The 55,321-nt window shown below is 42.4% G+C and carries 63 protein-coding genes and 4 riboswitches; of the genes, 23 read left to right on the plus strand and 40 right to left on the minus strand.

Going from position 1 to position 55,321, the window contains the following annotated elements; all coding sequences use genetic code 11:
• The 3 genes from BLS23_RS16320 to BLS23_RS16330 form a co-directional block, all read left to right on the plus strand.
• On the plus strand, positions 1-299 hold a 299-nt coding region (locus BLS23_RS16320; RefSeq protein ID WP_143015291.1), incomplete at its 5' end, for an IS3 family transposase.
• Between the two features lie 557 nt (positions 300-856).
• The gene (locus tag BLS23_RS16325) at positions 857-1,252 is read left to right on the plus strand and encodes a hotdog fold thioesterase (RefSeq protein ID WP_089654115.1); all 396 of its coding nucleotides are present in this window, start codon (positions 857-859) and stop codon (positions 1,250-1,252) included.
• 34 nt (positions 1,253-1,286) lie between these two features.
• Positions 1,287-1,661, plus strand: a complete 375-nt coding sequence (locus tag BLS23_RS16330; protein ID WP_089654116.1) for a TraR/DksA C4-type zinc finger protein — start codon at positions 1,287-1,289, stop codon at positions 1,659-1,661.
• 38 nt (positions 1,662-1,699) lie between these two features.
• Here the strand turns inward: BLS23_RS16330 and BLS23_RS16335 are convergent, their stop codons facing one another.
• Complete coding sequence (locus BLS23_RS16335) at positions 1,700-2,293, minus strand: ECF transporter S component (protein WP_089654193.1); 594 nt, start codon at positions 2,291-2,293, stop codon at positions 1,700-1,702.
• Between the two features lie 153 nt (positions 2,294-2,446).
• A riboswitch (FMN riboswitch) is annotated at positions 2,447-2,593 on the minus strand.
• Positions 2,594-3,152: 559 nt separating this feature from the next.
• Positions 3,153-3,863: a GntR family transcriptional regulator gene (locus BLS23_RS16340; RefSeq protein WP_089654117.1), complete on the minus strand. Its 711-nt coding sequence runs from the start codon at positions 3,861-3,863 to the stop codon at positions 3,153-3,155.
• A 174-nt stretch (positions 3,864-4,037) separates the two neighbouring features.
• On the opposite strand from BLS23_RS16340, the gene BLS23_RS16345 reads away from it, so the two are divergent.
• The 3 genes from BLS23_RS16345 to BLS23_RS22275 all read left to right on the plus strand — a co-directional run bounded on the left by BLS23_RS16345 (position 4,038) and on the right by BLS23_RS22275 (position 7,749).
• A complete protein-coding gene (locus BLS23_RS16345; protein WP_089654118.1) occupies positions 4,038-5,945 on the plus strand; it encodes a beta-glucoside-specific PTS transporter subunit IIABC in 1,908 nt (635 codons plus the stop codon).
• Positions 5,946-5,957: 12 nt separating this feature from the next.
• Entirely contained in the window at positions 5,958-7,421 is a 1,464-nt protein-coding gene (gene bglA, locus BLS23_RS16350) for a 6-phospho-beta-glucosidase BglA (RefSeq protein WP_089654119.1), read from the plus strand.
• A gap of 187 nt (positions 7,422-7,608) precedes the next feature.
• Positions 7,609-7,749, plus strand: coding sequence for a DUF2164 family protein (locus BLS23_RS22275; protein ID WP_425250624.1), 141 nt, complete (start codon positions 7,609-7,611; stop codon positions 7,747-7,749).
• A gap of 198 nt (positions 7,750-7,947) precedes the next feature.
• On the opposite strand, the gene BLS23_RS16360 is transcribed toward BLS23_RS22275, so the two are convergent.
• The gene (locus tag BLS23_RS16360; RefSeq protein WP_089654120.1) at positions 7,948-8,226 is read right to left on the minus strand and encodes a hypothetical protein; all 279 of its coding nucleotides are present in this window, start codon (positions 8,224-8,226) and stop codon (positions 7,948-7,950) included.
• A gap of 158 nt (positions 8,227-8,384) precedes the next feature.
• Between BLS23_RS16360 and BLS23_RS21830 the strand changes: the two genes are divergently transcribed.
• Complete coding sequence (locus BLS23_RS21830; RefSeq protein WP_167356105.1) at positions 8,385-8,561, plus strand: hypothetical protein; 177 nt, start codon at positions 8,385-8,387, stop codon at positions 8,559-8,561.
• A 143-nt stretch (positions 8,562-8,704) separates the two neighbouring features.
• On the opposite strand, the gene BLS23_RS16365 is transcribed toward BLS23_RS21830, so the two are convergent.
• A complete protein-coding gene (locus tag BLS23_RS16365; RefSeq protein WP_089654121.1) occupies positions 8,705-8,917 on the minus strand; it encodes a hypothetical protein in 213 nt (70 codons plus the stop codon).
• A gap of 99 nt (positions 8,918-9,016) precedes the next feature.
• The gene (locus tag BLS23_RS16370) at positions 9,017-10,075 is read right to left on the minus strand and encodes a M20/M25/M40 family metallo-hydrolase (RefSeq protein ID WP_089654122.1); all 1,059 of its coding nucleotides are present in this window, start codon (positions 10,073-10,075) and stop codon (positions 9,017-9,019) included.
• Between the two features lie 119 nt (positions 10,076-10,194).
• On the opposite strand from BLS23_RS16370, the gene BLS23_RS16375 reads away from it, so the two are divergent.
• Positions 10,195-10,746: a thioredoxin family protein gene (locus BLS23_RS16375; RefSeq protein WP_089654123.1), complete on the plus strand. Its 552-nt coding sequence runs from the start codon at positions 10,195-10,197 to the stop codon at positions 10,744-10,746.
• Between the two features lie 48 nt (positions 10,747-10,794).
• Positions 10,795-11,844, plus strand: coding sequence for a potassium channel family protein (locus BLS23_RS16380; RefSeq protein ID WP_244157252.1), 1,050 nt, complete (start codon positions 10,795-10,797; stop codon positions 11,842-11,844).
• Here the strand turns inward: BLS23_RS16380 and BLS23_RS16385 are convergent.
• The 3 genes from BLS23_RS16385 to BLS23_RS16395 form a co-directional block, all read right to left on the minus strand.
• Positions 11,827-12,243: a YugN-like family protein gene (locus BLS23_RS16385; RefSeq protein WP_181898550.1), complete on the minus strand. Its 417-nt coding sequence runs from the start codon at positions 12,241-12,243 to the stop codon at positions 11,827-11,829. The genes BLS23_RS16380 and BLS23_RS16385 overlap by 18 nt on opposite strands.
• Positions 12,244-12,326: 83 nt before the next feature.
• Positions 12,327-13,676: a glucose-6-phosphate isomerase gene (locus BLS23_RS16390; RefSeq protein ID WP_089654125.1), complete on the minus strand. Its 1,350-nt coding sequence runs from the start codon at positions 13,674-13,676 to the stop codon at positions 12,327-12,329.
• A gap of 691 nt (positions 13,677-14,367) precedes the next feature.
• Positions 14,368-15,534, minus strand: coding sequence for an iron-containing alcohol dehydrogenase (locus BLS23_RS16395; RefSeq protein WP_089654126.1), 1,167 nt, complete (start codon positions 15,532-15,534; stop codon positions 14,368-14,370).
• Positions 15,535-15,673: 139 nt separating this feature from the next.
• On the opposite strand from BLS23_RS16395, the gene BLS23_RS16400 reads away from it, so the two are divergent.
• Positions 15,674-15,913, plus strand: a complete 240-nt coding sequence (locus tag BLS23_RS16400; protein ID WP_089654127.1) for a DUF378 domain-containing protein — start codon at positions 15,674-15,676, stop codon at positions 15,911-15,913.
• 65 nt (positions 15,914-15,978) lie between these two features.
• Here BLS23_RS16400 and yugI read toward each other — a convergent pair whose 3' ends face one another.
• Positions 15,979-16,359, minus strand: a complete 381-nt coding sequence (yugI, locus tag BLS23_RS16405; RefSeq protein ID WP_089654128.1) for a S1 domain-containing post-transcriptional regulator GSP13 — start codon at positions 16,357-16,359, stop codon at positions 15,979-15,981.
• A gap of 165 nt (positions 16,360-16,524) precedes the next feature.
• Here yugI and BLS23_RS16410 point away from each other — a divergent pair, with 165 nt between their 5' ends.
• Both BLS23_RS16410 and BLS23_RS16415 read left to right on the plus strand, forming a co-directional pair.
• Positions 16,525-16,881 (plus strand): helix-turn-helix domain-containing protein, encoded by a 357-nt coding sequence (locus tag BLS23_RS16410; protein WP_089654129.1) that lies wholly within the window; start codon positions 16,525-16,527, stop codon positions 16,879-16,881.
• 295 nt (positions 16,882-17,176) lie between these two features.
• Positions 17,177-18,355 (plus strand): MalY/PatB family protein, encoded by a 1,179-nt coding sequence (locus tag BLS23_RS16415; RefSeq protein ID WP_089654130.1) that lies wholly within the window; start codon positions 17,177-17,179, stop codon positions 18,353-18,355.
• A gap of 29 nt (positions 18,356-18,384) precedes the next feature.
• Here BLS23_RS16415 and BLS23_RS16420 read toward each other — a convergent pair whose 3' ends face one another.
• Both BLS23_RS16420 and BLS23_RS16425 read right to left on the minus strand, forming a co-directional pair.
• On the minus strand, positions 18,385-18,960 hold the full coding sequence (locus BLS23_RS16420) for a superoxide dismutase family protein (RefSeq protein WP_181898549.1): 576 nt from the start codon (positions 18,958-18,960) through the stop codon (positions 18,385-18,387).
• 85 nt (positions 18,961-19,045) lie between these two features.
• Positions 19,046-19,240: a hypothetical protein gene (locus BLS23_RS16425; protein ID WP_089654131.1), complete on the minus strand. Its 195-nt coding sequence runs from the start codon at positions 19,238-19,240 to the stop codon at positions 19,046-19,048.
• Between the two features lie 124 nt (positions 19,241-19,364).
• Between BLS23_RS16425 and kapB the strand changes: the two genes are divergently transcribed.
• On the plus strand, positions 19,365-19,745 hold the full coding sequence (gene kapB, locus BLS23_RS16430) for a kinase-associated lipoprotein KapB (RefSeq protein WP_089654132.1): 381 nt from the start codon (positions 19,365-19,367) through the stop codon (positions 19,743-19,745).
• Positions 19,746-19,838: 93 nt separating this feature from the next.
• Positions 19,839-20,549: a purine-nucleoside phosphorylase gene (gene deoD / locus BLS23_RS16435; protein ID WP_089654133.1), complete on the plus strand. Its 711-nt coding sequence runs from the start codon at positions 19,839-19,841 to the stop codon at positions 20,547-20,549.
• 34 nt (positions 20,550-20,583) lie between these two features.
• On the opposite strand, the gene BLS23_RS16440 is transcribed toward deoD, so the two are convergent.
• Both BLS23_RS16440 and BLS23_RS16445 read right to left on the minus strand, forming a co-directional pair.
• A complete protein-coding gene (locus BLS23_RS16440) occupies positions 20,584-20,811 on the minus strand; it encodes a hypothetical protein (protein ID WP_089654134.1) in 228 nt (75 codons plus the stop codon).
• A 115-nt stretch (positions 20,812-20,926) separates the two neighbouring features.
• A complete protein-coding gene (locus BLS23_RS16445; protein ID WP_089654135.1) occupies positions 20,927-22,402 on the minus strand; it encodes a leucyl aminopeptidase in 1,476 nt (491 codons plus the stop codon).
• A gap of 275 nt (positions 22,403-22,677) precedes the next feature.
• On the opposite strand from BLS23_RS16445, the gene BLS23_RS16450 reads away from it, so the two are divergent.
• Positions 22,678-23,160, plus strand: coding sequence for a divergent PAP2 family protein (locus BLS23_RS16450; protein ID WP_089654136.1), 483 nt, complete (start codon positions 22,678-22,680; stop codon positions 23,158-23,160).
• A 36-nt stretch (positions 23,161-23,196) separates the two neighbouring features.
• Here BLS23_RS16450 and BLS23_RS16455 read toward each other — a convergent pair whose 3' ends face one another.
• The 3 genes from BLS23_RS16455 to BLS23_RS16470 all read right to left on the minus strand — a co-directional run bounded on the left by BLS23_RS16455 (position 23,197) and on the right by BLS23_RS16470 (position 26,162).
• A complete protein-coding gene (locus BLS23_RS16455) occupies positions 23,197-23,874 on the minus strand; it encodes a 3D domain-containing protein (RefSeq protein WP_089654137.1) in 678 nt (225 codons plus the stop codon).
• Between the two features lie 116 nt (positions 23,875-23,990).
• Complete coding sequence (locus tag BLS23_RS16460) at positions 23,991-24,308, minus strand: YuiB family protein (RefSeq protein ID WP_244157253.1); 318 nt, start codon at positions 24,306-24,308, stop codon at positions 23,991-23,993.
• Between the two features lie 633 nt (positions 24,309-24,941).
• Positions 24,942-26,162, minus strand: coding sequence for an NAD(P)/FAD-dependent oxidoreductase (locus tag BLS23_RS16470; protein WP_089654139.1), 1,221 nt, complete (start codon positions 26,160-26,162; stop codon positions 24,942-24,944).
• Positions 26,163-26,457: 295 nt separating this feature from the next.
• On the opposite strand from BLS23_RS16470, the gene BLS23_RS16475 reads away from it, so the two are divergent.
• Positions 26,458-27,444 carry an NAD(P)/FAD-dependent oxidoreductase gene (locus tag BLS23_RS16475; RefSeq protein WP_089654140.1) on the plus strand — a complete coding sequence of 329 codons (987 nt, stop codon included), beginning with the start codon at positions 26,458-26,460 and terminating at the stop codon, positions 27,442-27,444.
• A 93-nt stretch (positions 27,445-27,537) separates the two neighbouring features.
• Here the strand turns inward: BLS23_RS16475 and BLS23_RS16480 are convergent, their stop codons facing one another.
• The 3 genes from BLS23_RS16480 to BLS23_RS16490 form a co-directional block, all read right to left on the minus strand.
• A complete protein-coding gene (locus BLS23_RS16480) occupies positions 27,538-27,894 on the minus strand; it encodes a HesB/IscA family protein (protein WP_089654141.1) in 357 nt (118 codons plus the stop codon).
• Between the two features lie 131 nt (positions 27,895-28,025).
• Positions 28,026-28,256 (minus strand): YuzB family protein, encoded by a 231-nt coding sequence (locus BLS23_RS16485; RefSeq protein ID WP_089654142.1) that lies wholly within the window; start codon positions 28,254-28,256, stop codon positions 28,026-28,028.
• Positions 28,257-28,324: 68 nt separating this feature from the next.
• Complete coding sequence (locus BLS23_RS16490; RefSeq protein WP_089654143.1) at positions 28,325-28,663, minus strand: YuzD family protein; 339 nt, start codon at positions 28,661-28,663, stop codon at positions 28,325-28,327.
• Between the two features lie 164 nt (positions 28,664-28,827).
• Between BLS23_RS16490 and BLS23_RS16495 the strand changes: the two genes are divergently transcribed.
• Positions 28,828-29,049 carry a NifU family protein gene (locus BLS23_RS16495; protein ID WP_089654144.1) on the plus strand — a complete coding sequence of 74 codons (222 nt, stop codon included), beginning with the start codon at positions 28,828-28,830 and terminating at the stop codon, positions 29,047-29,049.
• Positions 29,050-29,689: 640 nt separating this feature from the next.
• Here BLS23_RS16495 and BLS23_RS16500 read toward each other — a convergent pair.
• Positions 29,690-30,673, minus strand: a complete 984-nt coding sequence (locus BLS23_RS16500; protein WP_089654145.1) for a 2-hydroxyacid dehydrogenase — start codon at positions 30,671-30,673, stop codon at positions 29,690-29,692.
• 186 nt (positions 30,674-30,859) lie between these two features.
• Here BLS23_RS16500 and BLS23_RS16505 point away from each other — a divergent pair, with 186 nt between their 5' ends.
• Together BLS23_RS16505 and BLS23_RS16510 are read left to right on the plus strand one after the other, a co-directional pair.
• A complete protein-coding gene (locus tag BLS23_RS16505) occupies positions 30,860-31,366 on the plus strand; it encodes a phosphatidylglycerophosphatase A family protein (protein WP_089654146.1) in 507 nt (168 codons plus the stop codon).
• A gap of 792 nt (positions 31,367-32,158) precedes the next feature.
• Positions 32,159-33,718 carry a hypothetical protein gene (locus tag BLS23_RS16510; protein ID WP_089654147.1) on the plus strand — a complete coding sequence of 520 codons (1,560 nt, stop codon included), beginning with the start codon at positions 32,159-32,161 and terminating at the stop codon, positions 33,716-33,718.
• 35 nt (positions 33,719-33,753) lie between these two features.
• Here BLS23_RS16510 and BLS23_RS16515 read toward each other — a convergent pair whose 3' ends face one another.
• Both BLS23_RS16515 and hepT read right to left on the minus strand, forming a co-directional pair.
• Positions 33,754-34,542, minus strand: a complete 789-nt coding sequence (locus tag BLS23_RS16515; protein ID WP_089654198.1) for a TIGR01457 family HAD-type hydrolase — start codon at positions 34,540-34,542, stop codon at positions 33,754-33,756.
• A gap of 21 nt (positions 34,543-34,563) precedes the next feature.
• Complete coding sequence (gene hepT, locus BLS23_RS16520) at positions 34,564-35,001, minus strand: type VII toxin-antitoxin system HepT family RNase toxin (protein WP_089654148.1); 438 nt, start codon at positions 34,999-35,001, stop codon at positions 34,564-34,566.
• Between the two features lie 165 nt (positions 35,002-35,166).
• Between hepT and BLS23_RS16525 the strand changes: the two genes are divergently transcribed.
• Positions 35,167-35,433: a DUF3055 domain-containing protein gene (locus tag BLS23_RS16525; protein ID WP_089654149.1), complete on the plus strand. Its 267-nt coding sequence runs from the start codon at positions 35,167-35,169 to the stop codon at positions 35,431-35,433.
• A gap of 56 nt (positions 35,434-35,489) precedes the next feature.
• Positions 35,490-35,777, plus strand: a complete 288-nt coding sequence (locus BLS23_RS16530) for a cytosolic protein (RefSeq protein WP_089654150.1) — start codon at positions 35,490-35,492, stop codon at positions 35,775-35,777.
• A 43-nt stretch (positions 35,778-35,820) separates the two neighbouring features.
• On the opposite strand, the gene BLS23_RS16535 is transcribed toward BLS23_RS16530, so the two are convergent.
• The gene (locus tag BLS23_RS16535; RefSeq protein WP_089654151.1) at positions 35,821-36,096 is read right to left on the minus strand and encodes a YutD family protein; all 276 of its coding nucleotides are present in this window, start codon (positions 36,094-36,096) and stop codon (positions 35,821-35,823) included.
• A 135-nt stretch (positions 36,097-36,231) separates the two neighbouring features.
• On the opposite strand from BLS23_RS16535, the gene BLS23_RS16540 reads away from it, so the two are divergent.
• Both BLS23_RS16540 and BLS23_RS16545 read left to right on the plus strand, forming a co-directional pair.
• Complete coding sequence (locus BLS23_RS16540; RefSeq protein WP_089654152.1) at positions 36,232-36,861, plus strand: YhcN/YlaJ family sporulation lipoprotein; 630 nt, start codon at positions 36,232-36,234, stop codon at positions 36,859-36,861.
• A 78-nt stretch (positions 36,862-36,939) separates the two neighbouring features.
• A complete protein-coding gene (locus BLS23_RS16545) occupies positions 36,940-37,878 on the plus strand; it encodes a M23 family metallopeptidase (RefSeq protein ID WP_089654153.1) in 939 nt (312 codons plus the stop codon).
• 32 nt (positions 37,879-37,910) lie between these two features.
• Here the strand turns inward: BLS23_RS16545 and BLS23_RS21520 are convergent, their stop codons facing one another.
• The 17 genes from BLS23_RS21520 to BLS23_RS16625 form a co-directional block, all read right to left on the minus strand.
• On the minus strand, positions 37,911-38,012 hold the full coding sequence (locus BLS23_RS21520) for a MetS family NSS transporter small subunit (protein WP_115893550.1): 102 nt from the start codon (positions 38,010-38,012) through the stop codon (positions 37,911-37,913).
• Between the two features lies 1 nt (position 38,013).
• Positions 38,014-39,540 carry a sodium-dependent transporter gene (locus tag BLS23_RS16550; RefSeq protein WP_089654154.1) on the minus strand — a complete coding sequence of 509 codons (1,527 nt, stop codon included), beginning with the start codon at positions 39,538-39,540 and terminating at the stop codon, positions 38,014-38,016.
• 355 nt (positions 39,541-39,895) lie between these two features.
• Positions 39,896-41,452: a Na+/H+ antiporter NhaC family protein gene (locus BLS23_RS16555; RefSeq protein WP_089654155.1), complete on the minus strand. Its 1,557-nt coding sequence runs from the start codon at positions 41,450-41,452 to the stop codon at positions 39,896-39,898.
• Between the two features lie 135 nt (positions 41,453-41,587).
• A riboswitch (Lysine riboswitch) is annotated at positions 41,588-41,771 on the minus strand.
• A gap of 54 nt (positions 41,772-41,825) precedes the next feature.
• Complete coding sequence (gene yunB, locus BLS23_RS16565; RefSeq protein WP_089654157.1) at positions 41,826-42,596, minus strand: sporulation protein YunB; 771 nt, start codon at positions 42,594-42,596, stop codon at positions 41,826-41,828.
• Between the two features lie 151 nt (positions 42,597-42,747).
• Positions 42,748-42,933 carry a hypothetical protein gene (locus BLS23_RS16570; protein ID WP_089654158.1) on the minus strand — a complete coding sequence of 62 codons (186 nt, stop codon included), beginning with the start codon at positions 42,931-42,933 and terminating at the stop codon, positions 42,748-42,750.
• A 58-nt stretch (positions 42,934-42,991) separates the two neighbouring features.
• Positions 42,992-44,371, minus strand: a complete 1,380-nt coding sequence (locus BLS23_RS16575; RefSeq protein WP_167356106.1) for a bifunctional metallophosphatase/5'-nucleotidase — start codon at positions 44,369-44,371, stop codon at positions 42,992-42,994.
• A gap of 11 nt (positions 44,372-44,382) precedes the next feature.
• On the minus strand, positions 44,383-45,195 hold the full coding sequence (locus BLS23_RS16580; protein ID WP_089654160.1) for a sulfite exporter TauE/SafE family protein: 813 nt from the start codon (positions 45,193-45,195) through the stop codon (positions 44,383-44,385).
• 783 nt (positions 45,196-45,978) lie between these two features.
• Complete coding sequence (sufB, locus tag BLS23_RS16585) at positions 45,979-47,376, minus strand: Fe-S cluster assembly protein SufB (protein ID WP_089654161.1); 1,398 nt, start codon at positions 47,374-47,376, stop codon at positions 45,979-45,981.
• A gap of 30 nt (positions 47,377-47,406) precedes the next feature.
• Entirely contained in the window at positions 47,407-47,850 is a 444-nt protein-coding gene (sufU, locus tag BLS23_RS16590) for a Fe-S cluster assembly sulfur transfer protein SufU (RefSeq protein WP_089654162.1), read from the minus strand.
• Positions 47,840-49,060, minus strand: a complete 1,221-nt coding sequence (locus BLS23_RS16595; protein ID WP_089654163.1) for a cysteine desulfurase — start codon at positions 49,058-49,060, stop codon at positions 47,840-47,842. Before BLS23_RS16595 ends, sufU begins: the two co-directional genes overlap by 11 nt.
• Positions 49,060-50,367, minus strand: a complete 1,308-nt coding sequence (gene sufD, locus BLS23_RS16600; protein ID WP_089654164.1) for a Fe-S cluster assembly protein SufD — start codon at positions 50,365-50,367, stop codon at positions 49,060-49,062. The genes BLS23_RS16595 and sufD overlap by 1 nt, the downstream gene beginning before the upstream one ends.
• A gap of 19 nt (positions 50,368-50,386) precedes the next feature.
• Positions 50,387-51,166 carry a Fe-S cluster assembly ATPase SufC gene (gene sufC, locus BLS23_RS16605; RefSeq protein WP_089654165.1) on the minus strand — a complete coding sequence of 260 codons (780 nt, stop codon included), beginning with the start codon at positions 51,164-51,166 and terminating at the stop codon, positions 50,387-50,389.
• A gap of 243 nt (positions 51,167-51,409) precedes the next feature.
• Positions 51,410-51,550, minus strand: coding sequence for a YuzK family famiily protein (locus BLS23_RS21835; protein ID WP_167356104.1), 141 nt, complete (start codon positions 51,548-51,550; stop codon positions 51,410-51,412).
• Between the two features lie 226 nt (positions 51,551-51,776).
• A complete protein-coding gene (locus BLS23_RS16610) occupies positions 51,777-52,142 on the minus strand; it encodes a carboxymuconolactone decarboxylase family protein (protein ID WP_089654166.1) in 366 nt (121 codons plus the stop codon).
• Between the two features lie 66 nt (positions 52,143-52,208).
• Complete coding sequence (locus tag BLS23_RS16615) at positions 52,209-53,066, minus strand: MetQ/NlpA family ABC transporter substrate-binding protein (protein ID WP_089654167.1); 858 nt, start codon at positions 53,064-53,066, stop codon at positions 52,209-52,211.
• Positions 53,067-53,092: 26 nt separating this feature from the next.
• Entirely contained in the window at positions 53,093-53,761 is a 669-nt protein-coding gene (locus BLS23_RS16620) for a methionine ABC transporter permease (protein WP_089654168.1), read from the minus strand.
• On the minus strand, positions 53,754-54,779 hold the full coding sequence (locus BLS23_RS16625; protein WP_089654169.1) for a methionine ABC transporter ATP-binding protein: 1,026 nt from the start codon (positions 54,777-54,779) through the stop codon (positions 53,754-53,756). The genes BLS23_RS16620 and BLS23_RS16625 overlap by 8 nt, the downstream gene beginning before the upstream one ends.
• An 80-nt stretch (positions 54,780-54,859) precedes the next feature.
• Positions 54,860-54,968: riboswitch (SAM riboswitch) on the minus strand.
• A 228-nt stretch (positions 54,969-55,196) separates the two neighbouring features.
• Positions 55,197-55,302, minus strand: a riboswitch (SAM riboswitch).
• Between the last annotated feature and the right edge of the window lie 19 nt (positions 55,303-55,321).

The raw sequence follows: 55,321 nt of genomic DNA on the forward strand, positions 1-55,321 counted from the left end.
TACTGATCCATTCCGATCAAGGATGGCATTATCAAATGAAACAATATCGAGACCGTCTACAAAAAGCAGGCATTACACAAAGTATGTCACGTAAGGGCAACTGCCATGATAATGCCGTCATAGAAAATTTCTTTGGAATTATGAAATCCGAGTTCCTTTATCATAAAGAGTTTGAAAGTGTTGAGCACTTCAAGGAGGAGCTCTCAACATTTATGAAAAAATACAACAATACCAGAATCAAGTCTAAACTAAGGATGAGCCCGGTCCAATTCCGCAATAAGCATCAAGCAACAGCCTAATTACATAGTGTCCAATTTTATGGGGTCAGTACACGTCCTGTGGGGTCTCACCAAGCACTTTTTTCCCACAGGAGTCTCGCCATTCCCCTCCGCCCCTTTGCCATATAAGTATCTCGAAACCACTTCAATAAATAGCGATGCTTTCCATATTAGCTTTTAGATCCTAGAATGTATATTCTACATGGAAAGCCTGCTATAGAGCGCTTTAATACTATAGACCAGGAATTGTGAAAGACACTCATCCTCGGCAAAGGGGTTCGTTTCACGCATACATCAAATGGGATGGTTGGGAAGCTGCGAGACTCCCGTGGGAGAAAGGAGATAGGCGAGATCCCGCAGGACGAAGTCCGAGGAAGCTTGCCACTCCCCCACAGGAAAGCGAGTAGCTTCCCAACCAACCCTAACGCTCAACCAGGCAACGAACCCCGGAAACATCTCTAAATTGAGTCTTCTACAATCCTGCCAGATAGTTGAATAAGTCATTTATGATTTTAGTTCGTAACATGAAGGTTTGACCATTTTTACAATGGGAATAATAAAAAAAGGACGGGATGAAAATGAACAAAACTATGATGAAGAATACATTGATGGAAGCACTAGGAATGGAAGTTCTGACGGCAGATCCGACAAAGGTAGAAATTCGCATGCCTGTCGATCACCGTACTCATCAGCCCATGGGGTTCCTCCATGGTGGAGCAAGTGTGGCATTAGCCGAGAGCGCTGCGAGCATCGGAGCATTTTTAAACATTGACCCTGCTAAACAACAAGTTTTCGGTGTAGAAATCAATGCCAATCATATAAAAAGTGCTCGTGATGGATATGTAAAAGGAACAGCAACCCCGGCCCATATCGGAAAAAATACGATGGTATGGGAAATACAAATTGTTAATGAAGCTGATGAATTGGTGTGTTTATCCCGATGCACCGTAGGAGTCGTTCCATTAAAAAAATAACCGAACTGTATAGTCGAAAGGAGTCACTTTTAACATGTTGAATGATAAGCAAAAACAGAAATTCAAGGACCGCCTTTTAGAAATGAAAGAAGAAGCGGAAGCGCAAATGGAAGAATACAAAGAAGATCAAGCTAAAGAAGATTATGAAAACGACCGAACCGGTGAAATATCGAGCGTTGCTGATCATCCTGGCGACCAGGGAACAGATCAATTTGAGAGAGCGAAAGAACAAACGTTTTATGAACAGGCGCGAGAAAAATTAATGGAAGTAGAAGATGCTCTAAAGCGTATGGAAGAGGGACGTTATGGTCTGAGTGAAAAGTCAGGTGACCCCATACCAGTCGAGCGTTTGGAAGCCATGCCTACAGCACGTTATAACGTGGAAGAAATTGAAAACGAAAAAAACTAAGCAAATGAAAAGCGAGGGGCATGGGCCCCTCGCTTTCTTTATGCGGCTGACTGGCGTACACTTTTTTGTTCAATCCAGTCCTTCATTTTCACGAATAACATAATAAATAATGATCCAGCAATGGCTCCTTTAATCACATTAAAAGGAAGAATCCCCGCTACGATCGTCATCCATTTCACATCTGTACTCATTGTCTCCCAACCCATAAACCAGCTGTACGCAGGGAGGATAAGGAAATAATTGAGCACACTCATCGTCACTGCCATAAAGACGGAACCAAAAACCAAACCTAAAACGAGTGATTTCATCGTCTTGCCTTTACGATAGATAATGGCAACCGGAACAATGAAAAGGACGCCGGCAAAGAAATTCGCAACGACCCCTATGGGATCAGAAACTCCTGTAAAAATCATATATAAAGCATTTTTCAAACCTTCTACCACAATACCTGCGAGTGGTGAAAATAAAATCGCAGCTAGAAGAGCAGGAATGTCACTAACATCCACTTTTAAATAAGGGGGTAAAAAAGGAAGCGGAAATTTCAAGAACATTAACACCATAGATATCGTACCAAGTAACGCTAGAATGACTAACTTTTGCAGTTTTGATGAATGCCCTGTATAAGAGTCCATCATCGATCTCCTCCTTCATCTTTTCATCGATTCACATCCCAGATGAAGGTAAACGGCCTATAAAAACACATAAAAATAACCCTGTAGCATTTAGGGCTAAGGGTAGTCGTGTCCATAGGAAATAGAGGTAGTGTTAAATCTACCACATCCGTTCGACATCTTCTCCCATCCAGACTTTAACTGTCGGTCCCGGACTTTCACCAGGTCCACCGCATGGTCAAACCATACGGGTCACGGACTTGAAGAATCCACGTTCTTCTTACCGTCGGTCGGGAATTGCACCCTGCCCCGAAGATGGAATCGATATTTTATTGTAAACTTATTTTATACAAAGCCCTATGATATCGCAAGTTAAAAGTTTTGCATCGGATTGTTTTCGGTTCTTTTCGGATTAAAAAGAATGGTTGTTGACGAGTTTCGTCAACAATTCGTCAACAAAAAAAGACCAACAGCTTAGAAGGCTGTTGGAGTGGGTATGATTGCACAAGATAGACTATTGCAGAACACTACTAAATCAACGTTCTTTATGATTAATGAAGATGTCTTCTAATAAAAATGGGGCAATAATAATGAATTTCAGTCCTATTTTCTGCCTCCTTGCCCCAATCAGACGTGCGTTTTGTTTCACCATCATAAAACATTAAATCATCCAAACGATTCTGTAGAGATCCGTTCGGATGATTTATGTTAAAAAGAATTCACGCCACTCCTTCAAAACACACCGCTTCCCTACAGGATCTTCGACTCGCGCTTTTCCCACAGAGTCCGCGTATTTTGACTATGCGAATTACCTGCATTTATACACATAATCATTTTTTGACATCACTGCTTTACTTATCTTCTGGTCTCTCTTTCCGCTTTATAATATATGACTATTTGCCTGTAGAAAGAACTGTGATTGTTCATAGTTGTACGTCACTTTAGAAAAGTCGAACGGCTGCCCGTTCGTTAAGTGAAAAATACTCTCCATGAAAAGCTTCGGATCCCCTTCTTTCAATCCTAAATACGCGGCTTCTTCTTCATTCAGTTTATCAACGTGAAGGTAAATATCTGAGAAACCAACCTTCAAACCGAGACCTTCTTGGATGTAATGAAAGATCGACTCAGAAGCAATCTCCCAATTCAAGTAGGTGACAGACGATTTATTATAGTACGACTCCTCTAGACAGAGTGTTTGTCCGTTAATGTAGCGGATGCGCTTCACATAATAAACCTTCTGGTGCTGATCGATGTTCAAGTTATAAGCCACTTCTTCTGTCGGTTGACAAACCTTTAACTCGACCACCTCAGATGTGACATTAAATTCTTCCAGGTCCTTTTTAAATCCCTGATTTGATAACAGACTGATGTATCCTTTCCTGTTATGTCTTCTGACAAAAATTCCGCTGCCCCTTACTTGATACACGACTCCCTTTTTCTCCAGAAGATCCAGGGATTTCGTAATGGTGCTCTTACTCACGTTAAAACGTGCCATCAGATTTTCAAGGACAGGCAGTTTATCCCTTTGCTGAAGGTTATGCTCTTCAATATATTTTTCGATGTCAATTGCAATTTGCTGATACTTTAACATAAACATTCCTCTTTACCTTTTTAATCCTTACTTTACCAGCATTATAGCATAAACAGCCCTGCGGCTCATTTACTCGTTTTAATAATATATAATTATTTTGTTTGGGTATTGATAAATTGTACCGGTACAAATTATAATGTAAGCGAATACTCAAATTAAAAAGGAGGGTTTCATTTGGCGAAAAAAGTGAGAGATTACTCTAAGCTTGCAGGGGACATATTAGAGGCAGTCGGCGGGGAAGAGAACATCATTAAGGTATCACGGTGTGCCACGCGGCTCCGACTCGTGCTTAAGCGATCGAAACCGCAGGCCAAGGAACAGGTGACGTCTTTACCTGGGGTTATTACGGTTGTAGAGAATAACGGACAGTTCCAGGTCGTCATTGGTCAGCATGTAGGTGAGGTTTACGAAGCATTTGCCAGCCTGGTAAATATGGACATGGGGGATGATGATCAAAGTGAAAAGCAAGGAACGATCGTCAACCGTGTCATTGCCACGATGTCAGCCGTTTTCGCTCCCTTTATTTACATTTTAGCGGCTGCTGGTATTCTTCAAGGCTCGTTGATTTTAATTAATTTGTTTTTTTCCGGATTTCAGGAAACAGGAACCTATGAAGTGTTGAGCTTTATTTCATGGGCGCCTTTTACCTTCTTACCTATTTTCATTGCAATGACCGCAGCGAAACATTTTAAGGCCAACACGTATATCGCGGTTGCATGTAGTGCAGCTTTAGTCAGTCCGACGTGGACAGCAATGGCTGAACAGATTGCGTCAGGAGAAACGATTTCTTTCCTAGGCATTGCATTATCAGAAACGGTGTACACTTCTTCTGTACTGCCGCCGCTTTTCTTAGTCTGGCTCTTATCCTATCTTGAGAAGTTTCTAAATAAAAACATGAATGAAGTCGTACGGCCATTATTCGTACCGCTCATCTGTATGATTGTCATGGTGCCGTTAACGATTCTGTTAATCGGGCCGCTTTCCACATTAGGGGCTAACGGGATTGCAAACGGCTACAATTTCTTAGCGGAAAATGCACCAGCCCTGGCTGGAGCGATTATTGGATCGCTATGGCAAGTGCTCGTTATTTTCGGCGTTCACTGGGGTGTTACACCAATGGTGCTCGCTAACTTTGATCAGTACGGTCGCGATTCCTTCCAGGCGTATCAGACCATTGCAGTTATTGCCCAGATTGGCGCCGTTCTTGGGGTCGTTCTTAAGGCGAAAAGCCAAGAAACGAAAAAAGTCAGTGTTTCAGCAGGGATAACCGGGATCTTCGGGATTACAGAACCTGCGATTTACGGGGTTAACCTGCGATTTAAGAAGCCGTTTATCTTTGGCTGTATCGCAGGAGCCGTCGGTGCGATTACGGCAAGCTTTTTTAACCCGTATTATTTTGCCTATGCCGGACTGCCGGGGCCATTAACCATTGTGAACGGCATAGACAGCGCCTACCCGATGTCAATATGGGGCATTGTGATCGGCTCCTTGATCGCCATTGTCCTTCCTGTCGTGCTCATTCAAATTTTTGGATTTGGAGAAGATACGGCCCAACAAGCTGGCAGTGAAGCGTTAGTTGAGGAACAAGGTCAGGCTGGCGAGACTGCTGCGGCTGATGCAAAAGTGAATGAAGAAGTCGTGGACGCTCCGTTCACCGGGAACGTCATTCCGCTTGCAGAGGTGCCCGATGAAGTATTCAGTTCAGGAGCGATGGGTAAAGAAGTCGCCATTCAGCCGACGGAAAATAAACTTTATGCTCCATTTGATGGCACTGTCGTCATGATCGCGCCTACCAAGCATGCGATCGGATTACGTTCAAAAACTGGAATAGAGTTACTCGTGCACATAGGAATCGATACAGTCAAACTCGACGGAAGTCCTTTTAACTTACATGTAGAAGACGGGGCGGTATTTAAAAAGGGAGAAATCCTTGTTGAATTTGATGAAGAAGCCATCCAGAGTCAAGGGCTCGAAACCATCACTCCGGTCATCGTTACGAATGCAGGAGCTTACGAAGAAGTGATCATTGAAGATCTGAAGCAAAGCATATTCAATCAAAAACTAATGACAGTCGTAAAATAAGGAGGAAGAAACATGACACAAATGCCAAACGATTTTCTATGGGGCGGCGCGTTAGCCGCTCACCAATTCGAAGGCGGATGGAACGAAGGCGGCAAAGGACCGAGCGTCGTTGACGTTATGACCGCAGGAGAACATGGCGTTCCTAGAAAAATCACCGCAAACATTGAGGAAGATGAGTTTTATCCAAACCATGAAGCCATTGATTTTTACCATCATTATAAGGAAGACATCGCGTTATTTGCTGAGATGGGATTGAAATGCCTGCGTACCTCCATTGGGTGGACCCGTATTTTTCCGAAAGGGGACGAAGCGGAGCCGAACGAAGAAGGGCTGCAATTTTATGATGATGTGTTTGACGAATTATTAAAGCATGGCATCGAGCCTGTAATTACCCTCTCTCACTTTGAGATGCCGCTCCACTTAGCTAGAGAATACGGCGGGTTCCGCAGCCGCAAAGTGGTCGACTATTTCGCTAAATTCGCAGAAGTCTGCTTCAACCGCTACAAAGACAAAGTAAAATACTGGATGACATTTAATGAAATTAACAACAAAATGGACGTCAACAATCCGATTTTTCTATGGACAAATTCCGGAGTAACAGTAAAAGAAGGAGAAAACGCGAAGGAAATTATGTACCAGGCCGGCCACCACGAATTACTGGCCAGTGCTTTAGCCGTTGCGAAAGGAAAGGAAATCAATCCAGACTTCGAAATTGGAGCCATGGTGTCTCACGTGCCGATCTATCCTTACTCCTCCAACCCGGAAGACGTCATGCTGGCTGAAGAAATGATGAGGCAGCGCTACTTCTTCCCTGATGTGCACGTACGCGGGTATTACCCGAGCTATGCGTTAAAAGAGTTTGAGCGTGAAGGCTATCAGATTCCATTTGAAGACGGGGATGAAGAAATTTTACGTAACGGAACCGTTGATTATCTCGGCTTCAGCTATTACATGTCCACGACGGTTAAAAGTGACGTAGAACAAGATAACAGCGGTGATATCGTCAACGGCGGCCTGCCAAATGGAGTAGAAAATCCGTACATCAAATCAAGTGACTGGGGCTGGGCGATTGATCCAACAGGGCTGCGCTATACGCTCAACCGCTTCTACGATCGCTATCATATTCCCTTATTTATCGTCGAAAATGGATTTGGCGCTGTAGATAAAGTAGAAGATGACGGATCAATCCACGATAAAGCAAGAATCGAATATTTAAAGTCCCACATTGAAGCTGTGGAAAAAGCCGTGACGTACGACGGAGTCGATTTAATGGGCTACACACCTTGGGGCATTATTGATATCGTGTCTTTTACAACCGGTGAAATGAAAAAACGCTACGGCATGATTCACGTTGACCGTGATAATGAAGGAAACGGTACCATGAAGCGGTCTAAGAAAGATTCATTTGACTGGTATCAGCAGGTCATTGAAACGAACGGTGAAATTTTATCTTATAAACACCACATAAACATTTAAATAAAAAAATAAACCCGAATAAGGCCAGTTCTTATTCGAGTTTATTCGTAGAAGGCTTGAGTAAAAGGGATTTCATCATCGTTGAGTATTATATAAACGAAGATAAACATTAAAACGGAAGCCCTGGCTCATGCCAGGGCTATTAGTTTACACTAAAATGGGAGCATAAATTAAAGAGGCATCAAAAATTGAGAGCCCCCACTTCCAAAACTCACTAGCCTCTCACTTTTATAATTATGCTGTAAACGACGCGATCACCGTTCTACAAACCCAATATTCTTCGATCGAAGAAGAAGTTCGTACCCTCGAACGTCCCCTGCGTCGGTAACAATGAAGAGTGAACTTCGATGGTTCACTCTTTTTTCATCAAATGAGTCCTCTAGGAATGACTAAATACATTTAAACAATCGTGCATAACAAAAAAGGAAAACGCTTTAAAAGCATTTTCCAAATAGACCCAACTAGTGCAACTTTTATTAAATGAAAAAGGTAACGACATTTATTGACGATCATTTCAAAGGCAGAACTATTCCCTCTGGTTCATGTTCATTTGTTCTTCAACTTCCCGTTTATCTTCGGAAGGTTCTTCTCCAAGATCTGGCTCTTGTTCATCCCTATCTATGATCGGTTCATCCAAGTCACGCCTCATATCTTCATCACGATCCATACGATTTCTTTGATTGTCTTGATCATAACGTGTGGGTTGATAGTTGACATCTTCCGGCTCATTTTGATTTACGCCTGCACACGCAGATAAAATGGAAGTGAGCAGCACCACCATTACAATTGTTAATTGCCTTTTCATCTCCTCACCTCCTTGATATGTTTACCTTTTACTATTTGCATGCACAGAAAATCCATACACATAAACGGACTAAAAAAACCATTATAATATCCATCATTCGAGGCAGAATAGTCATGTAACTCCTTTCAAACCATTACTTCAAAAGGAATGATTAAAATATGGGTAGAAGAAATTCATGGTTAGCACTAGGAACAGCTGGGGCCATAGGTGCCGCAGCAATGTATGGGATAAATAGAATGAATCGCAATGGTGGAATGCAGCAAGTTGGCAAAAATGTCCAAAATAGCGAAATGGCTCAAAATTTACAAAACGCTCTCCCAAACAATAATCAATAACAAAAAGTGGAAGCCATACTTCGTTGGCTTCCACTTTTTATTATTGTCTTCCGTTCAATTTCAACCTCACACCTTCCTTCGCCGGATAGTGGCGAGGTGTGATGAGAATGAAAATAAAAAAAGGCGCATTCTAGCGACTTTTTTTATGCCGATGGAGACTGCATTTTTTCTGTAGCATCTATAAAGAGACGAAGAGTTGAAGAAACAGTGGATACATCGACGAGACCATCTTCACTATCTTTCACCTTATCGAGTTGCATGAGAAGGTATTCATCATATCCATGCAACTGTAGTTGCCCGGCGCAGATCTTCCCTTTCAACGTCATAATTTGTTGATGCAGTGCTTCCCGATCCATGCAGATCACTCCTTAATATAGAAGATTATATCTGCTATTCTTTCCAATTATGCTTTAAATAAACAAAACACCGAGGGAGACCCCTCGGTGCTGAACAGATTAATCTTCTAGAGGATTCAGACTTTCATTTCCTGTCATATTCTTAATCATTTCAACCAATAAGGAGATCTCTTCTTCGATGTCCTTAACGCTTACAGTTTCTACAGGAGAATGCATATAACGGAGTGGCAGGGAAACAAGACTAACCGGAACACCTTTGCCGGTAAGTCTCATCTTATCAGCATCCGTCCCAGTCATTCGGGGCGTTAGCTCATACTGCACGTCCATTTCAAGAGATTTGGCTGTGCTTTCAAGAAGCTTGTTAATCTTCCTGTTGATCGGGGCTCCTTTTGCAAGTACAGGTCCCCCGTCTAAGCGTACGTCGCCATGTTTATTCTTGTTGACCCCTGGATAATCGGTAGCAAACGTTACATCACATGCAATTGCCATCGTTGGTTCAATGCCAGCCGCAGCGAAATAAGCTCCTCCCATGTTGGTCTCCTCATTGACGGTGCTTGCCGCATAGACCCCTATTTTAATTTCTTCTTTAGAAAGCCTTCTCAATACTTCCCCTACGATAAATTGTCCTGTACGGTTATCCAGACCGCGTCCGGCTATGTATCGATCCATCAACAGCTCCGGTTCCCTTTTATAGACAGCAAGATCACCAATTTGAACAAATTGCTCCACCTCATCTTTCGATTTGGCTCCACAGTCAATAAAAAGATCGTCTAAGCCAAAATCACCTTTCAATCCACCATGATGTTGAGCGTTTACTCCAATGACCCCTGTCAATTCTTTTTCATAGCCAAGTATATTAACCTTCATTCCTACGGCTGCTTTCGGGTTGATGCCTCCCATTTTGTCAAAATGAAGATAACCTTGATCATCAATACGGTTGATGACGAGCGCAATTTCATCACAGTGCCCGGCTAACAGGATTTTGAATTCCGCTTCAGGATTCAATACAGCGATAGCATTCCCAGCATGGTCAGTCTTGATTTCGTCAGCAAATGGACGCATCTCTTTGATCCATCTTTTTTGTATCTCCATTTCCATGCTGGATGGAGAAGGTGTGTTTAGCAATTCCATTAAAAAATTCAGTCGTTCTTTTTCCATAATCATCCCCCTTTTCTTTTATCATACCAAAAAAGGGGAATACCATTATAATTAGACGCTTATTCTGATCCTAATGAGGGAACATGATCCTGTACGGAGTTTTTAGAGGAGGAATTGGAATGAACTTAGAAAACTGGTTTAACAGAGGAATGACAGCACAGACCTACGTCGATCACATGCAAACACACCAGAAAGACTTCATTTATATATATGAAAACTTCCCGGTCCCCGTTGAAGATCAGCCCATATTCGAAAAAGTACAAAACAAGAAATTACGCGCGATTGTTCTTACAGAGGACTGGTGTGGAGATGCGATGCTGAACTTGCCGATTTTCTTAAAAATTGCAGAGCATGCACATATCCCCGTCCACTTCCTTTTGCGTGATGAAAATTTAGAATTGATGGATCAATATTTGACAAACGGACGGTCAAGATCCATCCCTAAAATCATTTTTATCGACACCAAAGGAAATGAGGTGGGAACTTGGGGACCACGTGCTCCCGAAATCCAAGCATTTATTGATGATTCATTAGCAAATCTTCCTGATCAAAATGCTGATGATTTTAACGAAAAACGAAAGGAAATGCTTACGTTCATTACAAAGGCCTATCGTGATAATCGAGACTTCTGGTCTTGTGTCTATAAAGATTTGAAAGGAAAAATATCATGACCCTGCTTCCAAAAGGATTTCCTTATTATTAAGGAAGTCCTTTTATGTTTGAAGAAAGACCGGAACAGCCATACTGAGGATAAAAAAGGGGCGTACGGCATGCAATCCTTAATCCGCCTATATATTCAAATGCCGCTGTTTTTGCGGTTATTGACTACAGTATTGTTTACCATGTCATTATTTGGGTTGATCATCCATATCATAGAGCCTGAGAACTTCCCCACTTTCTTTGATGGTCTCTGGTGGGCATTTGTGACAGGCGCCACCGTTGGTTATGGTGATTATGTCCCTTTAAGTGCAACAGGGAAAATCATCGCGATTCTTCTCATTCTATCAGGGGGAGGGCTGGTGACCTTTTATATGGCAACTCTTTCAGCTTCGACGGTCAAACATGAAACGGACTTATCAGAAGGAAAAGTCCCCTATAAAGGAAACGATCACTTGATCCTTGTTGGATGGAATGAACGGACCCGTCACTTGCTGGATATGCTGGAAGAACAAAACCTTCAAGAAAAAATTGTTCTGATCGACCGGACGATGAACCAATTTTATCAGCGTTTATCCAGTGTGCACTTCATTAATGGAAGTGCCACGAACGAAGAAACGCTTGAACATGCCAATGTAAATGAAGCAAGAATGGCGATCATAACCTCCGACCCATCCATGGAAGAAGAACAGTCCGACCAAACCGTTATTCATCAGATTGTTTCACTGAAAGGACACCATCCGGGTTTATTTATTATTGCTGAAGTACTGACAGAAAAACAAAAAATCAATGCAGAACGGGCAGGAGCCGACACCGTCATCCGATCGAATGATTTTATGAGCAGTCTCTTCTACCAGGAGCTCTATCGCAACGATCCTGTCAAGCCATTTGAACTGCTTCTTCATTTGTTGGCAGAACGGCAATTTCACGAAGAAAAAATTAGTGGTGAACTCATCGGAAAACCTATGCTCAAAGCTTTTGAACACTTCCTGAAAGAACATTATCAAATTATCGGCATAAAAAAAGGCGAAGATCTCTCCTTCGACCTTCACCCTGATATTGTATTGGAAGAAGGGGATGTACTTGTTGTTTTTTCACCCCTTCGAAAGTAAGACCTGTTCAACTTGGGCAAGCAACTCTCTTCCCTTATTGATGTGTTCTTCAGGAAAAGATGCGTCTTTATCCACCGGCTCCTGGAACTGATCGAAAATCGCACGAAAGTTCCCTTCTTTCACGTTATCATCAAGACCTGGATTATATTTATGAGAGAGCAGGAACGGTTCTTTCATTTCAATCATGGCATAATCGCCAGGTGCATCTAAAGAGCCTGAGGTTACGACGAACGGAAGACGAATGAATTGGTAACCTACATGATCGTCTATTTTGTAATCAAAATATCCATGCTCATAATCCCAGTTGTCGGAAAGTTTAAAGCCGAGAGCCTTCAGTTCACTCTCCACATCGTTATACGTGTAGACTTGCCCTGTAATTGGTGAAGATAATGGAATCACTGTCATCACTCCTTTATTCCTTACTATGCCCAAACAAAAAAAGCTCAGGTCATCCATTTTCTGGAGGACCTGAGCTTTTCTTCTTATTTCAAGCGTTTTTCAAGTTCTTCTTTTTCTTTTTCGAATCCTGGCTTACCAAGTAGTGCAAACATGTTGACTTTATATGCCTCTACACCTGGCTGGTCGAAAGGATTCACACCCAATAGATAACCGCTGATGGCACATGCTTTTTCAAAGAAGTACACGAGATATCCGAACGTATAAGCATCGCGTTTCGGCAGGTGCAAGATTAAGTTCGGCACATCTCCGTCTGTGTGTGCAAGCATTGTTCCAAGGTAGGCTTTTTCATTTACCTCGTCCACTGTAGCTCCCGCGAGGTAATTAAGACCGTCCAAGTTCTGGCTGTCTTCCTCGATCGTAATGTCTGAAGATGGTGTTTCTACATTTAAAACCGTTTCAAACAAATCACGACGCCCTTCCTGTACATATTGTCCAAGAGAGTGCAGATCAGTGGAGAAGTTTGCAGAAGCAGGGAAAATTCCTTTTTGGTCTTTTCCTTCGCTCTCACCAAACAATTGCTTCCACCACTCAGAGAAATATTGAAGGGATGGCTCATAGTTCACAAGCATTTCAATCGTTTTCCCTTTGTTATAAAGGACATTCCTAACGGCAGCATACTGATACGCAGGGTTTTCGGAAAGCTTATCTGTGCTCAACTCACTTTGAGCAGCCTGAGCACCTTTCATCATTTCATCAATGTCGATTCCGCTTGCGGCAATTGGAAGAAGACCAACTGCCGTCAAAACAGAATAACGCCCACCGACATCATCCGGTACGACAAAGGATTCGTAGCCTTGTTCACCAGCCAGTGTCTTAAGGGCCCCTTTTTCTTTGTCAGTTGTTGCATAGATTCGTTTACGCGCTTCTTCTACGCCATACTTCTCTTCAAGGAACTTACGGAAGATACGGAAAGCAATGGCCGGTTCTGTCGTCGTTCCACTCTTAGAGATGACATTGATGGAAACATCTTTGTCTTTAAGTACATCAAAAAGTTCATTCATGTATGGCGCACTGATGCTGTTACCAATGAAGAACACTTGTGGAGTGCTTCGGTCTTCAGAAGACAACTCATTGTAAAAACTATGATTCAACATTTCAAGCGCAGCACGTGCCCCTAAGTATGATCCACCGATTCCGATGACCAGCAAAACATCAGAGTCTGATTTGATCTTTTCAGCGGATTTTTTAATACGTGCGAATTCCTCTTTATCGTAATCCTCAGGTAAATCCAACCATCCTAAAAAGTCATTTCCTGCTCCTGTTTTTTCGTGCAGGGATTTGTGCGCAAGGGAAACCGCTCCTTGCATGTATTCTAGTTCATGTTCACCAAAGAAAGGCAAAGCTTTTTCGTAATCAAAACGAACATGTGTCATTGATGACCCTCCAAATCGTCATTTTTTGCTTGACCAATTTCACTTTATCGAAACCTTACCTTCAAATCAAGCAAACGCGAAATTGTAAACGGATACATGCGAAACTTTCATACATCTGTTAAAATTATGGAGTAACACTTACCCAATATTAACCAACCAACTCAACAAACGCTCCTTTTAGTTGAAGACTCATTCGAGACTTTTGTTGAGTGGATGGGGCTGCGGGAAAAAAGTGCATGGTGAGCCATTCCCCTCCGCCCCTTTGCTATATAAGTATCTCGAAACCACATCCCGAATAAGCTGCTTTTACTCATTGTAATTGGAGGGGAATAAACTCCCAAGGGCGCTATTCTGCATGTGGTATAGAGCGCTTCATGCTTAAAACACCAGGATAGTAGAAGGTACCCTCCCACAGTAAAGGGGTTCGTATCTCATATTCATCGAATGGGTGGTGGGAAGCTGCGAGAATCCCGTGGGAGAAGGAGATAGGCGAGATCCCTTTAGTGCGGCAGCCCGCCCGAGGAAGCTCGGCACTCCCCCACAGGAAAGCGAGTTGCTTCCCAGCCACCCCTGACGATCAACGCGGCAAGCGAATCCCGAAACATCTCGAAATCGAGTCTTCCGCAATCCCGCAAATCAGCTAAATAAACGTAAAAAATCGGAGGGCACACCCTCCGATTTTTTACATATTTTATTTAGACATCTCCAAGATTTTTTGAACGTCTTCTTCATGCAATTGATTGAAGTTTCCGAATGGTCCTCGTTTCATTGCACGGTCGACGATGACATCGAATTTGTCGTCGCCAATATTGTAATCAGCTAATGTTTCAGGAGCTCCGATTGAACTCCAGAAGGAACGTAGAGCCTTGATGCCCTCTTCGGCGACTTCTTTATCCCCTTTTCCTTCTGGATTGACGCCGAATACTTTTGTAGCCAAACGAGCAAATCGTTGTTCGTTGACTTCCAAGTTGTGTTTCATCCAGTTCGGGAATAGAATCGCTAGTCCGCCCGCGTGTGGGATATCATAGACAGCAGATACTGCATGCTCGATATTATGACTGGCCCAATCGCCGCGGTAACCCATTTGAAGCATACCATTCAGCGCAACGGTACCCGCATACAGAATCGTTTCTCTATGTTCGAGTGATTCCAGGTCTTCAAGAAGCTTAGGTGCTGTATCAATAACTGCTCTCAGTACACCTTCCACCATCTCATCTTGCACAGGAGACTGTGTTGGGTTATGGAAGTACTGCTCAAACAAGTGTGTCATCATATCAACAATTCCATAGATCGTTTGGTCTTTCGGAACACTTACCGTGTAGGCAGGATCAAGAATAGAGAAAGTCGGATTCGTTAGAGGAGCTGCACCCCATCCGTACTTTTCATTCGTTTCCCAATTCGTTATGACAGCACCTGCATTCATTTCGGACCCTGTAGCTGCTAAGGTCAGTACGGTTCCGAATGGAAGAGCTGATTCAGGCTTCGCTTTTCTTGTAACGAGATCCCATGGAGCTCCGTCGTAATTCGCTCCAGCTGCAATCGTTTTGGTACAATCAATGACACTTCCTCCACCTACAGCAAGAAGGAAATCGATGTTTTCTTCTTTACAGATCTGCACCCCTTTTTCCACAGTGGTCAGTTTAGGGTTGGGTTCTACACCAGATAGTTCCTGGACTTCCACACCCGCTTCGTTCAACTGACTCATCACTTGGTCATAGACACCGTTTTTCTTTATACTTCCTCCACCATATACAATAAGCACTTTTTTAGTGCCGTCCGGTAACTGGGAAGGTAATTGACTAATTTGGTCTTTACCGAAAATTAATTTCGTTGGATTATGAAACGTAAAAGCATCCATAATGAAATTCCCCTTTCTAAACTGAGCGTACGATGATATTATCCCCGAATTCCAAGGTATTCTCAAAAGATATGCAATTCGTATAATATTTTTTTCTGTGTTTAAGCTAATAAAGTATAACAAAAAGGAGGTGTTTTAGATGAATTGGTTAAATCGTGTGGCACTTCTTCTAGTCATTGTTGGAGCAATCAACTGGGGGTTGATTGGTTTATTTCAATACGATCTTGTCGCTGGACTTTTCGGCGGTGGTGAACAAGGAGCATGGCTGTCACGGGTAATTTATACACTTGTCGGTATTAGCGGACTTATCGTCATATCTCTTTATTTTTCACCGGTTGCCGAACATGAGGAATCCGCGGCACCTGATCCGGCGGAATAAACTTAAAAGATGAATCAACATAAAAAAGGACCTGTTCCATGGAACAGGTCCTTTTCAAATCTTTCTTATTTACGGAATTTCTCGCGGTCGTCGGATTGTTTGATCCAATCTTCCAGCTTGTCTTTCAGCGTGTTGAAACCAGCTGTTGATTCTTCTTGCTTAGGTGCTGCTTGCTTACGAGGACGACGTGTTGCTTTTGGAGCTTCTTGCGTCGCACGGATAGAAAGAGAATATTTATTGCTCTTTTCATCGATGTTCAAAATTTTAACTTGTACCTCGTCACCTTCGGAAAGATGCTCGTTGATATCCTTAACGTAGCCGTGAGTTACTTCTGAAATGTGTACAAGTCCTTGAACTTGCTCATCTAGAGCAACGAACGCACCGTATGGCTGAATTCCTGTAACTTTACCTTCTAAAACTTGACCTTCTTGAAACTTATCTGACATGCTATACAACTCCTGATTTAATTATTATTCGCTTCTTTTCACGCAATAAATGATTTTACCATAAAAGAGACCATTTAGCAAAGTAAACTTAAACTTCTCTAAACGTTTGAAATTTCTCCCCCGATAAAGTGGTATAATATAGGAAAGAACAGAGGAGGTATGCTTATGTCCACTGGTAACAATATCCGCAAATACCGCGAGTTGAAAAACTTCACAAAGGAAGAACTGGCTATGAAAGTCAGAATTGGGGTCCATACTCTCGAAAGTTATGAAACTGACGAACGTATTCCTGAATTGGATACAATCCTTAAGATTTCAACTGTCCTTGATATCCCTGCCTCTGAATTATTGGAAAACCATGAGGAAAACTCCTCAGAAATTGATGAAGAGTTACAAACTCTCATACAGGAAATTGGCGTGAAACGTTCAAAACTCCTACTTAAAAAAGCCCGTGACTTCTCAGAACAGGACGTCCTTCGCGCAATGAATCTCCTCTATGATTTAAATCAACAAAAAAATTAAAAAATAGGTTTATAAACTATGAAAGATGGTTATATTAAATAACGTAAGACTTTCTCGTATTCCCCCTGTGTAAGCAGAGCGAACGTTCGCTTTGCTTTTTTTTTGGGCTTTTTTATCAAACACTCACCAATACTTATCACGAAGATACGGCCATTCCTAAGAGATCCTCTTTCCTTAGCTATACAATGTATCTTCGTTCTATTCGTAGAGTCATTGCACACAAACAACATATTTTCATTCAACCGTCCGATTCGGGTAAGATAGATAACAAAATGGAGTATTGGAGGAAAACGCTATGGAACGTTTTGAAGAAGTCGTTTCGAGAAAAGGAACAAGGTCCGTCAAATGGGATATGGCGGAAGATCTTTACCAGGATAAAGAAGTGCTGCCGATGTGGGTCGCTGATATGGACTTCAAGACTCCATCAGCCGTAACGAATGCTTTAAAAGAAAGAGCAGAACACGGAATTTTCGGATACACGATACCTGATGCCAAAGTCAAAGAAAGCATCACTCATTGGCTCGAAAACCGCCACAAATGGAAAATAGATCCAGAGTGGATCACTTATAGCCCTGGAGTTATTCCATCCTTGCATATGATCATTCAATCGCTCACAGAAATCGGGGATCATATCATTATTCAGACTCCGGTCTATCCTCCCTTTTACAGCGTCATCAAAGATCACGGAAGGCATGTGGTGAAAAACCCTCTTCAACTAAACGAAGAGCAATATGAAATTGATTTCGCTGATTTTGAAAAGAAAATCAAAGAAAATGACGTTTCTATGTTCATCCTTTGCAATCCTCACAATCCCGTTGGCCGGGTGTGGAAAAAAGAAGAACTGCAAAAAATGATGGACATCTGCTTAAAACACGACGTCAAGGTCGTTGCGGATGAGATTCACGCAGATTTGATCTATAAAGGAAACGTCCACGTCCCTATAGCGAGTTTATCAGAAGAAGCGGCCAAGCAAACCATCACCTGCTTATCACCAACCAAAACGTTCAACTTAGCTGGGCTTCAGGCTTCTTACGTCGTCATTCCTGATGAAACAGACAAGAAGAAAGTTGACCGTTACTTTAAAAACCAGGGAATGTTAATGCTGAACACATTAGGCGTGACAGCCATGGAAGCGGCTTATGATCATGGTGAAGAATGGTTAATAGAATTAATGGATGTTTTGGAAAATCATCGCGATTACGTCACCCAACGGTTCCATAACGAAACATCTTCGATCCGCGTTTTTCCAGCAGAAGGTACCTACCTTCTATGGTTGGACTGTAGAAAACTAGGGATGGACCAAACAGAGTTGAAGCGTTTTATGCAAAAAGAAGCGAAAGTGGGCTTGAACGATGGTGCTTCCTTCGGTGAAGAAGGAGAAGGATTTATGCGCCTGAACATAGCCGCTCCGAAATCGATCATCGAAGATGGTGTCAACCGTATCATTGAGGCGGTGAAGGCACAAGAGCAATAAAAAAAGGTCTCCCTCAAAGGGAGACTTTTTTAATTTCCTTCCTGCTTCTTATCAGGCTCTGTCGGATCACTCGTTTCATCTTCGTCCGCTTTTAGTGTAATTTTACCACAAGCGATTCGTTCCCCTGAATCCCCTGCCGGCTGGGTCATCCCATCATCCTCACCGCTATGAATCACGATGGATGTCCCCTCATCTCTAAGTAAAGACTTCTGACCTTCTTTCAACTTGGCTTCAGGCAACATTAATTTCGTATCCACCATACCACTTTGATCTGCTTCCACATTCGGCATGTCCCCGACGTGAGCTCCCTCAGGATTCATCAAACCATGGTCTTTAGAAAGGGGGTTGAAGTGATTTCCGGCACTCTTGAAATCAGGAGCTTCACATTTCGGAAACTCATGAATATGGACTGCGTGCATCCCAGGTTCGAGGCCTTCTACTTTTAATGTCACCTCGACTCCTTCCGATTGTTCAGTCAATGTTGCTGTGCCAATTTTATCGTTGTCGGCATTATAAATCGACGTATTCAAAGGAGAGCGCTCTTCCCCCGAACATCCATTAAGAATAAACACAAATGCTATCAATAACCCGATTGAAATTCTCATATAAATCCTCCGTTCATGAAATACTCCATGGATAGTATCTCCATCGATTTATAAAATATAACAAAAGCCACGTCAGGCTCAGGCTCTAACGTGGCTTTTCATTCTTTTTATTGGCATTCGCTTCGACTTTGTAGGCTTGGTCTACTTTCTGCTCTTCTTTTTGGGAAATTTTAATGAACCAGATCATTGTGACTGCGGCAAATACAATAAAAAGCATTAACATAACGATCGCAGGAATATACTCTGATTTATCTTGAGGGAAATATAGAAATTCCATCATAGGGCAACACATCCTTCTAACTAGAAGTATATCAAAAATCCACCTCACCAATGAAGAGCTTCACGATATCTTCACAATTTCAATTTTTGTTACAATAGATGGAGAATGTGAGAGGAGTGAGTGTATGTCAGAGTTTCCAAGCGGCTCCATTGTGAAAGCCCATTATAAAACAGGTATTTATATCGGTGAAGTCGTCGAAGACCGCAACCGCTTTTATCTTGTAAAAGTCCTGGCCGTCGATAAACACCCAATGCAAGGGGACCTTCATAACCCCGGCAAAACAGAAGAAGTCTTTTTCCATCAGCGGAAAGCTTTAAGCTACAATGAAAAAGCGAATGTACAAAAAGAAGCGGTCAAGCCTTTTGAAGGGGAAGTTCCTTCATACGAAGAGTCTTTAAAAGAAGCAGTGGATGCTCTTAAAGCAAAGCTTGAAAGAAGAGAGACGGAATTCAACCAGAGTGCAAAAAAGCAGTTGGATGATTTAGAAAAGCAGTACTTTGGCTAAATGGGAGAATGACAGCGCTTTTTTTCGTATTTGTTTTCTATTCAAGGGTATGGTAATTTTATATAGTCAAAAGTAATGGAGGAGGTCATATCCATGACAACACATATTGGAGCGAAACCCGGAGACATTGCAGACAAGATCCTTCTTCCTGGTGATCCGCTACGAGCGAAATACATTGCAGAAAACTTTCTAGAAGATGCGACATGCTATAACGAAGTACGAGGCATGTACGGTTATACAGGTACTTATAAAGGTGAAAGAATTTCCGTTCAGGGAACAGGCATGGGAGTTCCTTCCATCTCCATTTATATCAATGAATTGATGGAAAGCTACGGTGTTCAAAAACTGATCCGTGTCGGCTCTTGTGGTGCATTGCAAAGCGACGTTAAAGTTCGTGACGTCATCCTTGCCTCTACGTCCACAACGGATTCCCAAATGAACCGTATGGTCTTCGGTGGCATTGACTTTGCACCGACCGCTGATTTCAACCTTTTGAAAAATGCGTATGATGCGGGAACAGAAAAAGGCTTGAAGCTGAAAGTCGGTAACGTATTTACCAGCGACAGCTTCTACCGTGATCAAGCGATGGATCTTTTCAACTTGCTTGCGAAGTACAACGTGCTGGCAGTGGAAATGGAAACAACAGCGCTTTACACGCTGGCAGCGAAATACAATCGTCAGGCTCTATCCGTTCTGACCGTCAGTGACCATATCCTGACAGGTGAAGAAACGACAGCGGAAGAACGCCAAACGACATTCAACGAAATGATCGAAGTGGCTCTAGAAGCAGCGATTCAAGACTAATAAACAAGCACCCCTACAGCTGTAGTGGGTGCTTTCATTTTGGTGCAACATTCTCTATATCGTTTATATTGACTACATAGATACGGTCGCCAATGCTGATAAAAACTTCCTCACCCCACACTCTTTCCATTTTTCCGAAATAATACCCATCCAGCGTATGAACGATAAGGAAAGTCCCTACATTCTTTTCTACCATGCGTAGGATGGCACGCCTACGTGGCGTAGAACGGATTTTGCGCCACAACGACGTCAGTTGGAACATCTCCCAGCCTCCCCGCTCATTAACCTCCCTATATGTTATACGCCTGTTATCTACGAGGTGCGAGGTCTGGACCTATAAAAACATAAAAACCTCCCGGCCCCGGGAGGTTTTTAAACTATTTCACAATATACTGGGCTAAAGTTTTGGACATGACACCTGTCGGACCTTTAGGACCCAAATCGTGCGCACCTTCAGCAATGGATGTACCTGCGATATCCAAATGAACCCATGGTACTTTTTCAACGAAGGCACCGACAAACGCTCCCCCCATGATTGGATGAGCTTTTCTCGTCGGCGAGTTATTCAAATCAGCAATCGCACTTTTTCTCACTTGCGCTTTATAATCATCATTGTAAGGTAAAAGCCAAATCGGCTCTCCTACAGATTTCCCTGCGCCCTCAACATCTTTATAAAAATGTTCATCGTTTGTCATGGCGCCTGTCATCCAGGTGCCTAGTGCCGTGACGACGCCGCCAGTTAAAGTAGCGACATCAATTACTCGATCCGCACCCTGACTCTGAGCGTAAGTGACCCCATCAGCAAGGGCAAGACGGCCTTCTGCATCTGTATTCAAAACTTCAATCGTCAAGCCGCTCATAGACGTAATCACATCATCCGGCTTGAAGGCATCGCCTGATATCATATTGTCGGATGATGGAATCACAGCAATGACGTTCTTTTTCGGCTTCAATTGACCGATGGTTTCCATAGCGCCGAGAACAGCTGCCGCTCCTCCCATATCACCTTTCATGCCTGGCATTCCGGTTTTCGGTTTAATCGAATAGCCACCTGTGTCATAAGTAATCCCTTTTCCAACAAGGGCGGTGACATCTTTCCATTCTTCAAGTCCCTGATATTTGAGCACAATCATTTTGGGCGGTTCTATAGATCCTTGATTGACGGCCAATAAAGCTCCCATACCCAGCTCTTCCATATCTTCTTTCTCTAGAATGCTCAACTCGAACTGATAGTCTTCCGCCATCGTTGTAGCAAACTCTGCCATTTCAGATGCTGTCAAAATATTCGCAGGCAGATGAACCAAATACCTTGCCGTGTTCACCCCATCCGCAAAGGCTTGTCCTCTATATAAACCTTCAAGGACAACCTTTTCCTCTCTTTCTGTCCAAACGGTGAGTTCATTGATGTCGACCGGTTCTTTTTGATTGGTTTTAAAAGAAGGGAGACGATACGTAGACGTCAGCATAGCTTCCGAAAGAAGAGCGGAGTATCTTTCTACATCTTCCCCTTCAGGAATAAAACTCTCAAGTAAAACAGTCACAGACGAGATTTCGTCTTTGATTAAGCTTTGAAATACACGACCAAATGTCTTGCGGCACTTGTTTTCGTCAAATTTATGTGAGGATCCGAGACCAATGACATAGATGTTCTTCAAGTCACTTTCATTCATGACTAAAACCTTATCCAGTTTTTTACTTTCTGTAGACAAATGTCCTGCATCTATGTACGCTCCAAGATCGACTCCACATGAATCTTTCACCTTGTCGATCATATGCTTGTTCACTTCTTTTTCGTCAAAAAGACCTACAAGTAACGATCCCGTATCATTCCATTCGTTTGTTACAGTAAACATATTGATACACCTCCAACTTAAGTATACACAATCCCACTTTGTTTTCCTTGTGAAAAAGATCATTTCTTCGACCTTAACTTAACATGAATATAACTATCTCGCTCCATGGAACATATGGTATAATGACTTTGCTCCATCACCATATAAACGCTACAAAAAGAACATGCCATCATTTTATGGATGCACTTGATTCGTTCACCCATGCTCTATTGTATGAATGAACAACTACATAGATTGTCATTTCTATTCCCCGGAAGATCAGAAAGGATGTCAACATGCTATTAGATTTAGTGCAAAACTTCCCCCTTTGGGCGTCGATCGCTGCTATTCTTTTCGCCCAAGTGATTAAAATCCCTATTCAATTCATAGCATCCAGACAATTGAATACCAGCCTCGCCTTCAGTACAGGCGGAATGCCCAGCAGTCACTCCGCAGCTGTTACCGCTCTGGCCACAGGTGTTGGAATTGAACAAGGATTCGGATCATCCGTTTTTGCTATTGCCTGCGTGTTCAGTATCATCGTCATGTTCGACAGTACAGGAGTAAGGCGTCAAACTGGCGAACAAGCCATTATGTTGAACATCTTACTCAACGACTTCAACCGGTTCGTAAGTGAAGCCAAAAGCTGGCAGCAAAAAGAAGGCTATCAAAAGAAAGAAGAACTAAAAGAACTGTTGGGCCACCAGCCGATTGAAGTGTTCTTCGGGGGACTGACAGGTATTCTCCTCACCTTTCTACTTCATTCCTTGATCTACTAAAAAAATCTCTTCCGATTTATTTTCGGAAGAGATTTTTTATTGAGTCATTTGTGAACGGAACACTTGCAGCGATTCATCCTCATTCAATTTATTCAAGTATTCTTCAGAGAGTTGGCCGTTCCCCTCTTCAACTACATAAACGTCGAGCGTTTGCTTCCCCCACTGATTGTATACATCATTCACGGTTGGAAAATAAAGATCGAGCTTATTCCCTTTGATGGCCCCGCCAATATCTGCAACCACTCCATAGCCGTAACCAGGAATAAACAATACAGTCCCTAATGGAAACATTTCTAAATCCGCAGCAATGGTAGAATATAAATCCCGCTTCACATTAACACCTGAATACGTAATTCCGTATCCAGGATGCTCAGGCGTTTTGCCCGTGGATTCATACCCCGCTGTATAACCAGTTGCTACAACTTCTTGACTCGGGTATTGACTGAAATCAATCGTATCTTCCAACAGTTCCACCGCTTCGATGACCGCACTGGATACATAGGTCTGCGGAGCATTTTTTATCTTTAAGCTTTTCTCACTAAAATCTTGATCTTTTTGAAGAAGCGTCTCCCCATCCAGGGATTCTCCTCTGAATTTAGACGCCAGCCATTCGTCAAAGTCAGAGAGCGATAAGTTTGTTACATTCGTAAAAGTACTATAAAGAGCAAAGCTGAACAGTAGAATAAAAAAGATAGACTTCGTCCGCTTGTTCATGAAATCACCTCTAGGTGTAATCATGTCCAAGCTCGATTTTTTTATTCAAACGAGTCCTTTTCAACAAAGATTATTAAAAAAGGCTAACAGCATAATATGCCGTTAGCCTTTCCGTTTTAAAACATTTGGTATCCACTTTTTCGTAATTTCTTAATAACGATTCCAGCCACCAGGGTACCAACGAATCCACTTGCCAAGATGACGATATCCACAAGCTTTAGGTTGAATAATTGTTCAAAAACTGTAGGAAACGCAGTCCCTGGAGCCGAAAAGTACTTTGTCCATGAAAAGTCATCAACGATGAATAGTACGATGATCGGATAAACGATAGCCATCAACCACGAAGAACGTAAAATCATATTCAATAAAAAAGAGATTCCGAAGAATAGCACAAAAAATAACAACATTGACACGATGAACTGCACGATATTCACTAACGCTTCCCCCTATGTATGTTCAACGAAACACAAACGAATCCAAACCTCATTCTATAACGGTTACATAAAAAGCGCAAGAGCTCTCCCATATCGATACAAATGCTTATTAAACAAACTGACAGGAGTCTTGAAGACTTGATTTCGAGACGTTTGCGTGTGCTTTAGGGGCTGCGGGGAATGAGTCGCTTTCCGCGGGAGCGCGGTGAGCCTCCTCGGACTCCGTCCTGCGGGGTCTCACCAAGCACTTTTTTCCCGCAGGAGTCTTCCCCATTCCCCTCCGCCCCTTTGCCATAATAAGTTCTCGAAATCGCTCCTCAGACCACCTACCTATAAGTAGGATAACCATGTCCCAGTACTGGTCCGACAGCATTCTTCGTCTCAAAAAAACTCGGCCTCTGAAGGTGGTTTCGAGCACCTTTCTATCGTAAGGTGGTTTGGAAAACGGGGAGACTCCTGTGGGAATGGATTGGCTGGCGAGACCCCGCAGAGCGGAGCTCGAGGAGGCTTGCCGTCATCCCCACGGAAAGCGAGCCGTTTTCCCAACCACCATTTCCACACATAAAAGTCTCGAAACTGAGTCTTCAAAAAGAAAAGCGAAAGCAGTGGATCTGCTTTCGCTTTTAGTAATTATTAATGGAAGAAGTTTAGTTTTCCTTTTTTAAGGACGAGTGGTACACCGCCTAGTTTTAGCAGGTAGCGGTTATCGATGATTTTCTTCATCGCGGTTGCTGACCATCCGAACAATTTCTTATCATCAAAGACTACGCCTATCGCATCATTATGACCAAGGGAGGCGACGGTCCCTTTCAAGTCCGGCTCAAATGGTTCAAGGTGATCCTCACCTCTGATCAGACGTGTGAGGTTCGCTGCTGTTTGCTCTGCCTGCTGGATAGCAATTTGTGCTGTTGGAGGATAAGGGCGTTCCGTTTCCTCGTTCATTACCAATGCACAGTCCCCTACGATGAAGACATCGTCGTAACCCTCTGGCCGCAGGTCATCTCCGACTGGGATACGTCCGCGGTTTGCTTCAAATCCTGCTTTTTCAACAAGAGAGTTGCCACGTACACCAGCAGCCCAAACTACCGTGTTCGTCTCAATTTCTTCACGCTGCTCGTCTTTCTCGAAAACGAGCTTGTTTTCAGTAACTTCTTTGATCATCGCCCCAATTTTGAATTCGACGCCTCTTGCTTCTAAGGAGTTCATCGCGTACTCCACAAGCTCCGGATCGAACCCCGGGAGTGCCGTTGGAGCAGCTTCAACGTTGATGATGCGTACTTTTTCACGTGGGATGTCGTATTCTTTACAAAGTTCCGGTACACGGTTAGCGAGCTCACCTACGAACTCGATGCCGGTGAATCCGGCACCGCCTACGACAATGTTTAAACGTTCTTGCTTTTTTTCCGCTTCATTATTATATTTTGCGAAGTTATATTCAATGTGCTGACGAATCAATCGCGCACTGTTGATGCTGTTTATGGTGAAAGCATTCTCTTTCAATCCAGAAATACCGAACGTGGCAGACTCAAAACCAAGTCCGATGACGAGGTAGTCGTATGAAAGCTCACCGTTTTCGAGCAATACTTTCTTATCTTCGGGTTTGATATCCGTCACGGTATCTTGTACAAAATTTACTTTACTCGTATTAATGACATCACTGATTTGGATACGCGTGCGGTCATGGTGTAAGGTACCCGCAGCATTTTCATGCAACCAAGTGGTTTGGTAATGGTAACTATGCTTATTGACCAGTGTCACATTTGCATCATTTGCACCTAGGCTCTTCTGTAACTTCACTGCTGTCATGATTCCGCCATAACCGGCACCGAGAATCACAATGTTTGGGTTTCTCATGGTTAATCACTTCCATCTCGTATTAATGATCCGTTGACTAATGCTTGTGACTACTTTCACACAAGAAAAAATGAAAAAAACCTGAGTCGGTTTCAGGTGAAAATTGTCACAAATTTTTACTATATTATCTGATTTTATCTTAGACCTTTTCCTAACCATTTTCAACCCGAAAGCCCTTTATCGGAATTATTCATCAATTAACCTTTTGTAAAGGTTTACATTCCCCTACTGTTCCCATCAGAAATTTTTTTATGATAGAATGTATTTTAGTGAAATTTTCATCAGGAGGTTTATTATGAGTGAAAAAATATACGATATAACGGTAATCGGCGGTGGTCCAGTCGGTTTATTCACAGCATTCTATGGCGGAATGCGTGAAGCTAGTGTAAACATCATTGAAAGTCTTCCTCATTTGGGAGGCCAACTTACAGCTCTCTACCCTGAAAAATACATTTTTGATGTTGCCGGGTTTCCGAAAGTACGAGCACAAGAACTTGTCGACAACTTAGAGGAACAAGCGATGATGTTCAATCCTACAATTTCTTTGAACCAGGAAGTGGTTTCCGTAGAAAGAATGGATGATGAAACCATCAAGCTAACGACAGACAAGGACGTTCATTACACGAAGACTATCATTATCACAGCAGGTAATGGAGCCTTTCAACCAAGAAAACTAAAGATTGAAGATACCGAACGCTTTGAAGATACAAACCTCCATTACCACGTTAGCAATATGGACAAGTTCCGTGACAAAAAAGTCATGATTGCTGGTGGCGGAGACTCTGCTGTCGACTGGGCCCTTATGCTTGAGCCAATCGCTGAACAAGTGACTCTCGTCCATAGAAGAGATAAATTCAGAGCGCACGAACATAGTGTGTCACAGCTTAATGAATCGAACGTCAGAATTATGACTCCATTCACTCCTGAAAAAATGATTGGCGAGGAACGCATTGAACAGGTGGAATTAAAAGAAGTAAAAGGGGATCGAGTAGAAACGATTGATGTTGACGATGTAATTGTAAACTACGGTTTCATCTCCTCCCTTGGCCCGATAAAAAATTGGGAGTTGGAAATTGAAAAGAACAGCATCGTCGTCAATTCTAAAATGGAAACTAATATCAAAGGCATTTATGCAGCGGGGGATATTTGCACCTACCCTGGAAAAGTGAAATTGATTGCTTCTGGTTTTGGTGAAGGTCCAACAGCCGTCAACAATGCTAAAGCCTATATCGACCCAGGTGCTCGTGTTCAACCTAAACACTCGACTAGCATGTTTTCATAAAAAACAAAAGGAAGAAGCCCTATTAAGCGGTCTTCTTCCTTTTTAAATTCTGAGATAAGAAAAACCTTTCTGTAAAAACAGAAAGGTTTAATATTAACAATTTGGGTCTGGGGTTCCAGCATTTGTTGCTGTTTTGAATGAAGATCCACAACCACAGGAAACAATCGCGTTCGGATTATCAATGGTGAATCCGCCACCCATCATATTCTGTTTGAAGTCGATGGTCGTACCTTCGACAATAGCGGCATCTTGACGGTTAATGACGACCGGGATTCCACTGGACTCCTCTACAAGATCAAGTTCCTCATTGATTTCATCTTCGAAGCCCATGGCATAAGACAATCCACTGCAGCCTCCACCTTTGACACCGAAGCGAAGACGAACATCTCCTTCTTCTTTCATCATCTCTTTGATCTGGTGACTTGCGGCTTCTGTGATATTCAGAATCATACCAAGCCTCTCCTTTCTCTTCTTATTGTCAGTATACTAAATGGCAGAACTTTTAATCAAACATCCCGTATTCAGAAACAAAAGGCACCCTTGTTTAAAGGATACCTTTTCACTTCCATGGCTACACCGTCTTATAGGGTTTCGTCCAAATGTTCATAAATCTTATCGACTAATTCATCAGGTGTATCGGCCATGACACGATCTCCTTCTACAACTGCATATAGCGTCTGGGAACATAGTCCACAGTTTCTTAAACACCCATATTCGACAACATCAAGATCAGGATCTTTCTCAAGGGTTTCTTTAGCTTCTTGCGATCCACTGATCAAGTTATTGATGCAAAATTCAATTAATGGATTCATCCGCTTCACCTCTATATTGGATGAAACCCTACCTTTTCCTAATCATATCACATCATCCGCCAAGTCTGCTATGAAATTTCCTTTGGCTGGAGTCCATTCTTATCCAAGGCCTTATAGACTTTTTTCAGCTTGGGATCCCCCTCGCCTACAATTTCATTCTCAACGAGGACAAGAGGATAAAATAGTTCGTCATCTAACAACTGTTGGATAATGGAAGAGTCAGCGCCATTCCGATCTTCTTCATGGATATCATAGTAATTGTAGGTAACCATTGAATCATTATACTTTCTTCCTATAGCCGCCTGCAGCCATTCATATGTCTCCCTCGAACCAGGTGCATTGACACAACTGGCACATTTTACATCAGCTCCATAAACTGCTACTCTAACTTTCTGCTGTTCCCCCATCCGTACCCTCTCCCTTTTATGTTACGTTTTTTCCATTTTACAAAAGAAAAGAAAAAAGATAAAATGATAATAGTTCTCAATATTAATGTACAGAGACTTAGACAACCATAGATTTTTTAGTCATTTCGTTTTATAATGATACTTAAGAAAGGGGAAGATTGAACATGCATGAACAGGTTCAAGAGGTACTCAATAAACTTCGCCCATTTTTACTACGTGACGGTGGGGACGTCGAGCTTGTCGATGTTGAAGACGGAATCGTCCGCCTGCGACTCATGGGTGCTTGCGGAAACTGCCCTAGTTCCACAATCACTTTGAAAGCAGGAATCGAAAGGGCTCTTGCACAAGAAGTACCAGGAGTTTACGAAGTCGAACAAGTATTTTAATACACCTAACCAAAAGAGCCGCCCAAAATGGAGCGGCTCTTTTTTTGTAATACTCATCCCTATCTCAGTTCAACATAAGCTCTCCATTCTTGAAGACTCAGTTTCGAGACTTTTGTGTGGACGGTTCGGGGCGTCGGGGGATGACTCGCTTTCCGCGGGAGCGCGGTGAGCCTCCTCGAGCTTCGCACTGCGGGGTCTCACCAAGCACTCTCTTCCCGCAGGAGTCTCCCCATCCCCCGACGTCCCTTTACCATATAAGTGTCTCGAAACCACTTCCACAAAGGAAATTTACTATGATTAGCATGCAGATGATAAAGAATGGATTCCCCACATTGAAAGCTGCTACGGAGCGCTTGGTAACACTCTGGCATGGATAGTGGAAGACACTCATCTTCGGAAAAGGGGTTCGTTTTTCAGTCTCATGGTATGGAGTGGTTGGGAAGCTGCGAGACTCCCGTGGGTGAAAGGAGATAGGCGAGATCCCGCAGGACGAAGTCCGAGGAAGCTCGCCACTCCCCCACAGGAAAGCGAGTTGCTTCCCAGCCACCCCTCACGTTCAATATGGCAACGAACCACGAAACATCTCGAAATCGAGTCTTACACAGTGCTGCCAGATACTTCAAAAACGCTTTAGTGAAAATTAAGAGTTATCAGTGCTTGAAGTGACAGGTGTGATTAATGGTTTGCCTTGGAAGTGATGGACAAGATTATCGAGACTAAGCCTCATCATTTTATATCTTGTTTCCTTCGTCGATGATCCGATATGCGGTAAACAGACCACTTCAGGGCATGAAAGCAATGGATGTTCTGAGGAAATCGGTTCTTGTTCAAATACATCAAGCCCCGCCCCGGCAATCTTTTTCTTTATGATCGCCTCATACAGCGCTTCTTCATCTACCGTAGCTCCTCTGGAAGCGTTGATGAAGAAAGCATCCTTTTTCATCCTATGGAAAGCATCCTTATTAAACATGTGTTTGGTTTCATCTGTCAAAGGGGTCAAACACACGACATAATCAGCTTGTTCAAGCAACACCTCAAAATCCGTATAGCTCGCACCAAAGGTCTCTTCCGCCTCGGGTTTACGAGAACGGTTATAATACAGCACATTCATACCGAAGCCTTTTGCTCTCTTTGCAACTGCTTCTCCAATTCTGCCCATCCCAACGATGCCTATTGTTTTCCCGTGAATATCCGTACCTGCTAACATCAACGGAGACCAATTCTCCCACTTATTGTCTTTTATGTATTGACTTGCCTCAATCATTTTCCTCGCTGTGGCCATCAATAAACCAAATGTGAGATCTGCTGTTGTTTCTGTAAGCACATCTGGTGTGTTGGTTACAGCAATATTTAGACGCTCAGCTGTTTTCACATCGACATTATCATAGCCGACGGCCATATTCGCTACGATAGAAAGATTATTGGATTGGCTGAGAATTTGTTCATCTACATCTTCTGTCAACATGGTCATTAAGCCATGAGAAGATTGGGCTCGTTCTATAAAAACTTGGCGCCCTACAGGTTCTTCTTCACGTGGCCACATTTCAATATCCAAGTGCTCTCTATAAGGATTCACGACTTCATCAGGGAGACGACGGGTAATAAAAACTTTTGGTTTTGTCAATGATCGAACCTCCATCTTTTTTATTATTTTATCATAGCAAATGACCGCTGAGACTTTCCAACCTTCTACACTTTTGCACCTTCAGGGAGAAGTTTTGATATAATGAACATAACACCGCTCGTTTGTGCAATAATAAACGCGGGTATGGTACAGTGCAAGTCATGATGAGCAGGGAGGTTTTTCACTATGGCAGAAGAAAGAAAAGTATCCACTCTTGAAAAAACAGCAAGAGATTGGCTGGTGGAAAGAGGGGTCACCATTGATGACATTGCTGACCTTGTCTATTACTTACAGTCTAAATATCACGAAGACTTGTCCATGGACGACTGCCGCTTCAATGTGAATAAAGTACTGACAAAGCGGGAAGTTCAGAATGCAGTCATTACTGGGATTCAAATGGATCGGCTAGCAGAAAAGAAAATGCTTGAAGAACCATTGCAGTCGACCATAGAAGTAGACGAAAGCCTTTATGGAATTGATGAAATCATCGCCTTTTCCATCGTAAACGTTTACGGATCTATCGGTTTTACAAATTACGGTTACATCGATAAACAGAAACCAGGAATCTTACAAAAACTGAATGATAAATCCTCAGGGGAATGCCACACATTCCTGGATGACATTGTCGGTGCCATTGCAGCCGCCGCATCCAGCAGACTTGCCCACACCATCGCTGGAGATGCTGAAGTTTAATAAAAATGAATGATGTAAGTGTAAAGTAGTTCAATGAAGTGTACGACATTTCCGTACCTTCCCATTGAGCTGCTTTTTATTTTCCTCTAATCTCCTTCAATAAAAGCTCCCGAGTGTGGAAGACTCAGTTTCGAGACTTTTGGTGAGTGCATGGGGCTGCGGGGAATGGCTCGCTTTCCGCGGGAGCGCGGTGAGCCTCCTCGGACTGCGTCCTGTGGGGTCTCACCATGCACTTTTTTCCCGCAGGAGTCTCGCCATTCCCCTCCGCCCCTTTGCCATATAAGTATCTCGAAAGAACTTCAATAAATAGCGAAGCTTTCCATATTAGCTTTTAGGTCTTAAAGTGTATATTGTATATTCTACATTGAAAGCCTGCTATAGAGCGCTTTATTACTATAGACCAGGAACTGTGAAAGACACTCATCCTCGGCAAAGGGGTTCGTTTCACACATACATTAAATGGGGTGGTTGGGAAGCTACGAGACTCCCGTGGGAGAAAGGAGATAGGCGAGATCCCGCAGGACGAAGTCCGAGGAAGCTTGCCACTCCCCCACAGGAAAGCGAGTTGCTTCCCAGCCACCCCTACCGCTCAATACGGCAAACGAAACCCGAAACATCTCGAAATCAAGTCTTCCACAATCCTGCCATATAGATTAATAAAGAACATGAATTGAAATATGCTGAATGTTATTTTTCAGACTTCTTTTCTTATCGTATTTTTATTTTTCTGAAACCTTTATAATCTTACTACGTACTACATGAAGAGGCAGAAAAAGGAAGGAGATACAATAGATGAAAAATTGGAGAGGAAAGTTAGTTTGGCTGCTTCCTACGATCATTGTTCTAATCGCTGTAAGCTTGCTGTTTTCTCATAATTATCAAAAAGTCACTGAACCGCCGGATGAGGGTTGGAGCCGCGCCTTGGATATTGGAACAACTCCTGTTTTACGCCCCCCCAATGTAGGCATTCACGATGGGAACCCATCCGTTTCTTTTCTTACCGAAAATGGGATCCAACAAAACATTTACAATGATCAATATGAAATAAAGGAACAAAACTCATATGATATTCCTGTCGATAAATTCACTCAATTCTACATAGGTGAAAACAAGGTAATTCATGCCGATTATTATGGCATGTACGATCAAGAGACAGGGGAGAAAATCACTGACCTTCAAGCTTTTTATCCTCTCGAAAGCAGGGCTTTTTACAGAAATGAGGATAAAATTTATAGCTTTGACGTAAATGAATCTGCTAGTGAAGAGCTTTTGTCACTGGAAAACCCGAAAGCCTCTGTCCATATGGCAGAGACAGACAGTGGTACTTTTTTATTGACAGATGAAGTGACGTCCTCAGGAAATTCACTGACATATTACCAGGTGAAAAAGAACAACATAACTCCACTAGGTGAAGCTACGTTCTCTGTCAAAGAATCTGAACAGGTCAATGATATCCAATTCACGACCAAAAATGACAGTTACCAATTGCTTGTTACAACGATACAAAAACAAAGTCAGTCCGGTAAAATACAAAATTACTATTACTATGCAGAGGCTCCTTTTGGAGAAAACCCTAACCTGAACAGAGTGAATTTTCAAGATCCGCACTCCACATATGAGTTGAAAGAAATATCTGATCTCAGCATTCATAATACAGAGAACGGGCCAGTACTCCTCTTTAAAGCAAACGGTTGGACTGACACGCTTTTCCGGCCTGGCCCGCAATTTAACATATACCAAGCAACCATCAGTGAGAGTAGTGCTACAAAAGTAACACGATTAAGCAATACACCTTCATTTTCTAATTTTCCAGTTAGGCTAAATGAACAAACGGTTTTGTGGGTAGACAATGGAGGAGAAGATCATAAGCTGTTATTAGCTTCAAGCAAACCTGAAGTGATTGAGAGGGCCGACCAGATAACAAAACAAGGTTTGTTGCTAGCTTCAGGAAAGACTATTGGTATGCTTTCCTCAGGGTTATTTGCCCTAATCATCTCTACCTTCTGGTTCTTATGGCCTTTGCTATTTATGATTTTCATTATGTTCTCGAAAGCCGACGCTCTTGACCAAGACCGTTCCTGGGTCCTCTATACAGGAATACTCATTTACTTAATGGCAGCTATTGTAGCAAGGGATCCGATGTTTTCAGATGCGCTTCTCGCTAGAGCTCCAGAGTATTTAAGTTTTCCAGGCAGTCCTATATTGTTTCTTCTTGGCTTTGCAGGAATTGCTTACGGGATATTAAAGGCTGGGGCGCGTTCAAAAGATTGGTCCAACCCGATCCAATTGACCTATTTCATAGGGATGCACATCCTGTTCATCACTGTCTTTTTTGGTCCATATCTTATGTAGAAAAAAACGACCAGAGCTATTCTCTGGTCGTTTCTCTATTTCTTTTCATTAAAATTCAAACGCTCGATCCAATGGAATAAATCTCTGCATTTATATGTGGGTTGGTGTTCCTTATTCTTGATTTCATCGAACGTACTCAAACCAGTTTCCACCATTAATGTATCCATGCCAGCTGTCATTCCAGCTTTAATATCTGTGTTATAATTGTCCCCTACCATTAAGACATCCTCTTTATGATAACCTAACCGTTTGAGTGCCCGAGACATAATTAACGGCTCAGGTTTACCTACAAACACTGGCTCCACGCCGGTACTCACAGAAATGACGGATGTCAAAGCTCCATTTCCCGGCACAAGACCCCGCTCTGTAGGAATGGCAATGTCTCCATTTGTACTTATGAAAGCAGCTCCATTCCTCACTTCCAAACAGGCCAAGGCCAGCTTCTCATAATTAATTTCCCGGTCAATACCAATCACCACGAAGTCTGCTCCCTCTTGCACCAATTCCAAGCTCTCTTGGCGTAAAGCGTCGTATAACCCTTCTTCACCGATAGCAAAAACGCGGGCTCTTTCTTTTTGGCTGCTTATATACTCAGCTGTTGCAAGACTGCTTGTATAAACTTGCTCCGGCTTAGCACGGACTCCGATATGATTGAGTTTCTCTGCAATTTGATCAATGGTTTTTGAAGAGTTATTTGTCAAATACAAAAATGGAAGGTCTTTCTCTTTTAAGTGCTCCACGAATTCTGACGCTCCTTCAATTCGTTCAGCGCCTTTGTACATGGTTCCATCGAGATCAATGAGATAACCTTTATATTCTTTCATGTTCATACCTTTACACACTCCTCAGTTTTTGGAAAAGGCAGACACGGGTCCAAGCTCATTATCCAAGTAATGACGGACACGATTTGGGAAAGCTTGTAACGAGTGTTCTTGTTCCTGCCAAACTTTAACGATTTGATCATGGTCTACTTCCGTATATTGTTGTACAATCATTTTTCTAAGTTGAACAAACTGCTTGTATGCTTTCTGCTCATCCTCAGGTAATACCTTTTCATCTGTCAGGATGTCTATAATATCTTCATAACTTCCTGGGTCTCTCATGATAAAACCATCGATCATCATGTTCCCGACATCAATGATGGCTTCTATGTTCAAGTGTGTCATCCGTTCTAAAAGAAGCTGGTCTGCAAAATGCTTATAAGAGTGTGCCGCCAATTCTTCTTGTATCTTTTCCATATATGATAAAATCTCTTCAATTTTTTCTCGATTGACAAAATACATCTTGTTAACCTCCCACAAAAATGACCTTTTTCATTCATGATACCATAAAAGTCTTACTCTCACGCTTCCTGATTTTTAGTGTCTGATTTCATAAAAATCGGGCATACTATTGCTAAAGTTTTTCGTAGCGGATTATAAAAACAACGAACAGGAGATGATTACATCATGGCACAACGTCCGCTTTTAGAAGACGTCACTCAAAGTACAAGCACTCGATTTGTTTCATTCACAGCAGGTAGTCACCGTTTTGAACTTGCTCTCATGAAGGCCGATTATTTTCAAAACCAAACGATGGTCATCAACTTACCAAAAAACCGACAAGCCTTGCTTGATCATAAAAACATCAACGAAATCGGCCATTTGGAACATATGTTTCAACTCAGTGCAATGGAAGCAGAAGAATTAAGGAATTACCTTCCTGATCTCCTCTGAGGACGGGCATAAAAAAACCTCCTTCGACAAAAAATAATGCGGAAGGAGGTTTTTTTATGGGTAAAGAAAAACGTAAGTATTCGGATTTTGCCAATGTCGAAGCCCAACGTAATTACTTGACTCCCGAACAACTTCCTGAAGGGCCTTATGGTGCACCCAGAAACAAATATGAACCTGTAACCAATGATAAGAGTGCGCCATGGACCGAGGAGCAGCGATATTACAGCGCTTTTAATTATGAAAACAAAGGGCTCCACCAGGATCTTCCTCGTCAAGAGGATGGTGCTCACCCCACTCATGATGAAAAAGATGAAAATGTAAAGCCCTCTGAGGAAGCTCATTAAAAACAAAACAAAAAACGGCGTGCGATGATTGGCGCGCCGTTTCTTATTGACGAATTCTTTTCAGTACAAAGTAGGAACAACCGAAATTACAGTATTCATACAAATAATCTTCCAGCGTACTGATTTTGGTATCAAACGTTGCTTTGGAATTTTGATCATCATAAAACCCTTTTAAACGTAATTGACCATAACCCCAATCGCCAACGATAAAATCATATTTATTCAGGATATCACTAAAACGACTTTCCACTTCTTCTTGTTGAAAGCCTTCTTGATAGTCCTCCAGGATCTCATATGTTTTCCCAGCCAGCTCAATCATTTGTATCACCTCTATCCTTTTTCAGTGTATCACATTTTTTCACATGTTAGGAAATACAACAAAAGCAAAAAGTATGTTTCCGATAAAACTGTTCAATCTAATGATTATAAACAGTTACATGAAGGAGGAACTATAATGAAAAAGATATGGAGAGTATTCACCTTATTGTCCCTTGTCACACTCATTGTTGCGGGATGTCAGGAAACAAAAGAAGAGCAAGCAAAAAATATGATGGATGATGACACGTTGAATGGCAATGCCATGGACGGATATAACGAGAAGCCAAAAGATGGGCAAGTTGGTTATGTGCGCTTTAACAAAGATCAATTAAATCAAGATGCTGAAGAACATCGTGAAATCAAAGTCAATCGTGAAGAAATGGCGGATATGATTTCCCGGATGATCCTCCGCTATGATCAATTCGAAGACGTAGCCACAGTAGTTACGGATAATGAAGTGCTCGTCGCGTACAAAAAAGCAGACGACACAGATCGAGAATCAGCGGCCGATATGGTTCAGAAGACGGCTTATTCTTTAGTCCCAAGCTTTTACCATGTGTATGTCTCTGACAATCCTGCTTCCTTTGGAGATATTCAAAGTTTAAGTAATTCCACCGTTTATGATCAAGGGTATAACGATACGATCGACAGCATTATCAAAAAAATGAAGAAGTCACCACAAGGAAAAGTCGAGGAATCCAACCCTCAACAACCGGATGTTGGACCAAATATGAATACAGAAGAAGAAACCGGGATGGAAAACTGACATCACCCCAATTTTTCCATTCATAACAAAAGCATGCCTGCCTCATGCTAAAGATATCAAAACATTGAAGGTGAGTTTATGAAATACATCGGTTCAATGATCTTATGTCTTAGCATATGCCTACTTTTCTCTGCAGGTTCCATACATGCAGATGAAGAGATCGATGCACGAATGGCATTATATAAGAAAACTTCAGCTATCACTGATATCCCCTGGGAGTATCTGGCGGCTATCGATCAATACGAAAGGCAAGTTCATGACGATCCTAAAGAGGGGCGGGTTACTGCTATTGAAGCGGATCCGATGTTCTGGACTGGTTCTGCTGGAGAAATGCCCTCAACATTCTTCCCGGAAGGCTGGGGTTCAGATGGAGATGGTGATCAAAAGGTTCAGTTGGATAATGACGAAGACGTGTTATATTCGATAGGCACATACTTGAAGTCCTACGGTACCACGAGTGATGATATTAAAATTGCCCTATGGAATTATTACAAGAGAGACCTTACCGTTCAAACCATTATGAATACAGCGAGGGTATTCAAGAAATTTCAGACCGTTAATTTGACAAACCGTGACTTTCCCCTCCCCCTTCAGGCAAATTACAGCTATAGAAGCACATGGGGGGATGCTCGAGGCTTTGGAGGAAGACGCATTCATGAAGGCACGGATATTTTCGCTAATTACGGCGTTCCCCTTAAATCTACAACTTATGGAGTTGTAGAGATGAAAGGCTGGAATAAGTTCGGTGGTTGGCGGATTGGAATTCGGGATATTTATAACATTTACCATTATTACGCCCATTTGCATAGCTTTTCAGAAGATATTAAAGTGGGGGATATCGTACAGCCTGGTGATGTAATTGGATCGGTAGGAGCTTCTGGATATGGACCACCTGGAACATCCGGAAAATTCCCTCCTCACCTTCATTACGGCATGTATCAAGATAATGGAAAAAATGAATGGTCCTTTGATCCTTACCCTTTTCTGAGGAAGTGGGAAAGAATGACAAAAAATTAAAAGCGCCGCACTTCATTGTGCGACGCCTTTTCTTATGATTTTGATTTTTTAACGGCATTCGTAATACTGGCAGCCAGGCCACCCCATATCACGAGCATTCCGATAATCATCATTGTCACTGCACCAGCTGTCATATTAGCTTACCTCCTTTTTTACCTCTTCAACGGCTTTTGAATCCCAACGCTTCAATGTCATCAAGAAGCCGAAAACAATGGCGAAGGCTGCCACGAACCAGCCGCCGAATAAAATAAATCCATCAGCATATCCTTCGTAGTTCCCTGTTTCTGTATCGAACTCTTTAAGAAGGTTCTTCTTGAATAAGCCAAACATCATAAATCCAAGCACAATTGGTGTGATGAGACCAAGACAGACCTTCCACCAGCCACCAAGGCGGAGATCAGAAATACCGTTCGCATGAGTTTGGAAGTCATTGAGGTTACGTAAGAACCAAGCAATAACCACGACTTCAACAAGGCCGACGAACGCCACTCCGAATTGGTTAATGAAGTAATCAGCAGCATCAAGAAGATAAAGTCCCCCTTGTGTCGCGAAAAGCAAGGAAATAACAGCTGCAAGTCCACCACCTAGTCCTACAGCAGCTTTTCTTGAAAGTCCAAATTTTTCGCTCAAAGCAGCTACGTATGTTTCTGAAATAGAGATTAACGAAGATAGTCCGGCTAATACTAATGATGCGAAGAATAGGAAACCGAATAATCCATTCAGTGCAGGGAATTCATTGATGATTTGCGGGAATACCACAAACGCAAGTCCTACCCCGCCACTAACGACTTCACTCACGGGTACGCCGCTCTGGGAAGCCATAAATCCTAATGCACCAAACACTCCAATACCAGCTAATAGTTCAAAGCTTGAATTACCGAAGCCAGCAATGAACGCATTGTTCGTTAAGTCCGATTTCTTCGGTAGGTAACTGGAGTACGTAATCATAATCGCAAAGGCGATCGATAAACTGAAGAAAATTTGACCATAGGCCGCTACCCACACGGAACTATTAGCAATTGCACTAAAGTCTGGAGCAAAGAAAGTCTGAAGACCTTCTGCCGCCCCCGGAAGAGTAATCGCCCGGATGACAATAATTATGAAAAGGACAACCAATGTAGGGATAAAGATTTTGTTTGCCGCTTCAATCCCTTTTTTGACTCCTTTGAAAAGGACCCCAAGAGTAATCAACCAAACGATAAGAAGTGGAATAAGAACACCAGGTACAAGGCTTCCTGTCTGACCAGGATCTACGGATAATTGCAAATAATCGCTAAACAAAAAGCCTTCTGTGTCTTCACCCCATGAAAGGTTGAATGCAAAGAAACTGTATGAAATTGCCCAGGCAATAATGACGGCATAATATGTTGAAATAACAAATGATACAAGTACTGCCCACCAGCCAAGCCATTCTGTTTTACGGTTCATTCTGAAGAATGAAAGTGGTGCTGACCCTCTAAATTTGTGGCCGATGGTGAATTCCATAACAAGTAGCGGAATACCCGCTGTTAACAGAGCAAATAAATAAGGAATGAAAAATGCCCCACCACCATTTTCATAAGCTACTGCCGGGAAACGCCAGATGTTACCTAAACCGATGGCTGAACCGACGGCTGCCAGTATGAAACCGGCTCGTGTTCCCCATTGTGCACGATTTTCCATGCGAAAGACCTCCCTGAGTTTAACATCCTAGAAAAGATGTTTTTTAATTTTTATTTTTCTGATTATTCTGCTTTAAATTATAACTAGCAATGCGCAGCTTGTCAAAATAATTTTTAAATTTTCAGAAATTGGAAGGGGAGTTAAAAGCCTTGAGTAAAATGTACTACCATAATATGGATTAATATGTTTTTATCATACACGATTTATACTATATGGCAGAATTTTGTAAGTCACGAAACAGAGTCTTCAACAATCAGCCTATGTAAAGAATTTTTGAATGGGGAGATGATGACAAAAAAAAGAGAGTATGGACGTTGCACGTTCCATACTCTCCCAAAAAGTATTCCTTTTTATTTTACTCCGTTGGCTGCCTATGATTAAACTTGTGAATAATGAACGCTACAAATGTGACAATAATCAACGTCATCAACAATGGCAGCCACACTCCACCAGACAAGCCTAAGATAACATAACCGATGGAAGCAGCTCCTGCAGCGATAAGGGCATAAGGGAGCTGTGTGAGTACGTGATCAATGTGGTTCGATCCTGCCCCTGTCGAGGAAAGAATTGTCGTATCGGATATCGGTGAACAGTGGTCCCCAAACACAGATCCAGCGAGTACTGCTGACAGTGCCGGCAAAATCAGTGTAGGGTCGGACACTGCCGCGATTTCTCCTGCAATCGGAAGCATAATTCCGAATGTTCCCCAAGATGTACCTGTTGATAATGCCATGAAGCCAGACAATAAGAAAATAATCAAAGGCAGATAGGCAAGGTTGATATCTGCTTGAGTAAATTGCTGGGCTAAATATTCACCAGTTTGAAGCTGGCCGATGATATCACCGATCATCCAGGCAAAAACCAAGATGTAAATCGCTGGTAACATGGCTTTCATCCCTTGACCAAAGACGAGAGAAATTCCTGATTTAGGTTTTGGTTGACTGATATACAGCACAAGCGCAACAACAACAGAAACGACTCCACCTGTGAACAATGAGATATTCACATTTGTGTTTGCAAAGATGGAGAGAAGATCGACACTGCCTTCTGTGTTGCGCATTCCTGTGATGACCATTGTTAACACAGTTCCGACAACAAGAGCAAAGATAGGCCAAATCAGATGAGAGATCTTCCCATGGTTATGCTCCTTGAATTCATCATTCAAATCACCAGGAACGTCCCCTTTTTCAGGGTTATTCAATTCTCCTGTTTCAATGGCTCGTTTCTCATGAACTTTCATCGGACCAAGATCCAATCTTAAGTAAATCGTCAAGAATACGAGCAATAACGCCGCAAACACATAGAGATTTGCTGGAATCATTAACACGAATGCTTCAAAAGCTTGATACTGTGTGATTTCATTCGCAGCCAGGATACTTCCGATCGTTCCAATAATATAAGCTCCCCAGCTGGAAATAGGTGAAATAACAGTAATCGGAGCCGATGTGGAATCGATATAATACGCCAATTTTGCCCGGGATACTTTATATCGATCGGTTACAGGGCGCGCTACTTGTCCTACGGCCAGTGCATTGAAGTAATCATCAATAAAGATGATGATTCCCAGAAGCGCCGGAACAAGTGTTGCCCCTTTTCTCGTACGAATACGTTCGACAGCCCAACGACCAAACGCACGACTTCCTCCTGATGCTGTCATGAAGGCAGTGGTAATTCCTAATAAGAATAGAAATGATAACAAATAAATGTTGCCCATATTCAGTGCGCCTTCACTGACGAAGATGTTTGCGAAAATCGACCAGATTAACGCTAGTCCTCCGCCAATATCCATTTGTGTGAGCAGGAATGCTCCTACGATGATCCCAATCCCTAAGGATAGGATGACTTTCCTTGTCAGCAGAACAAGGATTAACATTAATACTGCTGGAATTAAAGAATAGATGGTTCCTTCCATGATGTTTCCCCTCCGTAAATCTTGATGTAACGGGATTGGAAGGCTACTGCGGATAAAAATGAGGAATAAAAAAAGACAATGATAGAAAATAACCTACCATCGCCTTTGTAAGTGGCAATTTGATTATCCTCCATTTCGATCAGTAGCGCCCCATGCACCCAAAAGCATGCATGACAGTGTATCTCTTGTTCAGATATACACCAGCGTCTTATAGTTTGACGGACTACAAAACACTTCGGCAAACATCCCCTTCCATCAATCATCGTCGCTTGTCTCGCTCCAATTGATTACTGATGGTGTTTGCACCTCTACCTCACCGATCTGATAAGGTCACGCATATTCAATTCTCAGTAATTTTAACAATTCCAAGCATTTATTGCAAGGGTTCCATTGGATAGGAAAATGATGGATCTCCTTCCCCTCCCATACCACCATAAAAATTAGGAACTTTACCTAGGATGGTAGCTTGATCAATAGGAATATTATTCGTTACGACAGTTGTTTCTGTAGAAAATGGAATAACAATCCGGACATTCACTTCAAAATGAATCGTCAATTCAAATAAAGCAGCGTTAATCCCATATTCCGTCATCTTGATATCGACTTCTGATTGAACGTCTCCAATCACTCTAAGTTGAACAGGAACTTTTGGCCCAAGGTTTGCTAGTAAACTGTTGTTTGTTGCTACCCCAATAGGAAGTTCGATAAGTGTTGCTGGTTGTTCTCCTAATTCCTCCTGTGTGCGATCGGGATCAATATTCGGCTCCAAAGAAGTATCCTCCATCGGAAGCTCACCAAGCTCCATCCTTTTTAAAAAGTTCTGAACACGTATGGTCGTATCACGAAGTGCGCGGTTAACAACTACAGAGTTCCATCCCATATAAACAATGTTTCCTTGGTTATCTTTTTCCATATTCACAAGGTCATTAAATTGTAGATCTTCTGCGATCGTTTTACTGACTGCTTCATTAATGGCATCCCTAGCCAGCTGTTGAGCTTTTGTTTCAGCAATTTCAACGAGCGCCGGAGTCACACCTCGGTTAATGAACCAAAGGCTTAACGCTGTGAAAAGGGCGAAAAACAGCAGACTAAGCACAATCCTTTTTCCGATCGTGGAACCAGTAGTCGCACTCTTCTTTGGCATAGAACAACCCTCCTCATCTATCTATATGAAAGAAAAGAAGGGTTTAAGCATCAACTTACCGATGTCATATGACAATTCTTGATCAGGATATTCAATTCTTTGGACAAGTCGGTGTTTCTTCCTCTTGTACCATCTCTTTTTATTTCCCTTACTATGGGACGATCGCTTCACGTCCATCTTCTATATACACATAAGTAATATCAAAGCTTTTTAACCGTTCAATGATCCGCGGTGTAAAAGCTACACCTTGTTGGAAGAACGCTTGACCGCTTTCATTGTATATGGTTTTAGCTAATACAGCTCCGGGTACTAGAGAATTTGTTGCAAAGACTCTCATAATAAATTCCTTACAATCCGTTATGTAAGAGAGCTACCTACAAAGGTAGCTCCCAGTGTTATGACTTAAGTGCTTCAGATAAAAGGTCTCGCAATAGTTCCGGCATAAAATATTTCTTTGTTTTCGAATAGGCGATTTCAGGAAAGAATCGGCCAAACGTAAATGTGTCCGCTGTAGCAAACCGATACGTACGATCATAATCAATCGGTTCACCAGCAAAAGTGACACGCTTTACATGTTCTTCTCCATCATCATCCATTTCTATGTCAATACCTGCAAAAACCATCTTCCCAATCACTTCACCTCTAAAGCCAAAACCTTTCAGCCTTATTTCCGTAAGTTCTTTCGTATGAGCAGCTCGTATCACTTCCATCAGCTCATCCCCTCTTAATTCCACAAGACAGGGGTTCATCGGGTGTGGACAAATGCGATGAATATCTTCATAAGTAATTTCTCCAGCGGATAAATGGTCGAGGAGCACACCTGCATTTAACATCGCTATATCCGCCGATGTCCATAAGCGTAATTGTTCAGTCAAGCGGTTCATAAGCGGGGTGTCATGAAACCATGCAATGTGCAGAGGTTCCCGGAGATAAGCTACGGGAGTGCCTAGTTCATGAACAGCTTTAGAACGAATATCTTTGACTTTTTTTGTGACTCCATCATCTTTTTTCAGTTGTTCCGTTGGTATGGCATAGGCCTCTTTCTTCTCTAGATGGCGCGTATCGATGTTCCATTCCACAGCAACTTCACCGAGATGCGTCCCGTGTTTACCTGCTGCTGTCAACAAGGCACCATCAATATATTCACCATTCTTAAAAAGGTGGTGCGTGTGGCCCCCTATAATAATATCAATGTCTGAATAACGCCTCGCGATTTCTTCGTCTTCATTAATACCAAGGTGTGATAGTAAGATAATGATATCTGTTTGATTTCTCAACTCTTCAATTATCCCATCCAATATATCGAATGGCGAAAGCACATCCCACCCTAATTGCTGGTAAAACGCTTGAAATGGTGCAGTCAAACCTAATACGCCGATTTTCGTCCCATATTTGGACTCAAGAATGTGGTATGGCTTTAACCATGCAGGTGAAGAGGAGCTCTTACAATCCAAATTGGCACAAACGACACGAAAAGTTGCATGATCGTATAAGGAGTGAAGATCTTCACTCGCTAAAGTAATGCCTTCATTGTTGCCGATCGTTGCTACATCATATCCAGCTTCATTTAATAACTCAACATTGCCCTTCCCCATCAAGCCCTCAGCAATCGGATGAAAACGATCGACATGGTCTCCATTATCAAAAAGCCAGTACTCTTCCCCTTTTTTCTCGTGTTTCTTTTTCTTTTCGTTAAAATACCCGACGATTTGTGGCCAATTTTCAAAGTGACTGTGCAGATCGCTTGTATAATAAAAGTATAATTTTTCCTTCATCATCAGTCTCCTCACCCTAAACCTTGCCAAATTAAACGTATGCCAATCAATACGAGCAGTACCCTCAGAAATCTCTCCACGACTTGCCCATCAAGGCGTCGATTGACCCATGCTCCAAGTGTTCCTCCTAAGTAGGCTCCTGGAATAAACCAGAGCGTATGACTCCAATCCACATGCCCTAAAAGAACATGGGTCGCAGAGCTTGTTATGCTTGCAAAAAAAATCATGAACATAGAAGTCGCTGTCGCAATATGAGGGGGGAGGTTCAATAGTAAAATCATAGCCGGGACCATTAAAGATCCTCCACCTATGCCTAATAAACCAGATAACATTCCTACGCAAAACGATAAGATAAACCCAACCCAAAAAGGCATCCGGTACTTATACACTTTCCCGTCCACTGTTTTCTCTCTAGACATACCTGTTTTAAATAAGGAATGACCTGATGGTCTCCGCGGAATGAAAAACAGTAAAGAAACCGCAATCATAACAATTCCAAAGAAAAGAGAGAAACCATCCGTTTCAAAAAATTGATTCAGCCAGGAGCCTAAAATGCCTCCCGGAATGCTGCCACTCAAAAAAACTAGTCCAATTCCTGTATCCACACGGTTGTGCTTCATGTACGAGATGGCTGAAGACATCCCTGTAAAAATCATCACAACTAAAGAAATCCCCACGATTGCCTGGGGGTTTACCCAATCGAAGGAAGCAAAATGATCACCTAAAAACAGGAGAACAGGAACTAAAATAACGCCTCCTCCAAGGCCTGCCACACTACCGACTAGGGCTGTGATTAAACCGATCAAAAACATAACCAAAAACATATCGAATCTTCCTTAACTCTTAATAGATAATATTATAGTATCATGTTTTGTATTCATAAAACATCTTGCCTCATATGGTGTGTAATAAACAAGCCCATTAAAAAATAGGCTCTGATGAATCCTATTGTTAATATAATATAAGCTTCCGATTGTGGAAGACTCAGTTTCGAGATAATCCCGGGTTCGTTTGCCACATTTGGAGTCAGGGGTGGTTGGGAAACTACTCGCTTTCCTGTGGGGGAGCGAGTAGTTTCCTCAGGCGGTCTGAGCACTAAGGGATCTCGCCTATCTCCTTCACCTACGAGAGTCCCGCAGCTTCCCAACCACCCCATTCCATGCAGGAAAGAAACAAACTCCTATTCCGAGATGAGACGTCTCCCACCCCCACTCAGAAGCAGGTATAAAGCGCTCTATATCAAGCTTTCACGCTCGGGATAACCACTGGGGAGAGTTTTATATTATCCACTTCGCTTGAGCACACAAGCAAAGTTTCCGAGAAGTGGTTTCGAGTCAATCACATGGTAAAGGGGCGGAGGGGAATGGGGAGACTCCTGCGGGAAGAGAGTGCTTGGTGAGACCCCGCAAGGCGTCAGCCTGAGGAGGCTCACCGCGCTCCCGCGGAAAGCAAGTCATTCCCCGCAGCCCCCATCCACTCAATAAACATCTCGAAACTGAGCTGAAAAAATCCTGCCATATACTTTAATAACTACTAACCAGCATCAAATTACCAGTACACGATGAAAAAGCCGTGCAGATGATATCTGCACGGCTTTATTCCTTTTATTAACCGATGGAACCTTCCATTTCGAATTTGATTAGACGGTTCATTTCCACGGCATACTCCATTGGGAGCTCTTTTGTGAACGGCTCAATGAAGCCCATGACGATCATTTCTGTAGCTTCTTCTTCAGAAATACCGCGGCTCATCAAGTAGAACAACTGCTCTTCTGACACTTTAGAAACTTTCGCTTCGTGTTCAAGAGAGATGTTCTCGTTCATGATTTCATTGTAAGGAATGGTATCGGAAGTGGACTCATTATCCATGATGAGCGTATCACACTCAACGTTGGAACGAGCACCTTCAGCTTTACGACCGAATTGAACAATTCCGCGATACGTTACTTTACCACCATGTTTAGAGATGGATTTAGAAACGATCGTAGAAGAAGTGTTCGGTGCCAAGTGGTGCATTTTAGCACCGGCATCCTGGTGCTGACCTTTCCCAGCTAGAGCGATGGAAAGCGTCATGCCACGCGCTCCTTCACCTTTAAGAAGCACAGCAGGATACTTCATCGTCAATTTGGAACCAAGGTTTCCATCGACCCATTCCATCGTAGCGTTTGACTCTGCAACCGCACGCTTCGTTACAAGATTGTAAACGTTGTTCGCCCAGTTTTGAATCGTTGTATAACGGCAATAAGCGTTATCTTTAACGAAGATTTCAACAACAGCACTATGCAGAGAGCTTGAAGAATACGTTGGTGCTGTACAGCCTTCCACATAGTGAACAGAAGAGCCTTCGTCAGCAATGATCAACGTACGCTCAAATTGACCCATGTTCTCAGAGTTGATACGGAAGTACGCTTGCAAAGGCGTTTCTACTTTCGTATCTTTCGGTACATAAATGAAGGAACCTCCGGACCAAACCGCAGAGTTCAACGCTGAGAATTTGTTATCAGACGGCGGAATGACTTTACCGAAGTACTCTTTGAAAAGATCTTCGTTCTCTTTAAGTGCAGAGTCCGTGTCCTTGAAAATAACACCTAATTCTTCAAGGTCTTTTTCCATGTTGTGATAAACGACCTCGGATTCATACTGAGCGGATACACCTGCAAGATATTTCTGCTCGGCTTCTGGAATTCCCAGACGGTCGAATGTGTTTTTAATTTCTTCAGGGACTTCATCCCATGAGCGCTCTGAACGTTCAGATGGCTTCACATAATAAGTGATATCATCAAAATTAAGCTCAGATAGATCGCCGCCCCACTGAGGCATCGGCATTTTATAGAATTGCTCCAAAGACTTCAAACGGAAGTCCAGCATCCATTTTGGTTCTTCTTTATAGTTGGAGATTTGTTCAACGACTTCTTTCGTCAAACCTTTTTGCGTACGGAAAATCGAAACATCTTTTTCGTGGAAACCGTATTGATACTCTCCCACTTCTGGCGCTTTTTTGGCCATGTTATATACCTCCTTTTGGTATAGAAAAGCTTAGTCTTCCTTCTCTACATCTACACCCTTTTCCATTGCTTTCCAAGCTAGGGTCGCACATTTAATACGGGCAGGGAACTTGGAAACTCCCTGTAGGGCTTCGATATCTCCAAGGTCTACATCGCCTTCGTCAATATCTTTCCCCTGCATCAGGTCAGAAAAGAGTTCAGACATTTTCAGTGCTTCGTCAACTGGCTTTCCTTTGATTGCCTGTGTCATCATGGAGGCTGAGGATAGGCTGATGGAACAGCCCTCACCATCGAACTTAGCATCCTTCACAATACCATCGTCGACCAGCAATTGCAGCTGAATACGATCCCCACATGTAGGGTTGTTCATATCTACAGTCATAGGGTTGCCTTCGATGGAACCACGGTTGCGCGGATTTTTATAATGATCCATGATGACTTGACGATAAAGTGTATCCAGGTTATTAAAAGACATCGCCAAAATACTCCTTTGTTGTTTTTAATCCTGCAACAAGTCGATCTATATCCTCTTCATTATTATACAAGTAAAAACTTGCTCTTGCCGTCGCTGAAACTTCCAACCAACGCATCAATGGCTGAGCACAGTGGTGCCCTGCACGTACAGCAATTCCTTCAGCGTCTAATACCGTAGCAAGATCGTGAGGGTGCACATCTGAAAGATTGAAAGTGACAAGACCTGCTCGATGCTCTGGACCATAAATGGTCATGCCATCGACTTTATTCATTTCTTGCATGGCATAAGAAGCCAGTTTCTCTTCATGCTCTTTGATTTCATCCAAACCGATGTCCGTAAGAAAATCAATGGCTGCACCCAGACCGACAGCTCCGGCAATAATGGGTGTTCCGCCTTCAAACTTCCAGGGCAGTTCTTTCCATGTCGAATCATAAAGGTTAACGAAGTCGATCATTTCTCCACCAAACTCGACAGGCTCCATTTTTTCAAGAAGCGCCTTTTTGCCATATAGAACTCCGATTCCAGTTGGGCCGCACATCTTATGACCTGAAAACGCATAAAAATCAGCGTCCAAGTCTTGAACATCGATCTTCATGTGAGGAGCACTTTGGGCACCATCAACAAGCATGACTGCTCCTTGGTTATGAGCAATTTGTGCAATCTCTTTCACCGGATTGATCGTTCCCAGGACATTCGACACATGCATGACGGCAACAATTTTCGTTTTAGATGTTACTGTCTTTTGCACATCTTCCAAAAGAATCGTGCCATCAGATTGCAATGGAATATACTTCAAAGTAGCTCCTGTTTCCTTAACAATCTGCTGCCAAGGGATAATGTTGCTGTGGTGTTCCATTGGAGTGATGACAACCTCATCACCTTCACGCAAGTTCGCCCGACCGTAGCTTGCTGCAACGGTATTGATGGCTGTTGTTGTCCCACGCGTAAAGATGACTTCTTGGGTGCTGGACGCATTAATGAAGCGTCTCACTTTCTCACGGGCACCTTCATACTCGTCTGTCGCTCTTGTGCCAAGCGTGTGTACACCTCTATGGACATTAGAGTTGTATCCGCGATAGTACTCATCAAGCTTTTCAATCACCTTGATCGGCTTCTGAGAAGTCGCTGATGAATCCAAATACACGAGCGGATGTCCATTTACTTCCTGGTGTAGAATAGGAAATTCGTCGCGTACCGCTTTTACATCCATTAATATACTTTCCTTTCAATCACTTGTTGTAATTGGCGTTTTACAGCTTCAACAGGCAATTGGTTTACTACTGGAGCAAGGAATCCATGAATGATTAAACGCTCAGCTTCGAACTTGGAAATTCCACGGCTCATCAAGTAATACAGTTGAATCGGGTCCACACGACCAACCGATGCAGCGTGTCCCGCTGTTACGTCATCTTCATCAATGAGAAGAATCGGGTTCGCGTCCCCGCGTGCGTCGCTGCTAAGCATAAGAACACGTGACTCCTGCTCGGCATTAGACTTGCTTGCCCCATGTTCAATCTTACCGATTCCATTGAAAATAGCAGAAGCCTTATCCTTCATCACTCCGTGTTGAAGAATATAACCGTCAGAGCCTTTTCCGAAGTGCGTAATGTTTGCTGTGAAGTTTTGCTTCTGTTTTCCACGTCCAATAGCAACGGTTTTCGCATTAGAGTGTGAATTATCACCAATCAAGTGCGTGATGTTTTCAGAAACGGTGTCGCCTTCGTTCATTTGACCAAGAGCCCATTCAATGACTGAATCACGATAAGCGACTCCACGACGATTGGCATATACAGTTGTACCCGCTTCAAAATTGTCGACCGCGCCGAAGGATACTTTCGCTTCATCTTTAGCGATGACTTCTGTCACAATGTTCGCGGAAGTTTTTTCTTCTTTATTGTGAGAAATATAGTTCTCTACATACGTCACAGAACTATTCTCTTCTGCTACGACTAAAATGTGGTTAATCAAGGAAGCTTTTGGATCTTCCTGCCAGAAAATCGCCTGAATAGGATCCTCTATTTGCACATTTTTTGGAACGTAAAGGAAAACCCCTCCGTTCATAAGAGCTGCATGAAGAGCTGTCAAACGATGCTCGTCCATGTGAACGGCATCGTTCATGTAATACTTCTCCACCAATTCACTGTGCTCTCTAAGTGCCGTTCCGATATCTGTGAAGATGACCCCTTGATCTTTCAATTTTTGATCAATGGTTCCGTAAGCCACTGTATGGTTACGCTGAATGACCAGGTTTTGCTGTTCTTTTTCTTCATCTAAGAAATCTTTGATTTCAACTGGAAGTTCATCAAGAGATTCAATACGATCACCTGTTACGTGATGGTCGAACTCTGTGAAGTTCCATTTGGAGATATTCGTTTTATCTGGTTTCGGAAGCGGTAAAGATTCCGATTTCTCCAGGGCGCTAAGACGAAGGTTCTTCATCCATTCAGGCTCATTCTGCCCTTGGGAGAATTGTGAGATGTACTCTTTGTCATATGGTAGTGAGACTTCTACTGTCATGATTACCCTCCTATCTTAATTACGCGTTAACGGTTTCGTCTTCGATGCCAAGTTCCTGTTTAATCCAGTCATAACCTTCCGCTTCCAGACGCTGGGAAAGTTCTGGTCCACCAGATTTGACAACACGTCCTTGCATCATAACGTGTACTTTATCAGGAGTAATGTAGTTCAATAGACGCTGGTAGTGAGTGATGATCAAGCAGCCGAAAGCATCGTTGCGCATTTCGTTAATTCCTTTTGCAACGACTTTCAATGCATCGATATCAAGCCCTGAATCAATTTCATCTAGAATGGCAATCGCTGGTTGAATCATCATTAATTGAAGGATTTCATTACGTTTTTTCTCACCGCCGGAGAAACCTTCGTTAAGATAACGCTGCGCCATGTTTTTATCCATATCAAGCGTGTCCATCTTAGCATCCATCTCTTTGATGAACTTCATAAGAGAGATTTCATCGCCTTCTTCACGGTGAGCATTAATAGAAGAACGCAGGAAGTCAGAGTTTGTTACACCACTGATTTCACTAGGATATTGCATAGCAAGGAATAGACCTGCTTGAGCTCGCTCGTCCACTTCCATTTCAAGAACGTTTTCGCCATCAAGCAATACTTCACCTTTTGTTACTTCATATTTAGGGTGACCCATAATTGCGGAAGCCAGTGTAGATTTACCAGTTCCGTTCGGTCCCATAACAGCGTGGAATTCCCCACCGTTGATTGTTAAATTTACACCTTTAAGGATTTCCTGACCTTCGATTTCTACATGAAGATCTTTGATTTCTAACGTTGATCCTGCCATAAATGAATACCTCCAGTATCTATTATTAAAGAATGTCCATGTTGATCGGAAACAAAGAACTATTCTCAATTTATTCTCATTACAATCTTATATCATTTAGTGCTTGTTATCAACTTTTTCCCATTAGCTAAAGCCAAGAGTCCGGATATGTAACGAACAATTTCCTACATTTTTCATGTGTATTATAACATGAAAAAATCAGGTGGCTAAACACACCTGATTTTTTTCATTTAATCGAATGATTTATCTATGCAATTTACGGTCGACCTGGGCAATCATTTTCTGACTCTCTTCGAATTCTCGTTGGCGTTTTTCTTCTACTTTCAAGCGTGTATCCAACTTCCTGCTGTACTCCGCATAACTCATGTTATGAGATTGGTGCATGGCTTTCTCCATATCAGCAGTGTAATTCAAATTCAGATCGTCACTAATAACGAATCAACCCTTTCAGATTATTTACACAATTTAAGGTACCACAAATGCTATACCCAAATAAAACTCCTTAAAACTTTAAATTCATGCAAAAGTGATCCTCACTATTGATGTAAGCGTTTACTGCAAGTGAGTATATAGAATACATCCGATTTCCTTGAATTTTCTAATAATTGAATCAATTGACCGTTGTCGTCAAGTCCATGTACGCATCCTGCACAAGCGTTACGGCCTGACTTAAAGCCGCTCCACCTCCAAATGCCGCAGCAACACCACATGCTTCTAATATTTCCTTTTCCGTTGCGCCCTGGTCGACGCAGCCTTTCGTGTGGTAGATCATACAGTACTCGTCCTGTGCAACAATACTGATTCCTAATGCCATCAATTGCTTCTCTTTTTTAGATAATTCTCCGGCTTTAAAACATTCTTGTGTAAATTCATCAAACTTATGAGAAACTTCCGGCATGTGCTCTCTGAAGGCTCCCATTCCTTCTTTATAATCATGTAAGTACGTTTGCGTCCACGTCATATTTTGCTCCTGCATAAGAAAACCTCCCAATAAAAATAAGTGACTGCGGTTAGTATAAACCGCAGTCACTTATTTTATCCGTCATTCAGCATCGCTTGAGACCGGTACAACAGCACCGTCATATTCTTCTTTGATGAAGTTTACGATCTCTTCAGAACGAAGAACTTCTACAAGCGTATTTAACGCTTCATTGTCTTTATCTTCACTATTAGCAGCAACGACGTTCACATAAGGAGAGTCAGACTCCTCGAGAATAATTGAATCTTCGCTGGGAGACAGGCCAGCCTCAATAGCATAGTTTGTATTAATCGCTACAAGCACGTTTTCTTCACGTTGGTAAACTTGTGGAAGGTTAGCTGCATCTACTCCCGTATCAAATTCGATGTTTTTAGGATTTTCTACAATATCCTGTACAGTAGCATCCACTTTATCCACACTTTCATCCAATTTGATTAGTCCCTCTTTCTCTAAGAGCGAAAGGACTCGACCATGAGTGGATACAGAACGACTCATGACTAGCTGCGTACCTTCTTCAACTTCTTCCAGGTTTTCATATTTTTGAGAATAAACTCCGATAGGCTCAATATGGATCCCACCAAGATTTGCAAAGTCATACCCTTTCTCTTCCTCTTGGGTCTCCATATAAGGGATCGTTTGGAAGTAGTTAGCGTCAATACGACCTTCATCTAAATCTTGGTTCGGTAAAATGTAATCCTGATATTCTTCAATCTTTAATGTGATTCCTTCTTCTTCAAGCATAGGTTTTGCTTTCTCGAGAACTTCAGCATGTGGAACACTGGTAGCTCCTACCTTAATCTCCTTTGTTCCACCTTCTTCACCTTCAGATCCTGATGCATTTTCTTCCTCATTCGATGACCCGCAAGCTGCGAGAACAAGGATAAGCAATACAGCGATTAAACTCGTCCATAGTTTTTTCATTATTCATTCTCTCCCTTTTATTTATTTTATCTTTTATCCAATTTTCGTGAGATGGCATCTCCGATGAATTGGAAAATAAACACAATTAAAATGATTAAAATAGTACAAATGAATACAACATCAAAGTTACTTCTTTGGAACCCATAAAAATAAGCGAAATCGCCAAGACCGCCAGATCCGATTGCACCGGCTACGGCGGTGTATCCAATCAATGCGATAGCTGTTACGGTTATCCCAGATATGAGAGCTGGCATCGATTCCGGAAGCAATACTTTAAAAATGATGGTCGAGTATTTAGCTCCCATAGATTTTGCTGCTTCCACGACACCTTTATCGACTTCTTTCAATGCAATTTCCACCAACCGGGCATAGAATGGCGCTCCACCAATAATCAGGGCAGGCAATGCTGCTTGTGGCCCTCGAATGGTGCCCAGCAGAAAATCAGTAAACGGGAACAATAATAAAATGAGAATAATAAACGGAATTGCTCTGAATATGTTAACAATGGAAGCAGTAATCCAATTCAACGTTTTGTTCTCCCAAAGACCCCCAGGTCCGGTCAAATAAAGGAGAAGACCCAAAAGCAAACCTAAAACGAATGTCCCAGCGACAGAAACCAGCGTCATATACAAGGTTTCATTTGTAGCTGTAATCATGTCTTCCATTCTTACGTTCGGGAACCATTCATTAAACATGTGGATTCACCTCCACTTCAACAGATGTTGATTCAATATATTCAATGGCACGCTCGACTTCTTTTTCGTCTCCATCAAATTGAACAAACATTGTTCCATACGCACCCTTTTGTGTTTGGGTAATCTTTCCATGTAGAATGTTGACGTCTAATTCAAACTTCCTTGATAAATCACTGATCAGTGCCTGATTTGTACTTTCTCCGACAAAGTGAAGGCGTATAATTTCTCCAGACCGGTAATTATCTTTGATCAATTGCAAGGAGGTTTCTTTTTCTGGATCTCCCATCACTTGATCCACAAACTTCTTCGTGACTGGTTTTTGAGGATGAAGAAAAACGTCCAACACTTCCCCTTGTTCAACAATTTTACCTTCTTCCATAACCGCCACCTGATGACAGATTTTGCGAATGACGTGCATTTCATGTGTGATCAGAACGATTGTAAGGCCAAGCTTTTCGTTAATATCCACAAGAAGATCAAGAATCGAATCCGTGGTCTCAGGGTCCAACGCGGATGTGGCCTCATCACATAAAAGAACTTTCGGATTGTTTGCAAGCGCTCTGGCTATTCCCACTCTTTGCTTTTGTCCACCGCTCAATTGGGATGGATAAGAACCTCCCCGGCCTTTCAACCCGACCAATTCAATTAATTCATCGACACGTTTTTGCCTTTCTGCTTTAGGGATCCCGGCAATTTCCAATGGAAAAGCGATATTATCATGAACGGTACGTGACCAAAGCAAATTGAAATGCTGGAAAATCATTCCTATTTCTTGTCTGGCCAACCTTAATTTTCCTTTGCTTAATGAAGTAAGTTCCTGCTCATCGACAAGAATGCTTCCTTCTGTGGGATCTTCCAAACGGTTCAGTAAGCGAATAAATGTACTTTTACCGGCCCCACTATATCCGATCACTCCATAAATTTCCCCTTTGTTAATATTAAGACTTAAATCATCCACTGCTCGTACATCCTGATCTTTCGTGTGGAATATCTTTGATAGTCCTTTAATTGTAATCATGCTGCTTTCCCTCCACTTCAAAAAAAGCCACTCTGTAATGAGAACAGAGTGGCTTTTTTAATCATACCTAAAAATCTGTTCTCTCATCTGTCAAAGATTAATACTTTGCAGGAATTGGCACCTGAGCAAAACAGTTTTGCCGGTTGCCGGGCATCATCGGGCCAGTCCCTCCGCCACTCTGGATAAGAGATTTTAATTTATTAAATTACTATCGCTTTAATTCGTTTAAGTAGTACAATAATGGATTGTAGCACCGTACGAATTTTGTGTCAACTCATAAACAGATTGTTCAGAAAAATAAAGTCGATCAAAACTGAAGAAATGCTTACATCTTCCATACAAAAACATCGAATATTCACTCGATTGACACAATAAAAAAATCCCTTCTTTAATAGAAGAGATTCATCGCTTTTACATTTCTCATCTATCAAAGTCAAAGACTTCGCAGGATTTAGCACCGTGCAGTTTACCTGCCGGTTGCCGGGCATCGTCGGGCCAGTCCCTCCGCCACTCTGGATAAGTGAAGATGTCGATATGAAATT

The sequence above is a fragment of the Halobacillus aidingensis genome (assembly GCF_900104185.1).
In the GTDB taxonomy this organism is placed as follows: Bacteria; Bacillota; Bacilli; order Bacillales; family Halobacillaceae; genus Halobacillus; species Halobacillus aidingensis.

Bases quoted from the DNA above. Each gene is read 5' to 3' on its own strand.
- BLS23_RS16340 (WP_089654117.1), bottom strand. From the start codon at position 3,863: ATGTTAAAGTATCAGCAAATTGCAATTGACATCGAAAAATATATTGAA.
- BLS23_RS21520 (WP_115893550.1), bottom strand. From the start codon at position 38,012: ATGACAGCTGGTGCAGTGACAATGATGATTATCGGAATGCTCGTGATA.
- BLS23_RS16535 (WP_089654151.1), bottom strand. From the start codon at position 36,096: ATGATTGAGCTGGCTGGGAAAACATATGAGATCCTGGAGGACTATCAA.
- BLS23_RS16505 (WP_089654146.1), top strand. From the start codon at position 30,860: ATGGCAGAAGAAAGAAAAGTATCCACTCTTGAAAAAACAGCAAGAGAT.
- hepT (WP_089654148.1), bottom strand. From the start codon at position 35,001: ATGTATTTTGTCAATCGAGAAAAAATTGAAGAGATTTTATCATATATG.
- BLS23_RS16375 (WP_089654123.1), top strand. From the start codon at position 10,195: ATGAACTTAGAAAACTGGTTTAACAGAGGAATGACAGCACAGACCTAC.
- BLS23_RS16410 (WP_089654129.1), top strand. From the start codon at position 16,525: ATGTCCACTGGTAACAATATCCGCAAATACCGCGAGTTGAAAAACTTC.
- BLS23_RS16620 (WP_089654168.1), bottom strand. From the start codon at position 53,761: ATGTTTAATGAATGGTTCCCGAACGTAAGAATGGAAGACATGATTACA.
- BLS23_RS16610 (WP_089654166.1), bottom strand. From the start codon at position 52,142: ATGCAGGAGCAAAATATGACGTGGACGCAAACGTACTTACATGATTAT.
- BLS23_RS21835 (WP_167356104.1), bottom strand. From the start codon at position 51,550: ATGCACCAATCTCATAACATGAGTTATGCGGAGTACAGCAGGAAGTTG.
- BLS23_RS16575 (WP_167356106.1), bottom strand. From the start codon at position 44,371: ATGAAGGAAAAATTATACTTTTATTATACAAGCGATCTGCACAGTCAC.
- BLS23_RS16555 (WP_089654155.1), bottom strand. From the start codon at position 41,452: ATGGAAGGAACCATCTATTCTTTAATTCCAGCAGTATTAATGTTAATC.
- BLS23_RS16475 (WP_089654140.1), top strand. From the start codon at position 26,458: ATGAGTGAAAAAATATACGATATAACGGTAATCGGCGGTGGTCCAGTC.
- BLS23_RS16445 (WP_089654135.1), bottom strand. From the start codon at position 22,402: ATGTTTACTGTAACAAACGAATGGAATGATACGGGATCGTTACTTGTA.
- BLS23_RS16525 (WP_089654149.1), top strand. From the start codon at position 35,167: ATGGCACAACGTCCGCTTTTAGAAGACGTCACTCAAAGTACAAGCACT.
- BLS23_RS16395 (WP_089654126.1), bottom strand. From the start codon at position 15,534: ATGGATGCTTTTACGTTTCATAATCCAACGAAATTAATTTTCGGTAAA.
- sufC (WP_089654165.1), bottom strand. From the start codon at position 51,166: ATGGCAGGATCAACGTTAGAAATCAAAGATCTTCATGTAGAAATCGAA.
- BLS23_RS16510 (WP_089654147.1), top strand. From the start codon at position 32,159: ATGAAAAATTGGAGAGGAAAGTTAGTTTGGCTGCTTCCTACGATCATT.
- sufU (WP_089654162.1), bottom strand. From the start codon at position 47,850: ATGTCTTTTAATAACCTGGATACACTTTATCGTCAAGTCATCATGGAT.
- BLS23_RS16365 (WP_089654121.1), bottom strand. From the start codon at position 8,917: ATGGATCGGGAAGCACTGCATCAACAAATTATGACGTTGAAAGGGAAG.
- bglA (WP_089654119.1), top strand. From the start codon at position 5,958: ATGACACAAATGCCAAACGATTTTCTATGGGGCGGCGCGTTAGCCGCT.
- BLS23_RS16545 (WP_089654153.1), top strand. From the start codon at position 36,940: ATGAAATACATCGGTTCAATGATCTTATGTCTTAGCATATGCCTACTT.
- sufD (WP_089654164.1), bottom strand. From the start codon at position 50,367: ATGACAGTAGAAGTCTCACTACCATATGACAAAGAGTACATCTCACAA.
- BLS23_RS16570 (WP_089654158.1), bottom strand. From the start codon at position 42,933: ATGAGAGTCTTTGCAACAAATTCTCTAGTACCCGGAGCTGTATTAGCT.
- BLS23_RS16540 (WP_089654152.1), top strand. From the start codon at position 36,232: ATGAAAAAGATATGGAGAGTATTCACCTTATTGTCCCTTGTCACACTC.
- BLS23_RS16420 (WP_181898549.1), bottom strand. From the start codon at position 18,960: ATGAGAATTTCAATCGGGTTATTGATAGCATTTGTGTTTATTCTTAAT.
- BLS23_RS16625 (WP_089654169.1), bottom strand. From the start codon at position 54,779: ATGATTACAATTAAAGGACTATCAAAGATATTCCACACGAAAGATCAG.
- BLS23_RS16370 (WP_089654122.1), bottom strand. From the start codon at position 10,075: ATGGAAAAAGAACGACTGAATTTTTTAATGGAATTGCTAAACACACCT.
- BLS23_RS16335 (WP_089654193.1), bottom strand. From the start codon at position 2,293: ATGGACTCTTATACAGGGCATTCATCAAAACTGCAAAAGTTAGTCATT.
- BLS23_RS16580 (WP_089654160.1), bottom strand. From the start codon at position 45,195: ATGTTTTTGGTTATGTTTTTGATCGGTTTAATCACAGCCCTAGTCGGT.
- BLS23_RS16490 (WP_089654143.1), bottom strand. From the start codon at position 28,663: ATGGGGGAACAGCAGAAAGTTAGAGTAGCAGTTTATGGAGCTGATGTA.
- BLS23_RS16390 (WP_089654125.1), bottom strand. From the start codon at position 13,676: ATGACACATGTTCGTTTTGATTACGAAAAAGCTTTGCCTTTCTTTGGT.
- BLS23_RS16400 (WP_089654127.1), top strand. From the start codon at position 15,674: ATGAATTGGTTAAATCGTGTGGCACTTCTTCTAGTCATTGTTGGAGCA.
- BLS23_RS16450 (WP_089654136.1), top strand. From the start codon at position 22,678: ATGCTATTAGATTTAGTGCAAAACTTCCCCCTTTGGGCGTCGATCGCT.
- BLS23_RS16425 (WP_089654131.1), bottom strand. From the start codon at position 19,240: ATGATGGAATTTCTATATTTCCCTCAAGATAAATCAGAGTATATTCCT.
- BLS23_RS16325 (WP_089654115.1), top strand. From the start codon at position 857: ATGAACAAAACTATGATGAAGAATACATTGATGGAAGCACTAGGAATG.
- BLS23_RS21830 (WP_167356105.1), top strand. From the start codon at position 8,385: ATGGGTAGAAGAAATTCATGGTTAGCACTAGGAACAGCTGGGGCCATA.
- deoD (WP_089654133.1), top strand. From the start codon at position 19,839: ATGACAACACATATTGGAGCGAAACCCGGAGACATTGCAGACAAGATC.
- BLS23_RS16360 (WP_089654120.1), bottom strand. From the start codon at position 8,226: ATGAAAAGGCAATTAACAATTGTAATGGTGGTGCTGCTCACTTCCATT.
- BLS23_RS16480 (WP_089654141.1), bottom strand. From the start codon at position 27,894: ATGATTCTGAATATCACAGAAGCCGCAAGTCACCAGATCAAAGAGATG.
- BLS23_RS16440 (WP_089654134.1), bottom strand. From the start codon at position 20,811: ATGTTCCAACTGACGTCGTTGTGGCGCAAAATCCGTTCTACGCCACGT.
- BLS23_RS16330 (WP_089654116.1), top strand. From the start codon at position 1,287: ATGTTGAATGATAAGCAAAAACAGAAATTCAAGGACCGCCTTTTAGAA.
- BLS23_RS16550 (WP_089654154.1), bottom strand. From the start codon at position 39,540: ATGGAAAATCGTGCACAATGGGGAACACGAGCCGGTTTCATACTGGCA.
- BLS23_RS16485 (WP_089654142.1), bottom strand. From the start codon at position 28,256: ATGAATCCATTAATTGAATTTTGCATCAATAACTTGATCAGTGGATCG.
- BLS23_RS16530 (WP_089654150.1), top strand. From the start codon at position 35,490: ATGGGTAAAGAAAAACGTAAGTATTCGGATTTTGCCAATGTCGAAGCC.
- BLS23_RS16615 (WP_089654167.1), bottom strand. From the start codon at position 53,066: ATGAAAAAACTATGGACGAGTTTAATCGCTGTATTGCTTATCCTTGTT.
- BLS23_RS16455 (WP_089654137.1), bottom strand. From the start codon at position 23,874: ATGAACAAGCGGACGAAGTCTATCTTTTTTATTCTACTGTTCAGCTTT.
- BLS23_RS16415 (WP_089654130.1), top strand. From the start codon at position 17,177: ATGGAACGTTTTGAAGAAGTCGTTTCGAGAAAAGGAACAAGGTCCGTC.
- BLS23_RS16470 (WP_089654139.1), bottom strand. From the start codon at position 26,162: ATGAGAAACCCAAACATTGTGATTCTCGGTGCCGGTTATGGCGGAATC.
- kapB (WP_089654132.1), top strand. From the start codon at position 19,365: ATGTCAGAGTTTCCAAGCGGCTCCATTGTGAAAGCCCATTATAAAACA.
- BLS23_RS16515 (WP_089654198.1), bottom strand. From the start codon at position 34,542: ATGAAAGAATATAAAGGTTATCTCATTGATCTCGATGGAACCATGTAC.
- BLS23_RS16595 (WP_089654163.1), bottom strand. From the start codon at position 49,060: ATGGATGTAAAAGCGGTACGCGACGAATTTCCTATTCTACACCAGGAA.
- yunB (WP_089654157.1), bottom strand. From the start codon at position 42,596: ATGCCAAAGAAGAGTGCGACTACTGGTTCCACGATCGGAAAAAGGATT.
- BLS23_RS16495 (WP_089654144.1), top strand. From the start codon at position 28,828: ATGCATGAACAGGTTCAAGAGGTACTCAATAAACTTCGCCCATTTTTA.
- sufB (WP_089654161.1), bottom strand. From the start codon at position 47,376: ATGGCCAAAAAAGCGCCAGAAGTGGGAGAGTATCAATACGGTTTCCAC.
- yugI (WP_089654128.1), bottom strand. From the start codon at position 16,359: ATGTCAGATAAGTTTCAAGAAGGTCAAGTTTTAGAAGGTAAAGTTACA.